This is a genomic window from Glycomyces sp. MUSA5-2 (genome assembly GCF_037034145.1).
GTDB classification, from domain to species: Bacteria; Actinomycetota; Actinomycetes; order Mycobacteriales; family Micromonosporaceae; genus Glycomyces; species Glycomyces artemisiae.
This window is the reverse complement of the sequence record NZ_JBAGKG010000001.1, coordinates 510,874-567,795: the sequence shown is the minus strand read 5'-3', so window position 1 is coordinate 567,795 and position 56,922 is coordinate 510,874. Positions and strand designations below refer to the sequence as shown.

The following is a 56,922-nucleotide window of genomic DNA, read 5'->3' as shown; positions in this document are numbered from 1 at the left end:
ACTAGCATCATATTGGCTACTGGGGCGTAAACACCAATAAAATCACTCAAAAGAGTTGATCGGGAGCATAGTTCGCATCGATGTAATCGAAGCGCTCCTGGGCCGTCTGGTACGCCACCGGATCAGTGGCCCCGCTGCGGCTGAACGGGTACTCCAGCTGGTAGGTGGCGAACAGCATGAGCGCCACCATCCCCGAGATCAGCCCGACGAGCACGTACTGGTACTTCCGCGTCGGCGTGCCCAGCGTCAGCATCACCGCGAACACCAGGATCGCGCCCGGCACCAGCACCGTCCACATCGCCGCGCTCAGGCCCCGCTCGGCCTGGAGCAGCCGGTCCGTGCGGTACCCGGTGATCGCCAGGACCCCGTCCTCGGCGTCCGTCAGCCGCGCCTGCACCACGTCGTCGTCGGTCTGCGCCCCCGCCACCGGCGCCCGCATCGCGTCGAGCAGCATCAGCCCCTCGGAGGACACCGGCTCCCGGTCCCGCATCGCGGGCCACTCCTGCTCGATCACCTCGTCCGTGTAGGCCCGCACGGCCTCGCGCACCAGGTCCCGCTGCTCCGGTTCGAGCGCGGCCGCCGACCAGTACACGTCGACCAGCTCGTTGGCCTCCATGTACGTCACCTGCCCGGCCTCCTCCTTGTTCTCCCACGCGGTGATGAGGACGAACGCGAGCACGATCGCGTAGAGCACGGTGAGCAGCTCGAAGATCGTCGTCCCGAGCTCGTTGTTGTGGGCCCGGTTCGTGGGCGGCGCGAACCGCTGGAGCAGCGCGATGACGACGCACGCCGCAGCGACGACCGTAAGGGTGAACAGGAGTCCCTGGAGCCAGATGGGCATTGACCTCACCAAACTTCGTAAAGCAAAATAAAAGGCATGAACAGTGATGAACAACGCAAAAGTCAGAGGTGGGATACGTGCGACGCCTAGTGGCCTTGGTCATCGCGGCCGTCGCGCTCATGGGCTTCTCCGGGGTCGCGCTGGCCCTCGACTACGGTTGGACGCCTTCGGAAGCGGAGGAGGCCGGGCACCAGGACCACCCGACGTACCCGGGCTACCCGACGTACCCCGAGTTCCCGTGCTGGACCTACCCCGAGTACCCGCCGTATCCGACCTTCCCCGGACCGCATCCCCCGCACCCGCCGCATCCCCCGCACCCGCCCTGCGAGACGGAGGAGCCGGAACCGTCCAGCCCCGCCGAATCGCCGTCGAGCCCGACGCCTTCGCCTGAGGCCCCCGAGCCTTCGGCGCCCGCGTCACCCGAGCCATCGCCGTCCCCTTCCGCGTCCGAGGCCCCGGCGCCGCCGGTGCCGTCCAGTGAGGAGCCCCCGGAGAGTGATGCGCCCGAGAGCGAGTCCCCTGCGGCGCTTCCTGACCCCGGGCCGCTGCCCGAGGCGCTCGCGGTCGAAGAAGCGGCGGCCCCGGTCCAGGCGGACGAGGACGACGACTCCGCGGTCCTTAAGAAGCGCATGGCGGCCGTGGTGCTCGCGTTCGTCGCCGCGATGGGCGCCGGGGCGGCGTTCTCGGGCCGCGCGGGCAGGTAGTCGCGCCACGACGGCGGCCCCGGGACCCGGTACTGCGCCGGAACCGGGGCCTCGTCGGGCCCGCCCGCCTCCAGGAACCGGCCGACGCCGTGGGCGGCGGTCGAGCCCGGCGCGGCGTCGCCGAGGCGCCGCAGGGCCGCCTCGTCGTACCGGTCGGTCCCGTCGAGGTGCCACTTGTGGATCGCGGCGATCCAGTTCTTCAAGTCGTCCACGTAGGACGCCAGCGCGGCCTGCGCGTCCCCGTCCAGCCCGTGCTCTTCGGCGAGGCCCGGCAGGTCGTTCTCCTCGACCATCCGGAACTGCTCGATGCGGGCGTCGGCGAGGGCCGCGGCGATCCGCACCGCCTCCTCGCGCCCGACCCCCAGGTACTCCTCGATGACGATGACGCCGTTCGCGAGCTGCCCTTCGTACTCGACCTCCTTGTGGTACGAGCACACGTCGTTGAGCAGGCACACCGCGTCCATCGCGCACGCCTCCATCCACTGGATCGGCCGCGAGGTCCACACCGCGTCGGGGACCTGCCGCCCGGCGCGCAGGCGCGCGAGGGACATCGTCAGGTCCGAGCCGAACGAGTCGCGGCGCATCTCCACGTAGTCGACGGGGTCGGGCACGCGGTTCTGCCCCTCGGAGTGCAGCTCCCACAGCCAGCCTTCGAGCATCTTCTCCACGGCGGTGCGGAACTCGGCCCGGCCGCGCTCGTCGAACGCGGGCGCGGTGCGCCGCCACAGGTCGTCGAGGCCCTTCTCCAGGGGGTTCGCGGGGGCGGGGGCCGCGCCGAGGTCGACGGGCATGAGCGCCAGGAGCCTGCGGTGCTGGGCGACGGCGGCGCTCAGGTCGCGGCCGCGCCCGAACGCGGCCGGGTAGTAGTCGTCGCCGTAGGTGCCCCACGCGAGCCAGTCGGCGGAGGCGTCGAGCTCCTCGGCGGTGCCGTCGGGGTCGATCCCGGCCGAGCACAGCGCGAAGTCGAAGCCGAGGAACTGCCGCCGGTTCCACAGGCCCGAGCCCGGCAGGGCCGGGTCCGGCGCGAGGAACCCCATGGCGGCGGCCCATTCGACGGCGTGCACGCGGGCGGCGTCGAGGTTCGGGTTGAGCCGCAGCGGGAACGGCTGGTAGAACTCCGGCAGCGCGGTCGGGCCGACCCGCTTGAAGGGCGACCGCGCGTGCTGCTTCAGTCCCGAGGCGGCCAGGCGCGCCTGGGACGTGCCGATCCCGTTGGGGCCGCTCAGCACCCGGTCCGCCGCGTCGTTCATGTAGCGGCTGGAGCGCATGTGCCACTCGTGGCCGCCCGCCTGCCAGTCCTGGAGCCCCTTGGCGTACAAGGCGATCGCGAGCTGCTCGGGCGGCGTGACCCCTTCGGAGGCGCACAGCACCGGGATCTCGGTGAGCGCGGTGTTCTCGAACTGGTGGAGCCGCGAGGTGAGCACGTCGTTGACGAGCTCGGCGGCGGGCTGCGTGTCCAGGCCCAGGAACCGCTCGAAGACGAGGACCGCGTTCGCGTTCTCGCCCTCGCTCGTCACCTCCCGCTCGTACGAGAACAGGTCGTTGCGCAGGTGCACGGCGTCGGAGAACGTGTCGCGCAGGACCTTCAGCGGCCGCGAGGCCGCGACCTTGTCGGGGACTTCGGCGCCGACGGCGTACTCGACGATGCCCGCCGACCACGGCGCCCCGCCGACCTTGCGGCGCATCTCGATGTACTCGATCGGGTTCGCGACGCGGTCGGAGGTGATGTTGTCGAGCTCCCACAGCGACTCGAACAGGAGGTTCACCGTGGACACGAGGAACCGCTCGCGCCATCCGGCCGACATCGATGGCGCGGTCCGGTCCCACAGGTCCTTGAGTCCCAGCTCGACCGGGTTCTCCGGCTCCGGCGTCGGGCCGAGGTCGAGGGGCATGAACAGGGGGATGCGGTCGAGGTACGCCTTCGCGCCGGCCTTGTCGCGGGTGCGCTTGAACGCGTCGAGGAAGTGGTCGTCGAAGAAGAACACCCACACGTACCAGTCGGTGACCAGGTCGAGCGCGGGCGCGTCGCAGTCGGGGTGCGTGTACGCGCAGAGGAGGCCGTAGTCGTGGCGGTCGAGCTCGGCCTCGTCCCAGATCACCCCGCCCCCTTCGGCGGGGGCGTCGAGCATGCCCATCTCCTTGGCCCAGGTCCGCGCGTGGGCGCGCGCGCCCTCGACGTGCGGATTCAGCCGGGCCGGGTACGGGAGGTAGAACGTCGGCAACACGAACGGGTGATTGTCTGACATACGTGTCCCTTTGGGTGAAACCTGCGTGCAAGGCAGATTTCACTCTAGGTGTCCGAGCAAGATCATCGCTACACCCGGTCGGGTGACGTGCACGAACCGTCCAGGCCGAGACGTCGAACCGTGCGCACTACTTAGCACGCGCGAAACATTGACCGCCCGATCGCGAAACAGCCCCGGGCGAACCTGGACGCCAGTCGGGGGCTGACAGCGCCGTCGCTCCGACGGCGCGGCCGCAGGGGATGCCCGCATCCCCGAGGCCGCGTCCGCAGTCAGCCCAGCACCTGGAGGTCCAGCGCGTGAAGGTCGCCATCGTCGGCTACGGCATGGCCGGGGCCCGCATCGCCCGCGAGCTCGGCCGCCGCGGCGTCGACGTCACCGTCTTCGGCGCCGAGCCGGCGGCCGCGTACAACCGCATCCTGCTCTCCAGCATGATCGCGGGCAAGCAGACCGAGGCCGAGATCGCCCTGCCCGTGCCGCCCGACCACGTCGAGCTGCGCCTCGGGGAGGCCGTCGAGCACGTCGACCTCGACGCCAAGACCGTCAACGGGACTGCGTTCGACAAGCTCGTGCTCGCCACGGGCGCCGAGGCGTTCGTCCCGCCCGTCCCCGGCCTCGACCCGCTCCCCACCGGCGCCTATGTACTCCGCACGATCGAGGACGCGCGGTCGATCCTCGACGAGGCCGCGAACCGCGCGAGCGCGGTCGTCCTCGGCGGCGGGCTCCTCGGCCTCGAATCCGCGCGCGGACTCGCCAAGCGCGGCATGGACGTCACAGTGGTCCACGCGGCGGGCCACCTCATGGACCGCCAGCTCGACCCCTTGGGCGCCAAGGTCCTCGCCGACTCCTACGCCGAAGTCGGCGTCGCGTCGATCACCGATGCGCGGACCACCCGCGTGGTCCACGGCGACGACGGCCTCACCCTCGTGCTCGCCGACGGCCGCACGGTCACCGGGCAGCTCCTGGTCGTCTCCTGCGGCATCCGCCCCAACATCGAACTGGCGCAGGCGATGGGCCTGGAGACCGGGCGCGGCGTCGTCATCGACGACCAGTGCCGGACCTCCCACCCCGACGTGTTCGCGGTCGGCGACTGCGCCGAGCACCGCGGCATCGCCTACGGGCTCGTCGGCCCGGCCTGGGAGCAGGCCGACGTCGTGGTCGACCTCCTCTCCGACCTGAACCCCGACGCCGCCTACGAGGGCTCGCGCCTGGTGACCCGCCTGAAGGCCTCCGGGATCGAGCTCGCCGCGATGGGCGAGGTCGAAGGCGACGAGGTCGTCTCGTTCGCCGACCCCGCGCGGGGCACTTACGCCCGCTTGGTCATCGACGAAGAGGGCCGCCTCGCGGGCGCGGTCATGCTCGGCGACAACCCGATGGTGGGCCAGGTGGTCCAGTTGTTCGACACCGGCGACCCGGTGCCGCACGACCGCCGCACCCTCCTCATGGGCCGCCCCGGCGAATCCGTGTCGGTGGCCCCCGAAACCCCGGCGTCCATGCCCGACGAGGTCGTGGTCTGTCGCTGCAACAACGTCACGAAACGGGAGCTGCGCACGGCGTTCTTCGACGGCGCGCGCACCCCCGAGGCCCTCTCCGACGCCACGCAGGCGTCCACCGGCTGCGGTACCTGCACCGAGGACGTCGCAGGACTCTGCAAGTGGCTGAACAGCACCGTCGCTGGAATCGGAAGCGCCGCAGAACAACTCGATGAGGTGTCAGCATGAGCAAACTCGTTGTCATCGGCGACGGCATGGTCGGCCGCCGGTTCCTTGAAGCGGTCGCCCAGCGCGACCCGTCATGGGACGTCACGGTCCTGTGCGAGGAGCCCCGCCCCGCCTACGACCGGGTCCGCCTGTCGGCGTTCTTCGACGGCGTCAGCGCCGAGGAGCTCTCGCTGGCATCGGACCTCGACGGCGTGGAGGTGCGCCTCGGCGAGGCCGCGACCGAAGTGGACCGGGACGCCAAGGTGGTGCGTTCGGCGACGGGCGAGTACCCGTACGACAAGCTCGTGTTCGCGACCGGCTCGTACGCGTTCGTGCCGCCCGTCGAGGGCGCGGACCTGCCCGGCGTGTTCGTGTACCGCACCATCGAGGACCTCGAAGGGATCAAGGCCCACGCCGACGGGCGCCGCCACGGCACCGTCATCGGCGGCGGCCTCCTCGGCCTCGAAGCGGCGAACGCCCTGAAGCTCCTGGGCCTCGAAGTGCAGATCGTCGAGTTCGCGCCGTGGCTCATGGCCCGCCAGCTCGACGAGGCCGGCGGCGGGGTCCTCAAGCAGCACATCGAATCCCTCGGGATCGGCGTCGACTGCGGCACCGGCGGCACGAAGATCGAGGCCGTCGACGGGCGCCTGCGCATGGACACCAACCGCGAGGGCGTCGCCTACGACACCGACCTCATCATCTTCGCGGCGGGCGTGCGCCCCCGCGACCAGCTCGCCCGTGAATGCGGCATCGAGGTCGGCGAGCGCGGCGGCATCATCACCGACCTGGGCCTCCGGACCTCGGACCCGGACGTGTACGCGATCGGCGAGGTCGCCGCGGTCGAAGGCGTCTGCTACGGGCTGGTGGCCCCCGGCTACGCGATGGCCGAAGTGGTCGCCGACCGGCTCGCGGGCGGCGAGGCCACGTTCCCCGGCGCCGACATGTCGACGAAGCTCAAGCTCCTCGGCGTCGACGTCGCCCAGTTCGGCGCGTTCGACGGCCCCCTCGCCACCACCTACCTCGACCCCGCGAACGGCACCTACGCGAAGCTCGTCCTCTCCGACGACGCCCAGACCCTGCTGGGCGGCATGCTCGTCGGCGACGCCGAGCCCTACCCGCTGCTGCGCGCCAGCGTCGGCGGGAAGGTCCCCGGCACCCTCGCCGACCTCCTCGGCGGCGGCGAGGTCGAAGGCGCCCTCCCCGACGGCGCGCAGGTCTGCTCCTGCAACGCCGTCACCAAGGGCGAGATCATGGGCGCCATCCACGAAGGCTGCCACGACGTCGCCGAGATCAAGTCCTGCACCAAGGCCGGGACCTCCTGCGGCTCCTGCATCCCCATGCTCAAGCAGCTCCTCGCCGAAGGCGGCGTCGAGGTCTCCAAGGCCGTGTGCGAGCACTTCACGCAGTCCCGCGCCGAACTGTTCGACATCGTCAAGGTCACCGGCATCACCAGGTTCTCGGAGCTCATCGCCCGCCACGGCACCGGCTCCGGCTGCGACCTGTGCAAGCCCGCCGTCGCCTCCATCCTCGCGTCGCTCTCCAACGGCCACATCCTCGACGGCGAGCAGGCCGCCCTCCAGGACACCAACGACCACTTCCTCGCCAACATGCAGCGCAACGGCACCTACTCGGTCGTCCCGCGCATCCCCGGCGGCGAGATCACCCCCGACAAGCTCATCGTCATCGGCCAGGTCGCCAAGGAGTTCGACCTCTACACCAAGATCACCGGCGGCCAGCGCATCGACATGTTCGGCGCCCGCGTCGAGGACCTCCCCAAGATCTGGCGCAAGCTCGTCGACGCCGGCTTCGAGTCCGGCCACGCCTACGGCAAGGCCCTGCGCACCGTCAAGTCCTGCGTCGGCACCGACTGGTGCCGCTACGGCGTCCAGGACTCCGTCAAGATGGCCATCGACCTCGAACTGCGCTACCGGGGCCTGCGGTCCCCGCACAAGCTCAAGTCCGCCGTCTCCGGGTGCGCCCGCGAATGCGCCGAGGCCCGCGGCAAGGACTTCGGCGTCATCGCCACCGAGCACGGCTGGAACCTCTACGTCGGCGGCAACGGCGGCTTCACGCCCCGCCACGCCGACCTCCTCCTGTCCGACGTGGACTCCGAGACCCTGGTCCGCACCATCGACCGGTTCCTCATGTTCTACATCTCCACCGCCGACCGCCTCCAGCGCACCTCCAAATGGGTCGAAGGGCTCGAAGGCGGCCTCGACTACCTCCGCTCCGTCATCGTCGACGACAAGCTCGGGATCTGCGACGACCTCGACGCCATGATGGCCAAGCACGTCGCCAACTACGCCGACGAGTGGAAGGGCGTCATCGACGACCCCGAGAAGCTCCAGCGGTTCGTGTCCTTCGTCAACGCCCCCGAGACCCCGGACCCCTCCATCGAGTTCGAAGAGGTCCGCGGCCAGAAGTTCCCGGCGGGGAGCACCGAGCGCTCCCGGCCCGTCCTGCTCGGCACGCCCGTCATCCGCTCGTCCCAAGGGAAGTGATCCACGTGGAACCCATCTGCGCATTCGACCGGCTCGTCCCCGGGCGCGGCGTCGCCGCACTCCTCGCCGACGGCGCCCAGGTCGCCCTGTTCCGCCTCTACGACGACAGCCTCCACGCCGTCGCCAACCGCGACCCGTTCACCGGCGCGAACGTCCTCTCCCGCGGGCTCGTCGGCGACCGCGGCGGCGAACCCGTCGTCGTCAGCCCCCTCCTCAAGCAGGCGTTCTCCCTCAAGACCGGCGAGTGCCTCGACGACCCCGACACCGCCCTGGAGGTCTACGCCGTCGAAGTCCAGGACGGCGTGATCCGCGTGGGCGCCCGCTCCGAAGCGGAAGTCGCCGCCTGATGGCCGCCGCCGGAGCCCCCGTCCGCGAGGCCGAGACGACGCTCGCGCCCCTGACCGGCTACACCGTGGCCGTCACCGCGCAGCGCCGCGCCGACGAGCTCGCGACCCTGCTGGAGCGCCGCGGCGCCCGCACGATCGTCGCCCCGACGCTGCGGATCGTCCCGCTCCCCGACGACGAGGCCCTCCGCGCGGCCACCGTCGAACTCATCCGCGAGGCCCCCGACCTCGTCGTCGCCACCACCGGGATCGGCTTCCGCGGCTGGCTCGAAGCCGCCGAAGGCTGGGGCATGGGCGAGGACCTGCTCGACGTCCTCGCCCGCGCCCGCATCCTCTGCCGCGGCCCCAAGGCCCTCGGCGCCGTCCGCGCCGCCGGGCTCACCGAGGAGTGGACCGCGCCCTCCGAGACCGGCGACGAAGTCGTCGAGTACCTCCGCGAACGCGGCGTCAACGGCCAGCGGGTCGCCATCCAGCTCCACGGCGACCCCGCCGAGGACTTCATCCGCACCGTCCGGGCCGGAGGCGGCGCCGCCGTCCCCGTCCCCGTCTACCGCTGGACCCTCCCCACCGACATCACGCCCGTGCAGCGCCTCGTGGACGCCATCTGCGCCCGCCGCATCGACGCCGTCACGTTCACCTCCGCGCCCGCCGCGAACGCGCTCCTGCGCATCGCCGGCGACCAGGCCGCCGACATGCTGGAGGCGTTCCGCGCCCCCGCCGAGGACAACGGCGTCCTCCCCGTCGCCGTCGGCCCCGTCACCGCGTCCCCCCTGTCCCGCTTGGGAGTCGACACCGTCCAGCCGCAGCGGGCCCGCCTCGGGTCCCTCGTGCGCACCGTCGCCTCCGCGCTCCCCAAGCGCTCCAGGCGCCTCCAGCTCGCCACCGGGCACCGCATCGAACTGCGCGGCCACATGGTCCTCCTCGACGACCAGCCGTACCAGCTCCCGCCCGCGCCCATGGCCGTCATCCGCGCCCTCGCCTCCGCCAACGGGAAGGTCCTCTCCAGAGCCGAGCTCCTCGGGCACCTCCCGCGCGGCGCCGACGGCCACGCCGTCGAGATGGCCGTGACGCGCCTGCGCGACGCCGTCCACCTCCGGTCCTGTGTGGAGACCGTCATCAAACGCGGGTACCGCCTGAACCTCGAAGTCTGAGGGGTGTGCGAGCAAGGGCTTCCCTTTGTACGATGAGGGAGCCCGAGTAACCGCCTGCAATCTGAATCGGAGGACGCCATGGCGTACCCGCCAGCGCCCCAGTACCCGCAGCAGCCGCTGCCGCAGGGACCGAAGACCAGGCCGGGGTCGGTCGCGGCCGTGGTGTGGACCCAGTTCATCACCGCGGCACTGCTCGTCGCCACCGGCATCGCCATGTTCGCGGTCCAGTCGGCCGTCAAGGACGTCGTCAGCGACGAGATCCAGAACGACCCCTCGCTCGCCGACTCAGGCATCACCGCCGACGACATCTCCACCATCATCACGCTCACCTTCGCGGTCGTCGCGGGCGTGTACCTCCTCTTCGCCGTGTTCTACGTGATCCTCGGCATCCTGAACAACAAGGGCAACCGGGCCGGGCGCATCCTCTCGTGGGTGCTGTCGGGCATCGCGCTGGCGTGCTGCGGCCTCGGCGGCCTCATCGGGCAGGTCGGCGAGACCACCTACAACATGAACGGCACCGAGTACCAGGACGAGATGACGCAGGCCGTCGAGGACGCGACGCCGGGCTGGGTGAGCGCCCTCGACTGGGCCACGCTCCTCGTGTTCATCGTGGGCTCGCTCATCATCATCATCCTGCTCGCCGTGCCGGCCTCGAACGAGTTCTTCCGCAAGGAGGACCTGAGCGCGGGCCCGTACCAGGGCCAGCCGCCTTACGGCCAGCAGCCGGGGCAGCCCCCGTACGGGCAGCAGCCTCCGCAGGACCCGGGCCAGCCGCCGTACGGGCAGCAGCCGCCCGCGCCGCCGGTCCAGTAAGCGACGCAACGGGAACGGCCCCGCCTCGATCGAGGCGGGGCCGTTCCGTGTCTCCTGTGGCTTTGCCGGGTCTAGCCCGGGGGCGCGGTGGGCGGCGGCACCGCGAAGGTCCGCTCCCGGTCGTAGCGCTCCAGGGCCTCGGTGTCGGCCTCCGTGCCGTGCCAGGCCGCGAGCAGCTCGCCTTCGCGCCTGCGGCTCAGGCCCGCGCGGAGGGTGGGGGCGGCCGCGTTGGTCTTCCACCACCGCTCGATGGTGGTCGCCAGCGGCGACAGGTGCAGCCCGGCCGCGACCGCGGGCGCGGAGGGGCGGCTGCCGTGCCCGTCGTATTCGGGGGAGGGCGCCCAGAACCCGAGCGATTCGTAACCGGCCCAAGGGGTCACCTCCTGTTCGAGGATGAACTCCTGCGACACCCAGGTGAGGTTCGGGCGCTCGGTGAGGACGCCCTGCTCGATGAGCGCGTCGGCGATCCCGTGGAAGAACGCCTCCATGCCGATGTGGTCGCCGATCGCGTCGTAGGTGCCGCTGAGGCCCGTCTCGGCGGCGTCGAGGAGCCAGTTCGCGTAGTCCTCGACGTCGATCCACTGCACGGGGCGCTCCTGCGGCCCCGGCGCGAGGATCTCGCCGCCCTCGCTGAACCGCAGCGGCCAGTAGCCGAGCCGGTCGACCGGGTCCCCGGCGCCGACGATGAGGCCGGGCCGGGTGATCAGGGCGCGGTCGCCGAGGCGCTCGCGCACCATGTTCTCGATGGCGACCTTGCTGGCGCCGTAGACCTCCACGGACGGGTCGGTCGAGTCGGGCGCGGTCGGCTCGTGCAGGTCGTCGGTGACGACGTCGTGCGTCGCGTAGGCGGAGATCGAGGAGATGAACGACCAGTGGCCCGCGCCGTCGGCGAGCGCGTCGAGGACGGGCCCGACGTGGGCGGGGATGCGGGCGACGTCGAAGACCGCGTCGAACTCCTTGCCCCGCAAGGCGTCCACACCGCCTTCGACGCTGCGGTCGACGGCGACGAACTCGGCGCCTTCGGGCGGCTTGCCGCTGGCGCCGCGGGCGGCGACGGTGACCTGGTGGCCGCGTTCGAGCGCTAGGGTCGCGATCTTGCGTGACAGGTAGACGGTCCCGCCGAGGACGAGGATCCGCTTCGGTTGCGTGCTCATGCCCTTGAGCATGGCGGCCTGCCGGTCGGCGGGCAAGTGCGTTCGCCCACGGCGGATCCGCTCACAGCAGCGCGCGGCATGCGCGACGGGCGCCGGGGGCTCGTCGACGGATCGGCGCCGGGTTCGAGGATGGCATCGCGGCGGTCTTGCGGCGGGGCGCGCGCGGGCTCAATATGCTGGGAAGAGACCCGGGGAGGGCGCCATGACCGACGATTGGGACGCCGCGGCCGACGACGTGGAAGACGGCGCGGAAGGCGGCTCGGAGGACGCCGCGGCAGGCGGCGCCGACGACGCCGAGGACGGCTTCGGCGACGACTTCTTCGCAGACCTCGAATCCGCCCCCGGCACCAGTACGGCCGCCGACGACCTCTTCGCCGCCGACGGCCCCGACGAGTACTCCTACGAAGCCGAGTCCGACGGCACCTTCGAGACCGCCGCGTCCGACCCCGCGGATACGGTCGACACCGCGACCGGCGATGTCGACAGTCCCGCTTCCGACAGTGCCGACTTCGACGATGCCGACTTCCCGTTCGACCTCGACTTCGACGTGGGCGGCGAAGGCTGACCCGGTGCCGACCCGCCGCCGCGCCCCGACTGTCGCCCCCCTCGGGCACGCTTGAAAGCGGGGGCGACCGCGAACACGCGAACCACTCGCATTCCTCCCGCTCCGCGGGCGGACCGCGGGGCCCGGGCCGACCCGGCCGAGGCGGTCCCGCTTTCGGGTGACAAGATCGCCGGGAGCGCCGGATCTTGTCGTACCCCCGGGGAACCATCGCCCCTACGGTCCCCCGGGTGGGTGGGGGTTAGGGATGGAAATAGCAGCACACGTGCGCATGCCTCGCAACGAGGCCGAGGCGGTCGCGATGCAGGTCGAGCTGGCCGGGTGCGTGGTCGCCGCAGACGACGACCGTCCCGTCGACACCGTTGCGGGCCTTGACATCGCCTACGACAAGGACTCGGACACCGCCGTCGCCACCGCGGTCGTCCTGCGCCGGAGCGACCTCGCCGTGCTCGACGAGGCGGTCGTCCACGGCGCCTCCGACTTCCCGTACGTGCCTGGGCTCCTCGCGTTCCGCGAACTCCCGCTGCTGCTCAAGGCGATCGAGGCGCTCACCGTCGAGCCCGACCTGTACGTGTGCGACGGCTACGGCCTCACCCACCCGCGCCGCTTCGGCCTCGCCTGCCACCTCGGCGTCGTCCTCGACGCGCCCGCGATCGGGGTCGCGAAGAACCCGCCGCACCTGCCCGTCGCCGACCCCGGGCCCGCCCGCGGCGACTGGTCGCCGATCACCGCGGGGGAGGAGACCGTCGGCTGCGCGCTGCGCACCCGCGACGGCGTCAAGCCCGTGTATGTCTCCGTGGGCCACCGCCGCACCCTCGCCTCGGCCAGAGAGCTCGTCCTCGAACTCGCCCCCCGCTACCGGCTCCCCGAGCCGATCCGCGCCGCGGACCAGTTGGGGCGCAAGCGGCTCGCCGAGACGCGGTAGGGCCTGCCCCACCCCCGACCGGCCCGCCCACCGGATCGCGGCGGGTAGGCTTTCGCCCTTACCGTTGAATGCATGCAGAAACCCCAGTCCGTCACCAACGCCGCACTACTGTGGACGCTCGCGGTCGTCGCGGGCGTCATCGAGGCCGTCTTCGCGGTCAGCGAGATCCGGCAGGACACCGGGCTCGACGCGGGCGTGTGGACCGCCGTCGGCGTCCGCGGCCTCGTCTACCTCGCCGTGATGGCCCTCATCGTGGTCTTCGCGACCGGCCGCCGCTGGGCCCGCTGGGCGCTCGCCGGGCTCCTGTCCGTCATCGGCCTCGCGTCGCTGGTCGTCGAACCGGCCCGCCTCCTCATGGACGGCACGCCGTTCCTGGAGGCCTTCGGCGGCGACGGCGACCTCATGATGGGGATCTTCGTCGCCCGCATGCTGCACATCGGCGCCGTCCTGGTCGCGACCATCGTCATGTTCAGCCCCAGCGCGAACGCCTACTTCCGCAAGCCCGCCGAAGCCGTCGCGGCCTAAGCGCCCCGCAGCCACGCCGCCTCGGCGGGCGGGAGGTCCGGGACCGACGCGACCTCCTCGATCAGGTCGCGCTCGCCCATCGCGGCGCGGAAGAACATCGCGGCCGTCACCCCGTGGCCGGGCCGGTGCACCACTTCGAGCTCGGCGCCGGCCTCGACGTGCCCCGGCTCGACCACGCGCAGGTACGGGCCCGGCCGGGCCTCGCGCGTGAACGTCTTCAGCCAGCCGCGCTCGTCGATCCAGCCGCGGAACGTGCCGCACGGGATGCGCGCCCCCGTCACCTGGAGCACCAGCCCGCCGGGCCCGGCCCAGCGCTCGCCGATGAGCGCCTCGTTCACGTCGTAGCCGCTGGTCGTCAGGTTCTCCCCGAACGCGCCGGGCGCGAACTCGCGCCCCGTGAGCGCCCCGAAATGCGCGTAGTCCTCGCTGCCGTAGACGTACACGGCCTGGTCGGTGCCGCCGTGGTTCCGGACGTCGCCGACGCGGTCGCCCGCGAGCCCTACCGTGCCCTCGCCCTTCGGCCCCGGCGAGGTCACCTCGACCGGGCCGGCGACGGGCCGCTTGTCGATGTAGGTGGCCGCGAGGCCCTTCCACGGGTTCTCCCGCGGGCGGCCGATGTTCACCGAGAGGATCTTCACGCGCCGGAGCCTAGCCGCGCCCGCCGTGCGCCTCAACCGCATTTGCGGTGTCGGTGCCCCCGGCTAGGCTTGCGGCGTGGGGGTGAGCACTCGGAAGCTGTTCCGCGACGACGCGGTGGTCCTGCGCACCTTCAAACTCGGCGAGGCCGACGCGATCGTGTCGCTGCTGGGCCGCGGCCGCGGGCGCTACCGCGCCATGGCGAAGGGCCTGCGCCGCACCTCCTCGAAGTTCGGGGCCCGCCTCGCCCCGTTCAGCCACGTCGACCTCCAGCTCATCGAGGGCCGCGCCGAGCTCCACACCGTCACGCAGGCGGTCGGCCTGCACCTGTCCGGCGGCGCGATCAGCGCCGACTGGGCCGCGTACACCGCCGCGTGCGTCATCGCCGAGGCCGCCGAGCGGCTCGTCCCCGAGGACCACCAGCCCGACCTCGACGTCTTCCAGCTGACCCTCGGCGCCTTCCGCGCGCTCGCCGAGACCGAGCTGCCGCCGGTACTCGTCATGGACTCGTACCTGCTGCGCGGCATGAAGTCCGCGGGCTGGGCGCCCTCGCTCGACCAGTGCGCCGTGTGCGGCGCCGACGGCCGCCACCGCGCCTTCGCCGTCGCCGCGGGCGGCGCCGTCTGCGGCGACTGCCGCCCCGGCGGCGCCTCCGTCCCCGCCCCTTCCTCGCTGGAACTCATGCGCGCCTTGGAATCCGGCGACTGGGGCAGCGCCGTCGCCGCCGACCCCCGCCAGCGCAGCGAAGCCGCGGGCCTCATCGCCGCCCACTTCCAATGGCACTCCGAACGGCCCCTGCGGACGCTCAAATACGTGCCCCACGGCCGCGGCGGCGCCTGACCGCGAATTACTATCGAGGCCCCGTCGAACTGGAGGTCCCGTGAGCCGCACCTATGAGCCGCCGAAGCCGCACCCGTCGGGCGCGGTGCCGCCCGAGCTGCCGCGCGACCTCGTGCCGAAGCACGTGGCGCTGGTGATGGACGGGAACGGGCGGTGGGCCAAGGAGCGCGGCCTGAAGCGGACCGAGGGCCACACGATGGGGGAGGCGTCGCTGTTCGACACGATCGAGGGCGCGATCGAGATGGGCATCGGGACCCTCTCGGCGTACGCGTTCTCGACCGAGAACTGGCGGCGCAGCCCCGACGAGGTGCGGTGGCTCATGGGCTTCAACCGCGACGTCATCCACCGCCGCCGCGACGAGCTGCACGCCATGGGGGTGCGCATCCGCTGGGCCGGGCGCCGCCCGAAGCTGTGGAAGAGCGTCATCAAGGAGCTCGAAGTGGCCGAGGAGCTGTCGAAGCACAACGACAAGATCACGCTCCAGTTCTGCGTGAACTACGGCGGCCGCGCCGAGATCGCCGACGCTGCCGCGGCGCTCGCCCGGGACGTCAAGGCCGGGCGGCTCAACCCCGAGCGCGTCACCGAGAAGACCTTCGCCCGCTACCTGTACAACCCGGACCTGCCCGACGTTGACCTGTTCCTGCGCCCCTCCGGCGAGCAGCGCACCTCGAACTTCCTGCCCTGGCAGTCCGCGTACGCCGAGATGGTCTACCTCGACGTGCTGTGGCCCGACTTCGACCGCCGCGACCTGTGGCGCGCCTGCGAGATCTACGCCCGCCGCGACCGCCGCTTCGGAGGCGCCGAGCCCAACCCGGTCGCGGGCTGAGCCGAGCCGGGTTGCCGCAGGCTAGGGGCGCTAGCCGAAGGGCGTGAAGCCCCGGCCGCGCTCCTGGTCGGCCTGGAGCTTGTCGACCGTGGTCTGGAGCTTGTCGATCCGCTCCAGGATGAGCGCGGTGTCGGCCGACACCTGCTCGTCGAGGTCGTCGAGGCGCTGCGCCTCCTCCATGGAGGCCAGTACCACGCCGAGCAGCAGGTTCACCAGCACGAACGCGCCGAACAGGATGAACACCAGGTAGTACGGCAGCGTCCACATGTTGTGCTCCATGCTGTTGCGCATGACGTTGCCCATGTCGTCGAACGCCACCAGCTGGAACAGGTTCAGGAGCGCCTTCCCGACGGTCCCGAAGTGCTCGGGGTCGGAGGCGCTGAACGCGATCCAGCCGACCATCGCCCACAGGTACATGACCACGCCCGTCAACGCGAACACGCCCGCCGACTTCGGCAGCGCCTTCCCGGCCGCGACCAGGATGATCCGCAGGGACGGCAGCGACCGGAAGATCCGCACGATCCGCGCCAGCCGCAGCATCCGCAGAATCGTCACGTTCTCGCGCAGGCCCGGCATGAACGAGGCGACGACGATCACGAAGTCGAACACGTTCCAGGCGTCCTTGAAGAACCGCAGCGGCCGCCGCCCGAACGACGCCAGCCCCGCCAGCACCTCGAACGTGAAGAACCCCAGGCACACGTGGTCCACCCAGTGCAGGAACTCCGCGACCGCCGCCGAATGCGGGAACGTCATCGCGCCCAGTGCCGCCGCGTTCACCAGGATCACCGACATCGACACCATCTGGAACCGCGGGCTCGCCAGCAGCGCCCTGCAAGCGGCGGGGATGCGGCTGGGGTCGGTACCTAGGGTGGGAACGCGCACCGCACAAGAGTAGTAAGTCGGCACACTCGGCGACTGCGGAGGTGAGCGGCCCGGTGACGCATTCGTCGGTCCCCATGCCGCACAATGAGGCGGTGAGCGCCGACCTCGCCGACACCGACGCCCCCGCCGCCGAGCGCCCCCCGCGGGCCCGCCGCCGCGGGCTCACCTCCATCGAGGCCCTCGGGCTGCTCCTCGTCTTCGGCCTCACCGCCCGGCCCGGCCTCACCGACCTGTTCGCCGCCCCCGCCGCCCAGGCCTGGGCGGCGCGGTTCGTCGCCGTGTGCGTGCAGGCGTTCCCGTTCCTCGTCCTCGGCGTCGCCCTCTCGGCCGCCATCAGCGCGTTCGTGCCCGCCGGGTTCTTCCACAAGGCGGTCCCCAAGCGCACCGCGCTCGCCGTCCCCGTCGCGGGCGTCGCCGGGGCCGTGCTCCCCGCGTGCGAATGCGCCTCCGTGCCCGTCGCCGGGGCCCTCGTGCGCCGCGGCGTCGCCCCCGCCGCCGCGTTCACGTTCATGCTCGCCTCCCCGGCGATCAACCCGATCGTCGTCGTCTCCACGTTCGTGGCCTTCCCCGGGAACCCCGAGATGGTCGCCGCACGCGTGTGCGCCTCCCTCGTCGCCGCGGTCGGCATCGGCTGGCTGTGGGCGAAACTCGGGAAGACCGAGTGGCTGCGCCTGCCCGAGCACCGCCACCACGACGACGGCAAATGGGCCGCGTACTGGGCCGCGATCCGCCACGACTTCCTCCACGCGGGCGGCTACCTCGTCATCGGCGCCGCCATCGCCGCGAGCCTGAACACCCTCGTCCCCGAGACGTGGCTCGCGCCCATCGCCGACAGCCCCGTCCTCGGGGTCCTCGCGCTGGCGGTCCTCGCCGTACTCGTGTCGATCTGCTCGGAGTCGGACGCGTTCGTGGCCGCGTCCCTGACCCAGTTCTCGCCCACGGCGAAGCTCGCGTTCATGGTCGTGGGCCCGTTCATCGACGTGAAGCTCGCGGCCATGCAGGCCGGGACGTTCGGCCGCCGCTTCGCGGCCCGCTTCGCCCCCGCGGCGTTCCTCGCGGCGCTCGCCGCCGCCGCACTGATGGGAGTGGTCTGGCTGTGAGACGCGACGCGCAGGCGGTGATCCTGCTCCTGGTCGGCGGCGGCATGCTGCGGCTGGCCTGGACCGGCGACTACCTCGACTACGTGAAGCCGTACGCGTTCTGGCTCATCGTGCCAGCGGGGATCCTCCTGGTCGCGGTCGCCGCGATCACCGGCGTGCAGGCGTGGAAGGACCGCGCGGACTCCGGCGACGGGCACGGCCACGGGGAGCCGAAGGTCGCGTGGCTGCTGCTCGCGCCCGTGGTCGGGATGCTCCTGGTCGCCCCCGACGCGCTCGGGTCGTACGAGGCCGAGCGGACCGGCACCGTGGTGGGCGCCGAGGAGTCCCGGTCGAGCTACCCGGAGCTGCCCGACGACGTCGACCCGGTGCCGCTCACGCTCCTCGACTACGCCGCCCGCGCGATCTTCGACGAGGGCCAGACCTTGGAGGGCCACCGCATCCAGCTGCGCGGGTTCATCCTCTACGAAGGCGACGAGCCGCAGCTCGCGCGCATGGTCGTCTCCTGCTGCGCCGCCGACGCCCGGCCCGTCAAGATCGGCTTCGACGGCGATATCCCGGCGGATCTGGAGCCGGACCAGTGGGTCGAGGTCGTGGGGGAGTACAGCCCGCGGCAGGGGCGCGACGAGATCAACGGCGAGCTCGTCCCGTACATCGAGGTCGAATCGATCACCGGCATCCCCGCCCCCGACAACGAGTACCAGTAGCCGGCTCACTCTTTCGCGTGATCCCGATCATGGAGTAGCGGCGGCGCGACCGCGGACGCGAGGCGTCGCCGCTGGTGGCGGCCGCCGTGGACGTGCGCAGCTGTCATATTAGATGTTGACAATGATTGTCATGACGGAGCAAGGTTCAAGCATGCGCCGATCCAGCTTGCTCATCCTCCCCATCGCCGGCCTCGCCGCCGCCGGCACCCTCGCCGCGTGCGGGGGCCAAGGCGGCTCCGACGACGGCGCCACCGGCGTCGTCGCCGCGTTCTACCCCCTCGCCTACGCCGCCGAGCAGGTCGGCGGCGACAACGTGAACGTCACCAACCTCACCCCCGCCGGCCAGGAGCCCCACGACCTCGAACTCTCCCCCTCCGACATCGCCGAGATCGAAGAGGCCGACTACATCGTCTACCTCAAGGGCTTCATCCCCGAGCTCGACGCCGCCATCGAGGAGTACGCCCCCGACAAGGCCCTCGACGTGTCCACCGCCGTCGACACCATCGGCTACGACTCCACCCAGGTCTTCGAAGACGACCATGCGGACGAGCACGCCGACGAGACCGCGGACGAGCACGCCGAGGAGGAGGGCGAGGAGCACGAGCACGAAGCGCTCGAAGGCACCGACCCCCACGTCTGGCTCGACCCGGTCCGCTACGCCCAGATCGGCCAGGCCATCGCCGACGGCCTCGCCGGGATCGACGACGCCAACGCCGACGACTACGCGACCGCCGCCGACGCGTTCACCGCCGACCTCACCGAACTCGACGCCGAGTTCACCGACGGCCTCGCGAACCGCACCAGCGACGCCATCGTCACCTCCCACGCCGCCTTCGGCTACCTCGCCGACCGCTACGGCCTCACCCAGGTCGCCATCTCCGGCCTCAGCCCCGACCAGGAGCCCGACTCGCAGCGCATGGCGGACGTCGCCCACTACGTCGAGGAGAACGGGATCACCACGATCTTCTTCGAGACCCTCGTGTCCCCCGACATCGCCGACACCCTCGCCGCCGAGTCCGGCGCCACCACCGCCGTCCTCAACCCGCTCGAAGGGCTCACCGACGAGCAGATCGACGCCGGAGAGGACTACTTCACTGTGATGCGCGAGAACCTGGCCGAGTTGCAGACCGCCCTGGGCGCGGCGTAAGGCAGCATTAGGCCAATGCCCGTACTCACCGTCCGCGGCGCGACCGTCTCCTACGGCGGTCGCGCCGTCGTCCGCGGCGCCGACCTCGCCGTCGCCCCCGGAGAGGCCGTCGCCCTCATGGGCGCCAACGGCTCCGGGAAGTCCACGCTCATCAAGGCCGTCGCCGGACTCGTCCCGCTCGCGGGCGGCACGATCGAGCTGTTCGGCACCCCGCAGAAGCGCTTCCGCGACTGGAAGCGCATCGGCTACGTGCCCCAGCGCACAGGCGCCGCCTCCGGCGTCCCCTCCACCGCCGCCGAGGTCGTCTCCCAGGGCCGCCTCGCCCACCGGCTCCTCGGCATGCCCGCCCGCCGCGCCGACCGCGACGCCGTCGCCCGCAGCCTCGCCGAAGTCGGCCTCGCCGACCACGCCCACTGCTCCGTCGACACCCTCTCGGGCGGCCAGCAGCAGCGCGTCCTCATCGCCCGCGCCCTCGCCACCGACCCCGACCTGCTCATCATGGACGAGCCCACGGTAGGAGTCGACGCCGAGACGCAGACCGCGCTCGCCGCCGTCATCGCCGACCGGATCGACGCCGGGTGCGCGGTCCTCCTCGTCACCCACGAGCTCGGCCCGCTCACCGACCGCCTCGACCGCGCCGTCGTCCTCGCCGACGGGAAGGTCGTCCACGACGGCGCACCCCCGCGCCCGGTCGGCGAGCACGCCGACCCCGCGCACGAACACGCGCACCCGCACGCCAACGGCCACAACGGCACCGACGACCTCTGGGGCGGCAAGTGATCCTCGACTACTTCCAGTACGAGTTCATGCAGCGCGCCCTGCTCAGCGCGCTCGTCGTCGGCCTGTGCGCGCCCACCGTGGGCGTGTTCCTCGTGCAGAAGCGCCTCGCGCTCATCGGCGACGGCCTCGGCCACGTCGCGCTCACCGGCGTCGCCGTCGGCTTCCTCACCGGCGCCGCGCCCGTGTGGACCACCCTCGCGGTCACCGTCGCCGCCGCCGTCGTCATGGAGCTGCTGCGCGCCAAGTCCAAGACCTCCGGCGACGTCGCGCTCGCGATGCTCTTCTACGGCGGCCTCGCCGGCGGCGTCTACCTCACCGGCATCGCCTCCGACAAGGGCGTCTCCAACCTCCAGCAGTACCTCTTCGGGTCGCTCCTGACCGCCGGATGGTCCGAGGTGTGGACCATCGTCATCGGCGGCGCCGCCGTCGCCGCGCTCATGCTCGTCCTGCGGCCCTGGCTCACCGCGATCTGCGCCGACGAGCAGTACGCGCGCGTCTCCGGCCTGCCCGTCGCCGCCCTCAACCTGCTCCTGCTCGTCACCACCGCCGTCACGGTCTCGGTGTCGATGCGCGCGGTCGGCATCCTCCTGGTCAGCGCCCTCCTCGTGATCCCCGTGGTCACAGTCCAGCAGTTCACACGCTCGTTCAAGGCCACCATGTTCGCGTCGATGGCCGCCGGGTTCCTCATCTCCGGCGCCGGGGTCCTCACCTCCGCGGCCCAGGACGTGCCGCCCGGCGCGACCATCGTGCTCATCGGCGTCGCCGTGTTCCTCGTTACCGCCGTCGCCGCGGCCCTGACCCGCCGCGTGCGCCAGACCCGCCGCGCCCACCTGCCCCCCGAAGGCGAGCCGCTCGAAGTCGAACTCCCCGCGAACGCATGACCGCGGCGGCACCTGGGACCTCACCGGGCCCGGCGACGCGATATTTTTGCGGAGTGCGGACCGAGACCGAGCTAGCCGAAGAATCCACGCCCGCCGACTACGAGTCGGCGGGGGAGCTGCTGCGCGCGCTGGCGGCGCCGCTGCGGATCGCGATCGTCATGGAGCTGGCCGCAGGCCCCAAGTACGTGCACCAGATCGTGGAGGCCCTCGGCGTCACGCAGCCGCTCGTCTCGCAGCACCTGCGGGTCCTGCGCGGCGCGGGGATCGTCCGCGGCACCAGGTCGGGCCGGGAGATCTCCTACTCGCTCATCGACGACCACATCGCGCACATCGTCACCGACGCCGTCAACCACGCGAGGGAGGAGCACTAGTGGCGACCAAGCCCCCGGCCGAGAACATGGCCAGGTCCACCAAGCAGCGGACCGCGATCCTCGACCTGCTCGAACACGACGACGCGTTCCGCAGCGCCCAGGACCTCCACGCGATCCTCCGCGACGCCGGGTCGAAGATCGGCCTGACCACGGTCTACCGCACCCTCCAGGCGTTCGCCGAGGCCGACATCGTCGACGTCATGCGCCTGCCCGGCGGCGACCACCTGTACCGGCTGTGCTCCGCCGAGGAGCACCACCACCACCTCGTGTGCCGCTCCTGCGGGAAGACCGCGGAGGTCGCCGGGCCCACGGTCGAGCGCTGGGCGAACAAGGTCGCGGCCGAGCACGGCTTCACCGACGTGGGGCACACGCTCGAACTCCACGGCCTCTGCGCCGACTGCTCGCGTGCCGCGACCGGACAGTAGGGTAGGCACCGTGCTGGTTGTATATCGTTTCGCCGTAACCGAAGGCGAGACGGAGACCTTCTCGCGCGACGCCGGGGACGCCCTCGCGGCGCTCGCTTCCTGCGGCGGCTACGTGCGCGGAGGGCTGGGCCGTGCGCTGGACGACTTCGACACCGACGACGCGGTGTGGATGCTGTGGACCGAGTGGGACGACGTCGGCTCCTACCGCCGGTCCCTCTCGAACTTCCAGGTGAAGATGGCGACCCCGCTGCTGTCCCGGGCCCTGCCCGAGGCGTCCGGGTTCGAGGTCCTCGCCGAGTGCGCGCCCGGCGAGCAGCCGCGCCGCACCGGCTCCGACCGCGAGGCCGACCCCGAGACCGCCCGCCGGGAGGCCGCCCGATGAGCGACCGCGACGCCGCGCGCCCCGACGGGGACGCGCAACCGGAGCCTGAACCGCGGCCCGAGGCAGCCGCGCCCGAACCGGCCCCCGAGCAGGTCCGCGACGACTCCCCGGCGCCCGAGCTCGTCGAGCACATCGAGCCCCCGCAGCCGGTCCCCGACCGCGAGCCCGCGCCCGAGCCCGAGGCGCCCGCGCAGCACGACACCGGGCCGATCGAGGTCGAGCCGCACACGTCCGTCGAGGCCGTCGCCGAACCGGCCGCGCCCGCGCAGATCGCCCCCGAGCCCGGGGCCGCCCCGATCCCGTTCGAGCCCGAGCCGTCCGTCCCCGAACCGCCCGCGCCCGGCTCTGATGCGGACCTGGGCACCGCTGACACGCTCGCGCTCCCGCCGACGACCGCGGCCGTCGAGCCCACCCCGGTGACCTCTTCCGCGCCGCCGCCCCCCACGGGCGTGCCGGTGCCGTTCGCGGCCCCGCCCACCGAGCGCAATGGCGGGCGCCTCGCGCTCAAGCTGAGCCTCGGCATCGGCGGCGGCTTCCTGCTCGTGACGGCTGTGGTCGTCGCCGTCGTCGTCGCGACGGCGACGTTCACGAAGTCCCTCACCGACGAGATCGTCGACACCGCCGACTCGTTCATCGCCGAGCTCGCCGACGAGGACTGGGACGCCGCGTACGCGATGCTCTGCGCCGACCTGCGCGACCGCCCCGCCGACGACTACATCGCCGAATGGGAGTCGTGGGACGCGTCCACCGCCGAGGTCCAGCCCTTGGGCTACAACGACGTCGACGTGCGCGTCCGCCTCTCGGACGGCTCCCAGATCGCGCTCGTCGTCCCCGTCGAGCAGGCCGACCAGACGATCGGCACCAGCATCTGCGGCTGGTACGACGTCACCACCGATTAGCTAGCCGCTGTAGGGCGGCTGCGGCGAGTACGGCTGCGGCTGCTGCTGCGGTCCCGGCGCTCCCGGGTACTGCTGCTGCGGGTACGCCCCCTGCTGCGGCGGCGGCCCGTACGGCGCCTGCACGACCACGACGAGCGCCGTCGCACCCTTCCCGGGCGTCCATGACCGCACGCCGGGCGTGAGCACCGCGATGAACAGGGCGATGACGAGCACCGAAGCGAGGTCCTGGCGGATCACGGTGACGAGCCAGTTCGTGCGGTCCGTCGGGACCGTGTAGGCGCTGTACCTGACGAAGTCCATGGTCTGCGCGACGCCGATGAGCCCCCAGGGCAGCACCAGGACCGAGGTCCACACGATCGTGAACACGCGTGCGCCGAACGAGCCGCGGAGCACCCCGAGCGCGGAGATGAGCGCGAAGACGACCGTGAGGACCGCCGCCGCGGCGGTGACCAGCGTGAGCCCGGTCCCGTACCCGAACGCCATGTACTCCAGGCCGTAGCCGCCGTTGTTGAGCGCGACCAGCGTCCAGATCGAGACGAACGCGGTCCAGGCGCCGATGGCGAGGACCAGGCCCGCGAGGACCGCCGCGAACGTCGCCGCCCCCGGTCGCGTCGCGGGCCGTTCGGGAGCCGCGCCCGGCGCGGTCCCGCCCGGGGCGCCGGGGAGTTGCACTTCGCCTCTTTGGATGCGGTGCATGAGGATCCACTGCCGCGCGGACTTGGAGCACAGGAGGCCCAGGAGCGTCCCGTACAGGCCGGCGAGGACGATGCCGACGAGCAGCGAGACCCATCCGGTCTCGATGTAGATGATCCCGAAGACGATCGCGACGGAGCTGAGCGCCAGGCCGAGGATCGCGGAGACGAGCGACCAGATCCACGCCCACCGCTTGCCGCGGGTGATGTGGATGCCGGATGTGAGCGCCTGGACCGTCGAGTACACGGCGAACGCGAGCCCGATGAGGCTGAACGGGTTGAAGTAGTTCACCAGGCCGATCGCCGAGCCGATGTCGCCGATCCCGGCGAGGGCCGTGAAGATCCACAGGATGACCTGGATGCCGGTGATCGTGCCGGGCTTCGCCATCGACATCGCGGGCGGCGGGGCCTGCCCGGGGAGCGGCTGGTCGGGGCGCTGCTGCACCGGGCCGTACGCGCCGCCGGGGCCCGCCTGCTGCGGCGGCGGGGGCGCGGGCTGGTACTGCAGGTGCATCCGGTCGGGCGGCGGGGGCGGGAAGGTCATCGGGGCGGGTTCCTCGCGATCGAGCGGTGCGTACGCGGTTGCGTAGCGGCCACCTTACCGGAAGCGGGCCGCCGCGGCCGCCCGCTCGGAGCGGGGTTTTCACGCGCCCTGGGGGAGCGGCGGTTTGCTAGTCTGACTGACGCTGAACGACCTCCGATCAGAGCAGGACGCGCCGTGTCTGAGACAACGCCCACTTCCCATACGTTCCAAGTGGACCTGCGCGGACTGGTGGACCTGCTCTCGCACCACCTGTACTCCTCGCCGAAGGTGTACGTGCGCGAGCTCCTCCAGAACGCGGTCGACGCGGTCACCGCGCGCCGCCAGATCGACCCGGGCTTCACCGCCGAGGGCGCCCCGGTGCGCATCGACGCCGACGGCGCGTGGCTGCGGATCACCGATCCCGGTGTGGGACTTACCGTCGCGGAGGTCCACAAGCTGCTCGCCACGATCGGCGGTTCGTCCAAGCGCGACGAGGAGATCGAGGGCGCTCGCCGGGACTTCCTGGGGCAGTTCGGCATCGGGCTCCTCGCGTGCTTCACCGTCGCGTCGGTCATCACCGTGACCTCCAAGTCCGCGAAGGACCCCGCCGCGCCCGTGGTCCGCTGGTCCGCGCGCGACGACGGCTCCTATACCGTCACCGAGGTCCCCGACGGCGAGCACCCGGAGCCGGGCACCACCGTCGAGCTGACGGCCCGCCCCGGCGAGGACTGGCTCAAACCGCACCGGGTCGTCCAGCTCGCCCGCGAGTACGGCTCGCTGCTGCCGGTGGAGGTCACCGTGTTCGGCGGCGGCGCCCCCGAGCGCATCACCGACACGCCGCCGCTGTGGGACCGCAAGCACCCCAACGCGACCGCGCGGCGCCTCGCCCTGAACCGCTACTGCGAGGACGTCATGGGCTTCCCGCCGCTCGACGTCATCGACCTCGACGTGCCGCTCTCGGGCCTCAAAGGGGTCGCGTTCGTGCTCCCGCACGCGGCGTCCCCGTCGGCGCGGCCCGCGCACCGCGTCCACCTGAAGCGGATGCTGCTCACCGAGACCGCCGACAACCTGGTCCCCGAATGGGCGTTCTTCGTCCGCTGCGTGGTCGACACGGACTCCCTGCGGCCCACCGCGTCCCGCGAGTCGCTCTACGACGACGAGGCCCTGGCCGTCGCCCGCGACGCGATCGGCGCGCAGATCCGCGAGTGGATCTCCCGCCTCGCCGCCGAGGACCCGACCCGCCTGGAGGCGTTCCTCGCCGTCCACGAACTCGGCGTCAAAGCCCTTGCGCGCCATGACGAGGAGCTCCTCGCCGCGATGCTCCCGTGGCTGCGGTTCGAGACCACGGCCGGGCGCACCAGCCTCCCCGAGTTCGCGCGCGCCTACGAACCCGTCTACCTCGCCGCCACCGTCGACGAGTTCCGGCAGGTCGCCCAGATCGCCGCCGCCCAAGGGATCGGCGTCGTCAACGGCGGCTACACCTACGACGCCGAACTCGTGCAGGCCCTGCCGCGCATCGACCCCGACGTCAAGATCGAGCAGCTCCAGCCCGGCGTCATCTCCGCGAGCCTCGACCCGGTCGCCACCCGCGACGAGCTGGCCCTCCAGTCGTTCCTCGCCGCCGCGCGCACCCGCCTCGACGCCGTGGACGTCGACGTCGTCGTCCGCGAGTTCAACCCCGTCTCCGTGCCCGCGCTGCTCCTCGACGACCGCGAAGCGCGCCGCGAGCGCCAGCGCGCCGAAGCCGAAGCGCAGGCCGACGACCTGTGGGGCGGCATCCTCGCGTCGATCAAGCAGCACGCGCCGCGCGCGCAACTGGTCCTCAACCACCGCAACCCCACCGTGCGCCGCATCAGCGGCATCGCCGACGCCGACCTCGCCGGGACCGCCGTCGAGTCGCTGTACGGGCAGGCGCTGCTCATGAGCCACCGGCCGCTGCGCAGCGCCGACACCGCGCTCCTGAACCGGTCCTTCATGAACCTGCTGGAACACGTTACAAAGGACTAGAACCCCCCGCCGAGAAGGACCGAGGACCCGCGATGGCCACTCCCGACCCCGACGCGATCTGGCGTCTGCTCAACGAGGCCCGCTTCGAGGAGCCCGGCGAGGCGAAGGTCGCGGCACTGGAGCGGGCCGTGGAGGCCGCCGACGCGGTGGGCGACCCCGAGCTGGTCAACTACGCGCTCAACGGCCTGGTCGACGCCTACGAGTTCTCCCGCGACTCCACGCGCCTGCTCGTGCCGTTCGCGCGGCTCCTGCGCGCCTTCGACACCCGGCCCGAGCACTTCGACGCGTACCTGACGCGGTCGCTGTACTGGACGTTCAAGTGGATCGTCGACTCGATGATCGAGCAGCCCGACGTGCCGCTCGAATCGATCGAGCACTGGCTCCAGGAGATGCGCCGCCGCTACGCCGAGGCCGGGTACTCGATGCACGCGCCCGCCGCCTACGAGATGCAGCTGGCGTTCCACACCGGCGACTACGACCGGGTCGCGCGCGCGATCGAGGCCCTCGGCGAGGCCGAGGAGGACGACATGTCCGACTGCACCGCATGCCAGTACACGACCCTCGCGACCATCGTGTTCTACGCCGAGGAGGACTCCGCCGACGCCGCCATGGAGATGCTGGAGCCCGTCCTCGCGGGCGAGCACTCCTGCGCGCACGAGCCGCACTACGGGCTCGCGCTCTCGCTCCTGCCGCTCGTGGAGCTCGGCCGCCCCGCCGAGGCCCGCGCGAACCACCTGCGCGGCTACCAGATGTGCCGCGGCAAGGAGGACATGGTCCCCATGATCGCGCTGCACATCGAGTTCTGCGCGCTCACCGGGAACGAGCACCGGGCCGTCGAGATCCTCGCCGACCACGCCCGCTTCTTCGACCTGGACCTGGGGGTGCGCGAACGCCAGCGGCTCCTGGAGGTCGCCGTCCTCACCTGCCGCCGCCTCGCCGCCCTCGGATACGCCGACGCGGCCGTGCCCGGCCCCGGCGGGCGCGAGTGGACCGCCGCCGAACTCCACGACTGGGCCGAGGCCGAGCGGACCGCGATCTGCGCGCGCTTCGACGCCCGCAACGGCAACGACCACCACTCGCGCATGTCCGGCTGCGTCGTCGAGTCCACCCCCTACGACGAGCCGGTCCACTTGGGCCTCAAGGAGCCCCGCGCCGTCGAGCCGCCCGTGGCCCTGGCCGCGGACGAACCCGTCGAAGGCCCCGCGCTCGACGCGGCCATCGACGCCGCCTACGCCGCGTACGACGCGTGCTCCCCGGACACGTGGAAGGCCTGGCTCAAGGTCGGCGCCATCGCCGACGCCCTCGGCATCGAGCTCATCGCCGAGCACCGCGCCGAGATCGCCCACGCCGAATCCGCCCGCGCCGACGACCCCGAGGCCGTCGAGGCGGGCCTGCGCCGCGCCGTCGCCCTCTTCGGCACCGCCGGCCAGCCCGGCCGCGCCCTCGTCGCCGAGGCGTTCCTGCTCATCCACCGCGCCGAGACCGCCCCCGAGGAAGTGCGGGCCGCGGCCGCGCAGATCGCCGCCACCGCCCTGCGGCTGCGCGACGAGCACCGCATCGACGACCGCAGCCTGCACACCAGCCAGGTCCTCGCCATGCGCGCCGAGTACCTCACCGGCGACCCCGCCCCCGACCTCGACGCCCGCGCCGAGGCCCTCGACGCCGAACTCGCCGACCTCCCCGACCGCCGGTACGCGCTCATCCGCCGCTGCGACCTGCTCGACCTGCGCGCCCGCCTCACCGACGACACCGACGCGAAGACCTGGCTCCTCACCGCCGAACGCGACGTCGCCCGCGCCGCCGACGCCGGATGGGCCGTGGCCCGCGCCAGCGCCGACCTCGCCGACCAGGTGGGCCTCACCGGCGACTTCGCCCAGGCGTACGCGATCACCCGCGAGGGCCTCACCGCCCTCGGCGACGAGCCGAGCCGCACCATCGCCGCGAAGCTCCACCTCCAGGCCGCCGAGTTCCGGATGCGCGAGGGCGACCACCCCGGCACCTACGAGCACGCCCTCGCGGCCTCCGTCCACTGCGACGCCGTCGGCATGACCGTCCCCGGTGCCGTCGCCCGCCACCTCATGGGGACCGCGCTCGTCGAGATGGACCGCCGCGCCGAGGCCGTCCCGATCCTCGAAGCGGCCCTCGACGACCTGCCCGACTCGGAGGCGTGGCGGGCGTGCAACATCCGCTTCAACCTCGCCGAGGCCTACGACAAGCAGGACGACACCAGGCGCGGCGTCGAGCACGGCCTGGCCGCGCTGGCGCTCATGGAGACCCGGCCCGAGCTGGGCCGGGCGCCGCTGTACGCGGACACGCTGTTCCTCACCGGGGAGCTGCTGGAGAAGCTCGGGGAGCACGAGCACGCCTTGGAGGTGTACACGCGCGCGGCCGAGGCCGCCGAGGAGGTCGGCGACCTCACCTCGTGGGCGCGGGTGAGCCGCGCCCGGGTGTGGCTGCTGCGCACCATCTCCGGCGACGCCGCGTTCGGCGAGGGCCTCCAGTCGATGGCGCACATCGCGGCGGGCCTGATCGCCGAGCGCGCGAACCCGGAGGCCCCGGAGGCGGTGCGCGAGTCCGCGCGGTTCGAGCTGGGGGAGACGTACCGGCAGCACGCGCAGCTGACGTTCCAGTTCCTGGAGTCGCAGGCCGGGGAGCCGGGGCTGCGCCGCGACGAGGCCGAGCCGGTGCTGGACCTCCAGCGGCGGGCGCTGGCGGTGTTCCGGGACGGGCCGCTGCTGCTGGAGCGGGCGTCGCTGACGGCGCACCAGACGATGTGGCTCCTCGCGGAGTTGGGCGACACCGCGGGCGCGGTGGAGGCGGGGGAGGACGCCCTGGGCTGGCTCGTGTCGCCCGAGCACGCCGAGGCCAGGGAGGGGTTCGTGCAGCACCTCGCGGATCTGCGCGGCGGCGGCGCCGCGGGTCAGGGCGGCGGGGCCTGACGGCGGCCGGGCCGCCCGTGCGAGGTACGCTTGCGCACTGGCGGCACGGGCTCGCACTCTGTGCGCCCCGCGTTCCTCACCGGATCGAAACCGGGTTGAACATCCGCCGAAAAGCGAACAGTCTGTTCGCGGAATCTTATTCGCAGTCTCACCGACCGCCAGCCGGATCGAGAGGAATCATCGTGTCCCAGGACCGCACCGAAGCGCTCATCAGCCTGTCCAAACGCCGCGGCTTCGTCTTCCCCAGTTCGGAGATCTACGGAGGCACCCGCTCTGCTTGGGACTACGGCCCGCTCGGTGTGGAGCTGAAGGAGAACATCCGCCGCGAGTGGTGGAACGCGATGGTCCGCGAGCGCGACGACGTCGTCGGCCTCGACTCCGCCGTGGTCCTCAACCCGCAGGTGTGGGTCGCCTCGGGCCACCTGGAGGAGTTCACCGACCCGCTCACCGAGTGCCAGTCCTGCCACAAGCGCTTCCGCGCCGACCACCTCATCGAGGCGTACCAGGAGAAGCACGACGGCGCCGAGCCCGAGGGCGGCCTGGCCGACCTCGCGTGCCCGCACTGCGGGGCCCGCGGCTCCTTCACCGAGCCGCGCATGTTCAACGGCATGATGAAGACGTTCCTGGGCGCCGTCGAGGACTCGGAGAACACGCACTACCTGCGCCCGGAGACCGCGCAGGGCATCTTCGTGAACTTCACGAACGTGATGACGGCCTCGCGCCGCAAGCCGCCGTTCGGCATCGCGCAGACCGGCAAGAGCTTCCGCAACGAGATCACGCCGGGCAACTTCATCTTCCGCACCCGCGAGTTCGAGCAGATGGAGATGGAGTTCTTCGTCGAGCCGGGCACGGACGAGGAGTGGCACGAGTACTGGCTCACCGAGCGGTGGAACTGGTACGTGAACCTGGGCCTCTCGGAGTCGAACCTGCGCCGCTACGAGCACCCGAAGGACAAGCTGTCCCACTACTCGAAGCGCACCGTCGACATCGAGTACCGGTTCAATTTCGCGGGCAGCGAGTTCGGCGAGCTCGAAGGCATCGCGAACCGCACCGACTTCGACCTGTCGACGCACTCGAAGCACTCGGGCGCCGACCTGTCCTACTTCGATCAGGCCAAGGGCGAGCGGTGGACGCCGTACGTCATCGAGCCCGCGGCGGGCCTGACCCGCTCGGTGCTGGCGTTCCTGCTGGAGGCGTACGACGTCGACGAGGCCCCGAACACCAAGGGCGGCGTCGACAAGCGCACGGTGCTCCGCTTCGACCCGCGCCTGGCGCCGGTGAAGGCCGCGGTGCTGCCGCTGAGCCGCAACGAGGACCTGTCGCCGAAGGCGAAGGACCTGGCCGCGCGCCTGCGCCGCCACTGGAACGTCGACTTCGACGACGCCGGGGCGATCGGCCGCCGCTACCGCCGCGCCGACGAGATCGGCACGCCGTACTGCATCACCGTGGACTTCGACACCCTGGAGGACCAGGCCGTGACGATCCGCGACCGCGACTCGATGAAGCAGGAGCGCGTGGCCCTCGACCAGGTCGAGCGCTACCTCCTCGAACGGCTCTAGCCGCCGCCCATCGTCCGGGGGCCGATCTCGATCCTGTCGAGGTCGGCCCCTTCGGGTATCCAGGACGCGTGCAGGTCCAGCTCCTGCACCGACTCGCCCGCGCCGACGGAGCGCCAGCCCGCCGAGCCGAGGTCGAACGAGAACGGGTCCTGCCCGGCGGGCAGGCCGCCGATGAGCGCGCCGTCCTCGTCCCGGAACATGATGGACACCCGGATCTCCTGCTCGATGGCGCTCACCACCCGGTAGTGCACGCGGTAGCCGTCGGGGCTCAGCAGCGGCTCCACCGACACGACGGCCACTTCCGGGAGCGGCTCGACGAACGCCCAGTCCTGCTCCTCGGCGGTGAGGCCCTCGGGGTCCGGGGCGAGGAACGACGGCTCGCGGGAGGTCACCCGCAGGTTCTCGATCGGCGTGTCGAACAGCGCGGCCGACAGCACGAACCCGAGCTGCACGGTCGTGTCGGCGGGGATCGGGTTGGGGTAGAAGCTCTCCAGGTCGTCCTCGGTGCCGTCGGCGGCGACGGCCCACACGTCGAGCGACCCGGGCGTGAGCATCGCCGTGTCGAACGGGTTGCGCAGGACCGCGCCGAGGATCACGCGCGGCGTCCCCAGCTCGTCCACGACGGGGCTGAACCCGTACTCCAGGATCTCGAACTCGACCTGCCGCCCCGCCGTGAAGTCGGGGCCGAGCGCGGGCGCGGTCCCCAGCTCGGTCACGTCGGCGATGCCGTCGTCGGGGAGCGGCTGCCACTCGACCGCCACCGCCAGGGCCGCCGCGCAGGCCGCGAGCGCCACCGCGAACGGCAGGCGCGGCATCGGCGCGGTGCGGCGGACGATGCGCGAGGCGAACCCCCGCAGTCGCCTTGCGGGGGCGCTGATCCAGCTGGTCGAGGGCATCGGGGGTCCCGTGTGAGAACGCTACACTTTGTGCACCACGGTAGCAGTCGAGGAGCCAGAGTGTCCGGAGCGGCGTCACCCGACCGCTGGGGCGACGAGCACGCGATCGACCTCGGCGCGGTCGACGCGCCCGCCGACGAGGCCCCTCCGGTTCCGACCACTGTGGACGTCCCGCGGCGCCGCTTCCGCTTCCCGAACGCCGCCATGGCCCTGGCCGCGGTCCTCTTCCTGGTCGCCGCGGGCGCGGTCGCCGTCGCCAAGTGGTCCCCGTTCGGCAAGCGCGACGCCGAGGGCGTCGTCACCGCCTTCCTGGAGGCCGCGCAGGCCGGCGACATCCGAGGGGCCCTGGCCTTCACCGACCAGCCGCACGCCACGGGGGACTTCCTCGTGGAGGAGGCGCTCGACACCCGCTGGAGCATCGTCGAGGTCGGGCAGGTCGCGAGCGCCCCGAGCGCCCGCGAGGGCCGGTACGTGTCGCAGGTGTACGCCGAGATCGAGGCGTTCGACGGCACCCGCATCGGGTTCCGCTACTTCGTGGGCATCGAGGACGGCCAGGTCCGCATCGAGAACGCGCTCAGCGGGAGCGAGGCGTACCCGGCGTTCGACCACCTCGACGTCAACGGCGTCACCGTCCCGGTCGACGAGGCCATGGGGATCACGAACATCGTGCTGCTGCCGGGGATCTACGAGTTCTACCCCGAGCTGCCGTCCACGATGGAACTGGAGACCGAGGGGGTCCTGCTGACCCTGGGGAACCGGTTCATCCCGCTCGGCGGCGACTACGCCGACGAGTGGCTGCCGATCCCGTGGCCCACCGTCTCGGCCGAGGGCGCGGCGCTCATCGACCGGGCGCTCCACGCGCACCTCGACGCCTGCGCGCTCGACACCGAACGGGCCGACTGCCCGTTCGCGTTCCCCGAGGACGACGCGCGCACGATCGCGCCCGCGCCCGGCGCGGTCTGGGAGATCACCGCCTACCCGACGGTGCGGGCGCAGTGGTGGGGGTACGAGCTGCTCCAGGGGTTCACCCTGGTGACGACCGTGCCCGGCGAGGCGCGCATGGCGGTCGTCGTCACCGAGGACGGCGAGTCGCGGGAGACCGTGGTGAGCTGCCCGGTCTGGGCCGACGGCCTCTACGCGGACCTGGACTTCGACGGCGGCGCGGTCATCCGCCGCCCCGACGGCACGACGCTCGAACGGTGCAGCTCGCTCGTGGAAGTGGGCTGACGGCGTGAGCCGACGAACCGTGTGAGCTTACGAACGGTGTGAGCCGGCGAGGCGGACCGGGGCGCGGCCTCCCGGCCGCCCCCGTCGGTACCGGAACCTCAGTCGCTGTGGATGACGCAGTCGCAGTCGACCCACGCGGGGGCCGCGGCGCGGTCGGTGTGCGTGATGGAGTAGTGGCCGCGGCTCTCCGACGCCCACAGGGACGCGGGGCTGGCGGGCACGTCGGCCCCGACCTCGTCGGACAGTTCGACGGGTTCGGGCGCCTCGGCCGGGGCGGTCTCCAATTGCTGGACCATTGCGTTCATCGCTCCTTAGTCTCTATCCGAGTCAAACGCAGAAACGGCTCGCATGGTTCCGGGCTTGAGAGCAGTCTCACAGCGCACTCGCACCGCCCAGATTAGCGCCCCCCGGCGACAGGCACATAACGGTTTCATGCCAATGGATCGCCGGGGGCGCAGGTCAGGGCCGCCTTATCAACCGTTCAGGTGAGGCTCCTACCAGGACGATTTCCGTATTCCGGGCAATTCTCCGCGGTGCGCCATCGCCCTGAGTCGGACACGCGACAGTTGGAACTTGCGATACACGCCACGCGGACGGCCGTCCACCGCGTCCCGGCTCCGCAGCCGCACCGGCGAGGAGTCCCGCGGCAGCCGCTGGAGCGCCCGCACCGCCGCCGCCCGCTCCTGCGGGTCCGTCCCCGGCGCCGCGATCAGGCGCTTGAGTGCCGACCGCCGCTCCCGGTACCGGTCCACCAGGACCTCGCGCCGCCGCTGCTTCGCGATCGCGCTCTTCTTCGCCATTACCGCTCCTCCCTGAACTCCACGTGCCTGCGCACGACCGGGTCGTACTTCCTCAGGACCAGCCGGTCCGGGTCGTTGCGGCGGTTCTTGCGGGTCACGTACGTGTAGCCGGTGCCAGCGGTCGACCGCAGCTTGATCTTCGGCCGCACGTCGGTGCTCTTGGACGCCATCTCAGACCTTCCTTCCCTGTGCTCGCAGCCGCTGCACGACGGCCTCGACGCCGTCGCGGTCCACGACCTTGATCCCCTTGGCCGACAAGCGCAACCGCACATACCGCCCTTCGCTGGGCAGGTAGTACCGCTTCGTCTGCAGGTTCACGTTCCAGCGCCGGCGGGTCTTCTTCTTCGACCACGGCACGTTGTTGCCGAACCCGGGTCCGGCCCCGGTCACATCGCATGTTCTGGACACGGTCGTCCTCCTCTCGTCGAGCCCTACTATAATGACAATCGTTTTCAATTGGATCGGAGGTCCCATGTCCCAGCTCGCCCAGCCCGGTGCGGCACCGCCGCAGGCCGACCTGCGCCCCGCGCTGACGCTCCTGACCGGCTTCGCCCCCGAGGCGACCCGCGCGACCGCCGACCTGCTCACCCGCGCCGACCCGGCCCTCCTCGTCGTCTCCTACGACCTCTCCTCGCTCGTCGCCGACGGCACCGTCCGCCGCACCGTCCGCGACGGCAGAGGCGTCATCGAGGACGAGCGCACCGCCCTCGAACACGGCTGCCTCTCCTGCACCGTCCGCGAAGACCTCCTCCCGGCCCTCGTCCGCCTCGCCCGCGAGCGGCCCGGCGGCGACCTCGCCCTGGTCCTCCCGCCGTCCATGGAGCCCGAGACCGTCGCCGCCGCCTGCTCCTGGTGCGAGATCGACGGCAGGCCCGTGACCGACGCGATCCGCATCGACTCCGTCGTCGCCGTCTGCGACCCCGCGACCCTCCTCGACACGCTCGACTCGGACCAGGACCTCGCCGACCGCGGACTCCAGGCCGCCGACGACGACACCCGCTCGGTCGCCGACACGGCCGCCCGCCAGATCGAGTACGCCGACACCGTCGTCATGTGGGCCCCGGGCGCGGACGCCGACTTCGAGCACACCCGCGTCTCCGTGCTCCTCCAGCGGCTCAACCCGTGGGCCCGCCACCTCGTCGTCGACCTCGACGAGCCCGCCTGGCTCTCCGCGCGGCTGCGCCGCAGCGGCGGCTTCGACCCCGACGGGCCCGAGCCGTACGGCCGCGGCCTGGAGGGCTACAGCGTCGGATGCCATGAGCCCGAACCGGACTGCGGCGTCGTCGCCACCGTCTACCGGGCCCGCCGCCCGTTCCACCCCGGCCGCTTCCACGAGGCGCTCCCCAAGATCGCGGGCTCCACGCTCCGCGGCCGCGGCCACCTGTGGCTCGCGTCCCAGCCCGACTTCATCGGGGCCTGGGAGTCCGGCGGCGGCGGGGTCTCCATGGGCGGCCTCGGCCGCTGGCTCGCCGCCACCCCCGACGCGGAGTGGGGCGAGTCCAGCCCCGAGCGCCGCGTCAACGCCGACCTGCACTGGGACGACGACTACGGCGACCGCGAGATCCAGCTCGCGTTCGTGGGGCTGCACTTCGCGGCCGACGAGCTGGCCGCCGTCCTGGACGCGTGCCTCCTCACCGACGAGGAGGCCGCCGCGGGCCCGGACGCGTGGCGGGAATACGCCGACCCGTTCGAGGGTTGTCTCGAAGGCAAGGAAGGGATTGAGGAATGAAGCAAGGCATCCACCCGAACTACGACTACGTGGTCTTCCGCGACCGCGGCGCCGACTTCGCCTTCCTCACGCGGTCCACGGCCACCTCGGCCGAGACCGTCGAGTGGGAGGACGGCCGGACCTACCCGGTGATCGACGTCCAGATCTCCTCGGCCTCGCACCCGTTCTGGACCGGCAAGAGCCGCGTCCTGGACGACGAGGGCCGCGTCGCCAAGTTCTACAAGCGCTACGGCCAGAAGGGCAAGTAGCCCGACGACCGCAGCAGGGGCCTCCCCGGCACCGGGAGGCCCCTGCTGTCGTATCCGGAGGAGCTCAGCCGCCGGAGGAGTCGATCTCGGCCCCCACCGGGACCGTCCGGTCGTCGCGGTCGTCGAGCCACCCGTCGGGCAGCGAGACCTTGCCGGGGGAGTTGGTGCGCCCGCGGGGCCTGCCGATCGTCGAGACGGGGAACGGCGCGTCGGCGTCGAGCTTCCCGAGCAGGTCCTCCAGCTCGTTCAGGGTCGAGACCATCGCCAGCTCGCGGCGCAGCTCGCCGCCGACCGGGAACCCCTTGAGATACCAGGCGACGTGCTTGCGGAACTCGCGGCAGCCGTGCTCCTCCGCGTCGATGTTCCGCCGCGCCTCGTACGACTCGGCGCCCGCGATCCACTCCACGAGCAGCTGCGCGTGCCGCAGCATCACCTTCGCGACCTCCCCGAGCGACGGCATGAGGCGCGTTTCCCGCCCGCTGAACGCCGCCTCAAGGTCCCCGAAGAGCCAGGGCCGCCCCAGGCAGCCCCGGCCCACGACGACGCCGTCGCAGCCCGTCTGGGCGGCCATGCGCACCGCGTCGTCGGCCTCCCAGACGTCGCCGTTGCCGAGCACCGGCACGTCGAGGAGGTCCTTCAGGTCGGCGATGGCGTCCCAGTCGGCGGTCCCCGAATACCGCTCGGCCGCGGTGCGGCCGTGGAGGGCGACCCACGCGACGCCCGCGTCCTGCGCGATGAGGCCCGCCTCGCGGTAGGTGAGGTGGTCGTCGTCGATGCCCTTGCGCATCTTCACCGTCACGGGGATGCCACGCTCGGCCGCGGTGTCCACGGCCGCGGTCACGATCTCGCGGAACAGCCGCCGCTTCCACGGCAGCGCCGACCCGCCGCCGCGCCGGGTCACCTTCGGGACCGGGCAGCCGAAGTTCAGGTCGACGTGGTCGGCGAGGTCCTCCTCGACGACCATCCGCACGGCCTTGCGCACCCCTTCGGGGTCCACGCCGTAGAGCTGGAGGCTGCGAGTCTCCTCCTCGGGGTCGAACTCGATGAGCCGCATGGTCTTCGGGTTGCGCTCGGTGAGCGCCACGGTCGTGATCATCTCGCACACGTAGATCCCCGCACCCTGCTCGCGGCAGAGCTTGCGGAACGGCAGGTTCGTGATCCCGGCCATCGGCGCCAGGACCACGGGAGGCGACACGGGCTTCCCCGCGAGCGAGAGCTGATTCGTCACCGGTCGATTATCCCAGCGTCAGCGCCGAGCGCCAAAACCCGGCGGCGTGACCTCTTTCGGGGGACAAACGCGCTCGCGGGCCCGATTCTTGTCGGACCCGCGAGCAAAGCTGGCCGCTACGGTCCCCTCTGGGAGGGTGGGGGCTAGGGACGGCCTACTACCTTCAGCTCTTGATCGGTGCTACTCCAGGTCGACCGTGACCGAAGCGGCCCAGGGCTTTCCGGCGACGTCGTACGCCCCGGCGTAGCTGAAGCCGTCGCCGCCGACGGTCGCGCCGCCGGGGATCGCGGCCTGGCCGTCGAGGTAGGCGTGGAGCTTCTGGCCCTCGAAGTCGGAGACCAGGACCACCGCGGCGCTCCCGGCGTAGTCCTTCACGCCGAGCGCGGGCGTCTCCGAAGCGCACAGCGGGTCGGTCAGCCGCGAGTCCGCGAGCTGCTTGGCGACCTCGCCGCCCGCGACCCAGCTGATCGTCCCGGTGCCGCGGCTCGTCGCGATGAACTGGCCGCTCTGCGCGCCCACGACCAGGCACGTCGGGTTCGCCCCGACCTCCGTGGCCGCGGTCTCGGCGAGTTCCCGGTCCAGCTCGTGGACCGTGCCGTCGCTCGTCGCGACGGCCGGACCGGCCTCCGCGGCGGCCACGTCGGCCACGCCGCCGTCGAACCCGATCGCCTCACCGGCGGCGGCGTCGAACTCCAGCGCCGTCCCGTCGTAGTACTGCGCCGCGATGCCCTGCAGCGTCGAGGTGAGGTCCACGACCGCGACCTGGCTCGCGCTCAGGTCGCCCACGACCGCGTACCCGGAGCCCGCGACCGTGTCGCGGTGCGCCCCGTCCTCCACGGTCCCGCGCTCCAGCGAGAGCGAGCCCGCCGAGTCCGACCAGGCGTCGACCGAGGTCGGCGCCGTGAACGGCAGCGCCACGGTCCCGAGGACCTGCGCCGACGCGAAATGCCCGGGGTTCGGCAGGCCGGGGTAGGACTCCGACCAGCTCGACGAGTACGAACCGCTCTTGTCGCCCATGGCGATCACCACGAGCGCACCGGTCTGCGACGCCGGGTTCCACGTCGTCACGAGCGCCAGCTCGTTCCCGTCGGTCAGCGCCACGTCCGTGGGCACCTGCCCGTCGGGCAGGAGCAGGCACGTGCCGCCCTGCGCGCCGGAGATCCCCGCCGTGGCGATGACCCCCGACGAGAACGCGATCACCGAGTGCGCGCTGACCTCGGCGCTCTGCTCCGGCCGCGCCAGCGCGACCGGCCGCCCGAGGTCCACGCCGAGCCCGGCGATGCACTCGGCGGTCGAGCCCTCCTGGAGCTCCAGTTCAGGGGTGCCGTCCTCGGAGAACCGGCCGCCCGCGCGCGGCGTGAGGCCGATGAGGTCGTCGGTGGACTCGACGGCGGTGACGTGGTCGATGCCGCTGAGGCCAGACTCGTCGGTGAGGTAGCCGAGCTGGCCCTGGACGCTGCGGTCCGCGTCGCCCAGCAGCGGCGCGGTCGCGAGCGCGTCGCCGCCGGTCGCGGCCACTTCCTCTGCGCCCGAGCCGGAACCGGCCTCGCCGTAGCGCCACGAGAACCACTCGGCGCTGCCCGCGGCGGCCGCGAGCTCGGTGTACTGCTCCGCGCTCAGGGCCGCGTCGGCGCCGGGGCTCTCGCTCGCGCCGCCGTCGTCGGACTCGTCGCCCGGGTTCGACGGCTCGCTCGGCGGGGCCGCGCCCAGCATGAGGACGATGCCGATGATGAGGCCGAGAGTGATGAGCCCGCCGATGCCGTAGATGGCGTAGCGGACGCCGCGGTGCGTCGGCGGCGCGGCCCGGACCGGCGGGGCCTGCGAGGGCTCCGGCTCGGCCGCGGTCTCCTCGCTGCGGCGCTGCGCCGGGACCGCCTCTGCGGGGGCGGTCTCGGTGGCGGCGGCCTGCTCGCCGAAGGGCTCCGGGGCGTCGGCGGGGAACCGCTCGCCGCCGTAGGCGCTCTGCGGCGCTTCGGGGAAGCCGGCGGGCTGCTGCTCGCCGTACGGGGACTCGCCGTACCGGGGCTCGCCGAACGGCTGCTCCTGGAAGGCGCCGGGGGCCTGGTCCTGGTAGGCGTCCTGTGGGGCCTGGCCGAAGGCGTCCGTCCCCTGGCCGACAGTGCCCTGCCCGAACGCGGCCTGCTCCTGGAATTGTTGCTGCTGCTCCGGGTACGCGCCCTGCGGGGCGGCCGGGAACGGGTCGGCCTGGTACTGCTGCTGCTCGGCCTGGTACGCGTCGCGGGCGGCCTGGGCCTCGGCCGCGAGGCGGTCGGCCTGGTACGGGTCGGACTGGTAGAGGTCCTGCCCGCCGGCGTCGCCGCGGTACTGGGTCTGGCCGTACACGTCGGCCTCGTACGGGTCGGCGCGCAGCTCGGGGAACTCCAGGCTCCCGCCCTGCTGCGGCTCGGGGGCGTTGAAGCCGGGCCCGGACGCGGGGGCGGCGCCCGGGTCGGGGCGGAACGCCTGCGGGTCGGCGGGGCCGGGCTGTCCGGGGACGCCCGGCGGGGGCCACGCGGCGCCGCCTCCGGCGAGGCCGCGGCCGGTGTGCGACTGCTGGGAGATCCAGTCCTGGTTCGAGCGGGGCGGCCAGTCGGCGGACTCGCCCCACTCGCCCTGCTGCTGCGGGGGCGCGCTCGGAGGCGCGCCCGGGGTCTCGAAGAGCGTCCCGCGGACCTCCCCGGCGCGCGGCGGCTCGGCGCCGCCGAGGTCGCTCGCCCACTCGTTCCGCCGCGCCTCGGGGTCGAGGTCGTCGCGGGGCGCGGGGTCGCCGAACAGGTTCGGGCCCGCGGGCGGACGGGGATCGGACGACGCCTCTTCTTCCGGCGCTGCGGAAGGCAGGTGACCCACCCCGCGCGCGGTGATTCGGGGCGGATTCGTGGGTGTGGCCGCGGGTTCGCTGGTGGGAGGCCAGGAGGGCGGCTGCTCGGGCGATGGGTCCGGCATGATAGGCGACTCTAGCCGATCGGGGCGCGAGGCCGTGAGGCGTGGTCGGGAAAGATGTGACAGAGGAACATGGTACGGCGGGGGTTCGACCTCGAAGTTCTTCGGCGCCAAGCGGTTCCGGGCCGCCCGAAGGGGACGTGACGTTCGCCGCGGGCGTGTCGCCGCGTCGCCTCACAACCGCCGCGTCCGCCGCCGCGGTGTCGGACCCGGCAGGCAGAATGGTGGAGGCAGAAAGAGGTGAACAGTGGCGGGGCGAATCCGGGACGCCGACATCCAGCTCGTGCGCGAGCGGGTGGACATCGCCGAGGTCATCGGCGAGCGCGTCACCCTGCGCAACGCCGGAGGCGGGAACCTCAAGGGCCTGTGCCCCTTCCACGACGAGCGCTCCCCGAGCTTCAACGTCACCCCCGCGCGCGGCGTCTACCACTGCTTCGGCTGCGGCGTGGGCGGCGACGCGATCACGTTCCTCACCGAGCTCGACGGGCTCACGTTCGTCGAGGCCGTCGAGCGGCTCGCCGGGAAGGCCGGGCTCAAGCTCACCTACGAGGACGTCGACGGTCGCGTCCAGCGCGGACCCTCGGGCCAGCCGGGCCTGAAGCAGCGGCTCCTCGACGCGCACACCGCCGCCGCCGAGTTCTACACCGGGAAGCTCCTGTCGCCCGAGGCGATGACCGCCCGGCAGTTCCTGTCCGCGCGCGGCTTCGACCGCGACGCGGCGGCCACCTTCGGCTGCGGGTACGCGCCCGACGCGTGGGACGCGCTCGCGAAGCACCTGCGCGCCAAGGGCTTCACCGCCGAGGAGCTGACCCAGGCGGGCCTGGCGAAGCCGTCCAGGTCGGGCAGCCTCATCGACCGGTTCCGGCGGCGCCTGGTGTGGCCGATCCGCGACTCGTCGGGGTCGGTCATCGGCTTCGGGGCGCGCAAGCTCTTCGACGACGACCAGGGGCCGAAGTACCTGAACACGCCCGAGACGCCCCTGTACAAGAAGTCGCAGGTGCTGTACGGGATCGACTTGGCGCGCAAGGAGATCGCGAAGACCGGCCGGGTCGTGATCGTCGAGGGGTACACCGACGTCATGGCCTGCCACCTCGCGGGCGTGCCGATGGCGGTCGCCACGTGCGGCACCGCGTTCGGCGCTGAGCACATCCGGGTGCTGCGCCGGTTCCTGTTCGACTCCGAGTCCGCCGACGGGCGGATCATCTTCACGTTCGACGGCGACGAGGCGGGCCAGCGGGCCGCCCTCAAGGCCTTCGACGAGGAGCAGCGGTTCGTCTCGCAGACGTACATCGCGGTCACCCCAGGGGGACAGGACCCGTGCGAGCTGCGCCAGTCCGCGGGCGACACCGCGGTGCGCGAGCTCATCGAGCGGCACACGCCGCTGGTGCAGTTCGCGATCGAGCGCGCGATCGCCAAGCACGACCTCGACACCGCCGAGGGCCGCCTGCACGCGACGCGCGCCATCGCGCCGCTGCTCGCGCGCGTCAAGGACCGCGGCCTCGTCGAGGAGTACCTCGGCGTGTACGCCGGGCGGCTCGGCAAGGAGAAGGCCGAGCTGCGCCGCGCCGTCCAGGGCGCCGCCGCCGGGCAGGCCCCCGCCGAGGCGCCACCGCAGCCGCGCCGGGAGATGCGCGCCGACTCGATGCAGCTGCGCGCCCAGCGCGAGGTCCTCAAAGTGGCGCTGCAGCAGCCGCAGGTCGCCGGGCCGTACTTCGACGCCGTCGACGCCGCGCCCTACACCGACCCGAACTACCGGGCCGTGCGCGAGGCCATCGCCGCCGCGGGCGGCGCCGCGCACGCCGCGGCCGGGCCCAACTGGGTCGCCGCCGTCCAGGCCGCGTGCGCCGAGATCGCCGCCGGGGCGCTCGTCTCGGAACTGGCCGTGGAGGAGCTGCGGCTCGCGGGCGAGCCCGACGCCCTCTACGTGCGCACGATCCTCGCGCGCATCCAGCGGCCCGTCGTCGAAGCCGAGGTCGCCGACCTCAAGCGCCGCCTCCAGCGCATCAACCCCAGCACCGACAAGGACCAGTACATGTCCCTGTTCGGCCAGCTCATGGGCCTGGAGCAGCACGTGCGGTCCCTGCGGGACCAGGCCGCGAACGCCTTCGAGTAGACCGAAAGGCCGCCCCCGTCGCCGGGAGCGGCCTGCGAAGACTCGATTGCTAGAGCGCGGCCTTGATCGGCTGCGGCTTCGGGTTGCGCAGCGGCTCGCCGTGGGCGTGGAGTTCGCCGAGGGCTTCCTTCCACGACTGGATCAGGCCCGTCGCGTGGTAGGGGATGCCCTTCTCGATGCAGAACTCCTCGACGATCGGCTGCGCGTACTTCAGGTGCACCGACGGCATCGCCGGGAACAGGTGGTGCTCGATCTGGTAGTTCAGGCCGCCGAGCGCGAAGTCGGTGAACCAGCCGCCCTTGACGTTCCGGGAGGTCAGCACCTGCTTGCGGAGGAAGTCCAGCTCGGTCTCGCCGACGAACGTCGGCATGCCCTTGTGGTTCGGCGCGAAGACCGAGCCCATGTACACGCCCCACGCGGCCTTGTGCACCAGGATGAACACGACGGCCTTGCCGGGGGACAGGAACATGAAGACCAGCGACAGGTACGCGGCCCAGTGCAGGGCCAGGAACAGCGCCTCCATGCCGCGGTTCTTCAGGCCCGGCTTGAGGACCGACTTGATGCCCGACCAGTTCAGGTTGAGGCCCTCAAGGGTGAGGACCGGGAAGAACAGCTGCGCCTGGTACTTGCCGAACCAGGTGGCGATGCCCTGCGCGATGCCCGCCTGGCGCTTCGACCACACGAACAGGCCCGGCGCGACGTCGGGGTCGAGCTCCTCGTGGTTGGGGTTGGCGTGGTGGCGGTTGTGCTTGTCGTTCCACCAGCCGTAGCCCATGCCGTTGGCGAGGTTCCCGGTGAACCAGCCGATCTTCTGCGACGCGGCGCGGCTGCGCACGACCTGGCGGTGCGCGAGGTCGTGGCCGAGGAACGCGACCTGCGCGCTCACGATCGCGAGGAACACCGCGGTCAGCAGCTGCCACCAGGTGTTCCCGATCATCGCGAACGCGACCCAGCCGCCGATGAACACCGCGCCCGTGAGGGCGAAGCGGATGACGTAGTACGCAGGGCGGCGGCGCATGAGCCCCGCCGCGGTGATGCGGCGCGAGAGCTGCGCGAAATCGCTGCCGGTCCGCTGCGGGGCCTCGGCGGTGAGCGTCATGGAAGCTTCCGATCTGTCGGGGTCGTTCTCGACCCCATAAGCCTCCCGGTTCCGGGCCGCCGAGTCGCTACCGCTGACCCGTCAAAAAAGGTAGTGCTTGCCCTACCTTTCCCAGCGGGCTCCCAGGTTCACGCAGCGCAACGTAAGGGAACACCCCGGATCGCGTAAGGACCGTGACAGGGAGTAAGGAGTGGAACGGTGTCACATGAGGGATCTAGGCTCGAACACATGCCTGATGACAACGAGATCCTGGTCAGCGCCGCCGACCTGCGGAAGAGCTACGGCGAGCACGAGGCCGTGCGCGGCGTGGACTTCGAGATCCGCCGCGGCGAGGCCTTCGGCTTCCTCGGCGCGAACGGGGCCGGCAAGTCCACCACCATGCGGATGATCGGCTGCGTCTCCCAACCCACCGGCGGCACCCTGGAGGTCTTCGGCCGCGACCCGCACACCGAAGGCGCCGCCATCCGCGCCCGCCTCGGCGTCGTCCCCCAGGACAACACCCTCGACGACATGCTCACCGTCTTCGAGAACCTCGTCGTCTACGCCGGGTACTTCGGCATCAGGAAGAAGGCCGCCCGCGCGAAGGCCGACGAGCTCCTCGACTTCGTGCAGCTCAGCGCCCGCGCCAAGGACCAGGTCTCCGACCTCTCCGGCGGCATGCAGCGCCGCCTCGCCATCGCCAGGTCCCTCATCAACGACCCCGAACTGGTCATCCTCGACGAGCCCACCACCGGCCTCGACCCGCAGGCCCGCCACCTCGTCTGGGAGCGCCTCTTCCAGCTCAAGCACCGCGGCGTCTCCATCCTCCTCACCACCCACTACATGGACGAGGCCGAGCAGCTCTGCGACCGCCTCGTCGTCATGGACGAAGGCCGCATCATCGCCTCCGGCTCCCCCCGCGAGCTCATCGACACCCACGTCACCAAGGAGGTCGTGGAGCTGCGCTTCGGCACCGCCCACACCGCCGAGCTCGCCGCCCTCGCCCACACCCTCGACGGCGTCGGCGCCCAGATCGAGCCGCTGCCCGACAAGATCCTCGTCTACACCGACGACGCCGACGACACGAACGCCGCCCTCGAAGCCCGCGACATCCACCCGTCGTCGGTCCTCGCCCGCCGCGCCACCCTCGAAGACGTTTTCCTGCGCCTCACCGGCCGCGCCCTCGTGGAGGACGAGGCGTGACCACCGCAACCGCCGCAGCGGAAACCACCGTCGACCGCGAGGCCCCCACCGCCCTCACCGGCGCCTGGCGCGCGTTCACGCTCCAGCTCGCCCTCTTCAAACACGTCTGGCACGGCACCGTCTTCACCTCCGTGCTCCTGCCGATCCTCTACATGGTCTCGATCGGCATCGGCGTCGGCGCCTACATCGACCCCGCCTCCCTCGGCGGCCTCGACTACGCCGCGTTCATCGCGCCCGGCCTCATCTGCTCCGTCGCCGTCATGATGCTCGGCAACGACATGGTCTTCCCCGTCTTCGGCGGCTACGCCGACTGGGGCGGCGGCTACCTCGCCCAGCGGGCCACCCCGCTGCGCCCCGTCGACATCCTCAACGGCCACCTCGCCTACGCGGTCCTGTTCCGCCCCTTCACGAACTGCACGATCGTCGCGGTCGTCATGGCGTTCTTCGGCGTCTACACCTCCTGGTGGGCCGCGTTCGCCGTCATCGCCGCCGCGCTCGTCTCCGCCGCGATGGCCCCCTGGATGCACGCCTGGGCCTCGACGCTCAAGAACGACTCGAACCTGAACATGATCTTCCGGTTCGCCGTCATGCCGATCTCCCTGTTCTCCGGGGTGTTCTTCCCCGCCGACCAGATGCCGGTGTTCCTACAGCCGCTCGTGTGGATCTCGCCCCTGTGGCACGGCACCGAGCTCGCGCGCGCCGCCACCGCCGACGTCGTGCCCGCACTGCCGCCCTACGCCCACATCGCCTACCTCGCGCTGCTCGCCGTGACGGGCTGGTTCGCCGCCCGCCGCGTCATCGAGCGACGCCTGAACTTCTAGGGAGCCCGCGTGTCCGTCATCGCCTACGGCGCCGCCCGCGCCGGCCTCCGCAACTCCGGCGCCCTGCTCAACCGCAACTGGGTCGCCATGCGCCGCGCGTGGATCCTCATCCTCTCCGGCGCCGTCGAATCCCTGCTGTTCCTGTTCGCCTTCGGATTCGGCGTCGGCGCCCTCGTCGGGGACATCACGCTCCCGAACGGCACCACCGTCTCCTACACGGCCTACGTGGCCCCCGCGATCCTCGCGAACGCCGCCATGATGGGCGTCCTCGCCGAGACCTCCATCAACGTGTTCGCCAAGTTCAAGTGGATGAAGGTCTACGACGGCATCCTCAACACCCCGCTGCGCCCCTGGGACGTCGCCCTCGGCGAGGTCTGGTGGGCCCTCATCCGCGGCTTCACCTACATCGGCGCGTTCGTGGTCGTCATGGGGCTCTTCGGACTCCTCGACTCCTGGTGGGCGCTCCTGGCGATCCCCGCGTGCGTGTTCATCGCGCTCGCGTTCGCCGGGATCGGCCTCACCCTCGCCACGCTGTTCCGCGACTGGACCGACTTCGACTGGATGAACGCCGTCGTCTTCGCGATGTTCCTGTTCGGCGGCACCTTCACGCCCGTCGAGGCCTACCCGGCCTTCGCGCAGCCGATCGTCTACGTCATGCCGCTGTACCACGGCATCGAGCTCGTCCGCGGCATCAGCCTCGGCCAGCTCGGCCCGATGATGCTCGTCCACATCGCCTATCTCCTCGCGCTCGCGGTGGGCGGCATGTGGATCGCGCAGCGCCGACTTGCACGGGCTCTGTATAAGTAGCAGTGGTCAAGCAGCAGGCCGCGTCCCCGTCCGCGGGGGCGCGGCTGACCTGTCTGTAAGAAACTTTTCTTCACATGTGATCTTCACAACGAAGTAAATCTTCGGTACGTTCCCCTTATGAGACACCGAAACCGACGAATCGCACTCCTCGTCGCGGCGCTCTTCACCGCGGTCGCCGCCTCCTTCGCGCCGACCCTGGTCTCGAACGCCGACGACTTCACGGCGCAGGCCGTCTCCCACAAGAGCCCGTTCAACTGCAACAAGACGTTCTACGCGAACAACTGGTCGGGCGGGCACAACCCGAGCAACTCCATCGACTGGCAGACCTACGGGTCCGACGCCATCAACGGCGAGACCGTCCGGGCCACCGCCGCGGGCACCGCCTACTTCTACAACGAGGGCTCCACCAGCTACGGCCGGTGGGTCAAGGTCGTCCACTCCGACGGCACCCAGACCCGCTACGCCCACCTCGCCACGCAGGTGAAGGCCCCCGGCTCCTCCATGTCCGTCTCGCAGGGCACCGTCATCGGCACCGTCGGCTCCACCGGCGGCTCCACCGCTCCCCATCTGCACTACGAGCAGCGGAACGCCAGCGGCTCGGTCGTCAGCCCCGTCGTCGAGGGCGTCTCGGTCCCCTTGGGCACCAAGAAGGCCGTCACCTCCTCGAACGGCTGCTCCGGCGGCAACCCGTACACCCCGGGCCAGGTCTGCGGCTCCGGCTACTCCCAGATCAACCAGCACGCCCTCGGCACGGTCGGCGCGGTCTTCCTGATGTACAACAGCTCCAACGGCTACAACTGCGTCGTGACCCTGAAGTACACCAGCGTCGGCACCGCCTCCGCGGTCTCCGCCAGCCTCCAGGTCGAAGGCGGCACCACCACCAAGGACTCCGGCAACTTCGCCTACTACGCAGGCCCGGTGAAGAAGTCCGCCCCCAACACCTGCGTCAAATGGGGCGGCTCCGTCGGCTCGACCACCTGGACGAGCGCCTGGAGCCATTGCGGCTGACCCGCCGCATCATGAAGCCCGCTAAGGTGGGCGCGTGAGAACCCTCCTGCGACTGTGCATCGTCGTCGCGTTGGCCTGCGCGCCCGCCTTCGCCCCTTCGGCCGCTTTCGCCGCCGGGGGGCCGCAGGTGCTCGTCTTGACGACCGGGGCCGAGGCCGAGGACGTGGCGGACTACGCGGTCGAGCGCCTCCAGATGGAGGCCCGCCGCTGGAACTTCACCCTCACCGAGGGCGAGCCCGCCGACCTGGAAGACCTCGGCGACGTCGACGTGGTCGTCTTCGTCAACACCGGGGTCGACATCCTGGACCAGGCGCAGGAGGCGTCCCTCCAGTCGTTCGTCACGCGCGGGGGCGGGTTCGTCGCCACGAACTCGGCCGCGCTCAGCGAACCGGACTGGAACTTCTACGGCGAGATGATCGGCGCCACGGCGCTCGCACCGCCGCAGGACCCGCCCACCGAGCAGGACGTCTCGTTCAACTCCGGCTCCCCGATCACCGACGGCCTCGACGAGGAGCTGACGCTCAACGAGCGCTGGTACTTCTTCGATCCCGAACCGGCGCAGCCGGAGTCGACGATCCTCGCGCAGCTCGGCTCCGGCGACCCGGTCGCCTGGAGCTCCGAGTCGCACCGCGCCTTCTACGCCTCCCCGGGCGGCGAGGGCAAGACCTGGGGCGACCGCGACTTCCTCCAGCTGATCCGCCAGGCCATCTGGTGGGCCGCGGGCGAGGAGGGCGTGCTGCTCCAGAACTCCGACGACGCGGCCCCCGAATGGCCCTACACGTGGACGTTCGCGTTCTTCGTCATCGCGGTCGCCGGCGGCGGCTCGATCGCCGTGTGGCGCCTCGACAAGGACGAGACGCGGCGCGAGGCCGAAGCGGAAGCGGACAGGGCGGTCACCACCGGAACCTAAGCACTGCAAGCAAAAAGGGCGGACCGAAAGGTCCGCCCTTTTTCTCGTCCCCGCGACTGTGCTTTTGCACGACGGTGCCGGACCGCTCGGAGCAAGAAGTTCCCACGACCCGCTCACACCCCCGGAGCGCCCATACGGCCCAGGGGGCCGAGCCGCGTCCGGCACCGCGCGGATCGGAGTCTACAACCGCCCGGTCACAAGGGTCCGCACATTCGCGACGCCGTTCTCGAAGGGCAGGTCCTCGTCCTCGGGCTCCTCCTTCGGCCCGCCCGAGCGCTGCTTGATCGAGACCTCTTCGAGCGGGATCGCGAGCAGGGCCGACATCGCGTTCTCCTTCTCGCTGGCCTCGCGGGACCGCTCGGAGCGGCCCTCCGCGAACCGGTCGATCAGGGCCTTGAACGTGCTCCAGCGCACGTCCTCGTCCTCCACCAGCCGGGCCTCGGCGTGCACCACGACGCTCCGGTAGTTCATCGAGTGGTGGAACCAGCTCTTGGAGAAGACGAGCCCGTCGACCACCGTGGCACTCACCGTGACCGGGAACGGCCCGCGCGCGCCCAGGCCCATGCTCCCGCCCGTGGAGCCGTGGACGTACAGCGTGTCGCCAACGCGCACATGGAACGTGGGCAGGATGCGGGGCGCGCCGTCGGGGCCGACGAACGCGAGGTCGCAGAACAGCGCCTCGTCGAGGACCCGGTAGGACTCGGCCTTCTCGTAGGTGACCCGCTCGCGCGAGCGCTTCGGCGTCGTCCGCTCCGTCTGCTCGAACCGGCCGCTGGAGGGGCATTCGAGGGTGGACATCGAGGGGGGCTCCCATCGTAAAATATGTACTGATACAATACTGAAGTTATGTCGGTACAGTATCAGATCACCGGTGCCGCGGCAACCGAGATCGCCGCCAGCGTCGAGGCCGGCGTGCGCTCCGGCGAGCTCGCGCCCGGCCGCACCCTGCCCCCCGTCCGCAAGCTCGCCGCCGACCTCGGCGTCGCGCCCGGCACCGTCGCGTCCGCGTACCGGCGGCTGCGCGAGCGCGGCGTGGTCGAGACCGGCGGCCGCGCGGGCACCTTCGTGCGCCAGCGGTCCGCGTTCACGCCCGTCGGCACGCTCACGGTGCCCGCCGGGGTCCGCGACCTCGTCTCCGGCGAGCCCGACCCCGCGCTCCTGCCCGACCTGAGCCTCCTGCGGGACAAGGTCGAGATCAGCGGCGGCAACTACCGCGACGGCGGCCCCTGCCCCGACCTGCTCGACCTCGCCCGCGAGCGCTTCGCCGCCGACGGCGTCCGCGGCGAGCTCACCGTCACCTCCGGCGCCCTCGACGCGTTCGAGCGCGGCCTCGCCGCCCGGCTCGAACCCGGCGACACGATCGCGATCGAGGAGCCCACCTGGGCCAGCGGCCGCGACCTGCTCCTGGCGGCCGGATACCAGGTCGCGCCGATCGCCATCGACGGCGAGGGCCCGCTGCCCGGCCAGCTCGACGCGGCGCTCGCCTCCGGCGCCCGCGCGTTCATCCTCACGTCGAGGGGTCAGAACCCCACGGGCGCAACGGTCTCCGCCGAACGCGCGCGGCGGCTCCGCGAGGTGATCGCCCGCCATCCGGGCGTCTTCGTCATCGAGGACGACCACTGGGCCGAGCTGTCGCAGACGCCGCTGCACTTCGTCGCCGACGCCGCCGACCTGTGGATGTTCGTGCGCTCGGTCTCCAAGCCCTACGGGCCCGACCTGCGCACCGCGCTCGTCGCCGCCGACGCCGACACCAAGGCCCGCATCCAGGGCCGCATGGCCCTCGGCCACGGCTGGGTCTCGCGGCTGCTCCAGCACTTCGTCATCGCCGCGTGGACCGACGACGGCGTCGCGGAGACGATCCGCCGCGCCGGCCGCGTCTACGTCGAGCGTCAGACGGCCCTGCGGGAGGCCCTCGCGGCCCGCGGCGTCGCGACGTGGGGGACCTCCGGCCTGAACCTGTGGGTGCCCGTCGCCGACGAGACGGCCGCGGTCGTCGCGCTGCGCGACGCCGGGTACGCGGTCGCCCCCGGCCGCGGCTTCTCCTTCCACGGCGACCAGGGCATCCGGATCAGCACCTCCCGGCTCGACCCCGAAGCGGCCCCCGCGGTCGCCGACGCGGTCGCCTACGCCTCCGGTCCGGCGACGCCGCCGATCTGACCGGGACCCGGGCCGACCTCAGCGGCCCGGCTTACAACTCCAGAAAGGACACCCCGTGACCGCGACTGCACTCCCGGACACGACTCGAATCCAGAAGCGGGTCCTGCGCACCCTGTTCGCCACGCAGGTCCTCGGCGGCCTCGCCGTCGGCATCGGCATCGCCGTCGGCGCCCTCCTCGTGGAGGACATGACGGGCTCGTCGACCTACGCGGGCCTCGCGCAGAGCCTCTTCGTCGGCGGCTCCGCGCTCGTCGTCGTCCCGGCCGTGCGCATCACCGAGCGCTTCGGCCGCCGCGGCGGCCTCGCCTTCGGCTACGCGTGCGCCGTCGCCGGAACGCTGGTCATCATCGCGGCGATCCACCTCGACAACGCCCCCGTCGCCGTCCTCGGCTACTTCCTGCTCGGCTCGGCCTCCTTCGCCGGACTCCAGTCCCGGTACGCCGCAGCGGATCTCGCCCCCGAGGCGCGCCGCGGCTCCCACCTCGCGATCGTCGTGTGGGCGACCACGCTCGGCTCCGTCGTCGGCCCCTCGGTCGCCGGGCTCGCCGAGCGCGCGTGGGCGGCCTGGTTCGGCGGACCCGAGTACGTCGGCTCGATGGCCGCGATCGGATTCCTGTGCGTCCTCACCGCCGCCGTCATCGGCGTGTTCCTGCGCCCCGACCCGCTGCTCACCGCCCGGCAGATCAGCGGCGAGACCGACGCGCCGCGCCGCTCCATCGCCGACGGGTTCCGCACCGCGAAGGCCAACCCGGCCGTGCGCACCGGCGTCGTCGCCGCGGCCCTCGGGCACTTCGTCATGGTCGGCGTCATGGCGATGACGGCCCTGCACATCAAGCACGGCATGGTCGACCCCGACCAGGCCCTCACCGTCGTCGGCGTCATCCTCGGCCTGCACATCGGCGGCATGTACGCGCTCGCGCCGGTCGTCGGGCGCCTCGTGGACCGTCGCGGCTCGCGCCCGGTCCTGGTGGGCGGCACCGCGATCCTCGTCGCCGCGTGCGCGGTCGCGGGCTCGGCGCCCTCGGACGACCACGTGCGCATCACGATCGGGCTGATCCTGCTCGGCCTCGGCTGGTCCGCGATGACCGTCGGCTCGGCCGCGCTCGTCACCGGCGCGGTCACCCCCGCGCAGCGCCCGTCGACGCAGGGCTTCTCGGACCTCGTCATGGGCCTGGCGGCCATGGGCGCAGGCATCGCCTCGGGCCCGATTGTGGAGTACTGGGGCTACGGGATGCTGTGCGTCTTCTGCGCCGTCGTGGCGCTGTGCGTGGTCCCGTTCCTCATGGGCGGCTTCGCTGGCCCGAAGCCCGCCGAGGAATCCGCGTAACCCTATATCCTATTTCCTATAGGATATAGGGTTTCAGTAGCCGTAGGCGCTGGGCGCGTTCTGGCCGCCGTCGACCGGCACGACGGCGCCGTTCACCGCTCTCGCCTTGTCCGACAAGAGGAACGCGATGACCTCCGCCACGTCCTTGGGGTCCACCAGCTCCTTCGCGGGGAACTCCTCCAGGAACGCTTCGTAGCGGCCGGGGTCGGCCACGCGCATCCGGTCCCAGTTGCGGTCGGGGATGAGCATCGATCCGGGCGCGACCGCGTTGACGCGCACGCCCGTGGGGCCCAGCTCGCGGCCGAGGATCGTCGCGGCGTGGTTGAGCGCGGCCTTCGTGGCGCCGTACGCGAGCCCGGGGGAGGGCTTCGACCCGGAGATGGAGGAGACCAGCACGGCCGCGCCGCTGCGGCGCCGCAGCTGCGGCAGGGCCGCCTTGAGGGCCGTCATCGCGTTCACCACGTTGACGTTGAGCGTGTAGGCCCAGTCGTCCGGCTCGGTGTCGGTGAGGCTGCGGCCGCGGGCGCCGCCGACGTTCGCCACGACCCCGCCGAGGTCGCCGAGGCGCCGGCCCGCCTCGTGCACGAAGTCGACGAGCAGCTCCCCGTCGTTCACGTCGAGCGCGCGCGAGGCGACCTGCACGTCGTACTCAGCGCGCAGCTTCGCCGCGAACTCGTGCAGCGGCGCGGGGTTCCGCGCGCACAGGGCCAGCGGGACGCTCTGGGAGGCCAGGAGTTCGGCCGTGGCCTGGCCGAGGCCGTGGCTCGCTCCGGTGATGAGGACTGGGCTGTTGAGTTGCATGCCGTTCATTTTGACCTGACGTGTCTCGTCCGGTCCACGTCCGACCGGCGGGGGTGGGCCCCGCCGGTCGGACGGTTCGCCATCAGCGCCAGGCGGAGAGAGGGTTATCGAGCCTGCCCGCGTAGATCAGGCTCTCCTCCTGGTTCTCGATGTCCACCATCTGCTGGTTGTTCTTGAGCTGCAAGCGGTTCAGGCACGAGAGCGGGAACGCGTCCTCGAACAGCGGGAACCGCGCGAACGCCTCGGCCAGCTCGGGGTGGTCCTTCTCATAGTCCTTGAGCGCCTCGGCGGCGACCCGCCAGAACTCGTCCTCGCTGAGGACGCCGTCGACGTGCAGGATGCCGGCGAGGAACCGCAGGAAGCAGTCGGCGACGTCGGTGAGGATCGACAGGGCCCGCACCCCGTCGGGCACGTCGGCCCTGATCCGCCCGATCGCCTCGGGCACCTCGGTGGTCGGCTCCAGGACCGCGCACTCCTCGCCGATGTCCTTGAGGAACACCCGCTCCACGGCGCCGTCCTTGAGCACCAGGATGATGTTCTCCCCGTGCGGCATGAACACCAGCCCGTACCTGTACAGGCAGTGCACGAGCGGCACCAGGTACGCGTCGAGGTACCCGCGCAGCCAGTCGGCCGGGCGCAGGCCCGAGCGGCGGATGAGCGCCGACGCGAACGGCTTCCCGTCCCGGTCGACGTGCAGCAGCGACGCCATGGTCGCGGCGCGCTCCCCCTTGCCCAGCTTGGGGACCGGGCTCTCGCGCCACAGGGCCGCGAGCATCTTCCGGTACGGGGACCCCTTCGGCGCCCCGGCCGTGTAGGCCGGGTGCCGGTAGCCCACGGCGGCCCGCTCGCGGAGCACGGTCGTGCCGTGCCGCTTCAGGGTCGGGTCGCCGTGCACGAGGTCCGCCACCCAGTCGCAGATCGCGGGCGTGACCTCCATGTACTCGGTCGACAGGCCCCGCATGAACCCCATGTTCAGCACCGACAGCGCGGTCTTGACGTAGTCGCGGCCGGGGTCGGTGCGGTCGAAGAACGTGCGGATCGACTGCTGCGCCTGGAACTCGTCGTGGCCCTCGCCGAGCGGGATGAGCCGCCCGGCGGCGATCTCGGGCGCGAACGTCACGGAGATCTTGTTGCGCCACTGCCACGGGTGCACCGGGATCAGGTAGACGTCCTCATAGGTCAGTCCCCGGTCGGTGAGGACCGACGCGAAGTACTCGCGCGAGTCGGCGTCGACCTGGGTGTCCAGGAGCCACTGGAAGTCCAGTTCCGGCGAGGAGGCGAACATCGCGTGCTCGCGCGGCGCGGCGAGCCACATGAGCCGCACGCCCGCACCGGCTTCGGGCGCGTAGGCCCGGTAGTCCTCGGCGGTGAACCCGAGGCGCCCCGACCCGGCCACGAAGCACGGGTGCCCGCCGGTCATGGCCGCCTCGATCGCCTGGAAGCCCGCGCCGACGAGCGCCGCCGAGGTCGGCTGGTCCTCCGCGAGCTGGAACGCCCCGCGGTTGACGGTGGCCGCGACCTCTTCGAGGTAGACCGGCAGCACCGCGTCGCTCAGGCCCAGTTCGCCCTTGAACGCCAGGAAGAACGCGGCCGCGTCGGCCTCCAGCGCCGCCCCGTCGGGGCCGGTGCGCTCGACCGAGTCCGGGTCGACCACCCAGTGGTCGAGCTTGAACCGCCGCGCGCTGAACCGATAGCGTTCGCCGCCCGCTTGCAGCACATACGATTCGCCGTCCTTGACGGGCACGAGCAGCCGCTCGTGGGCGAACTCGCCGATGGCCTTGGCCAGCAGGTTCCTGGTGGCCCGCTGCCACAGGGACGGGGTCAGGTGGTCGATCGCGCTCACGCGTTCACTCCTCTCGCTTCGGACCGCTCGAAGTCCATGCGGGTGCAGAAGCTCAGCAGCGCCTCCTTGTCCTTGAGCGCCACCGTCCTCTCCGGATGGAAGCCGGCGAACTCGTTGAGCCGGTGGATGGCCTCGTTGCCGGAGTCGGGCTCGACGACGACCCGCTCGGCGCGGAAGCCCTCGAACAGCAGGTGCATCACCGCGGTCATGACGCCGCGCGTGAACCCGGGGATCGGCTTGTCGGTCGGGGCCGTGAGCACGTGCATGCCCACGTCCCCCTCCTGCGGGTCGTACACCGACGCCAGCTCCGAATGCGCCGGGTCGTAGACCTCCACGAGGAACCGGGCCCGGTAGTGGTACAGCCCCATGTACGCGAAGTGGTACGGATTGTCTTGAATGGACTCGTGCTCGGCGAGCACTTCGGCCACGGCGGCGTCCTGCATCATCCAGTAGCGGGCCTTCGGGTGCGTGACCCACTCGTGGATCAGCGGCGAGTCGGTCGGCGGGTCGACCGGGCGCAGCCCGAAGTCGCCGAGGCTCGGATGCAGGTGGTAGAAGGTCGCGGGGGCGGTCGCAAGGGTCATGGTGTCGGTGCTCCGAACTCCTGGAAGCCGATTCGCTGCTCGATGGGGTAGACCTCCCGGCCGGTCATCGACCGGATGATCCAGGAGTTGCGGTGGGCGGCCATGCCCAGGTCGGGGGCGGTGAAGCCGTGGGTCGCGAGTTCGGCGTTCTGGACGAAGACCTCGCCCCCGCCCGCCTTGTCGACGCTGTAGTCGCGGCGGGGCTCCAGGCGGCCGGTCGCGTCGAAGCGCAGCCGGTCCCGGACCTGGTCGAGGAAGGCGGGGACGCGGTAACTGTAGCCGGTGGCGAGCACGAGGCCCTCGGTGACCAGCTCGAAGCTCCGGTCCTGCTCGTGCTGGCGCACACCGAGTCGCACGCTGCCGCATCCGGCGGCCTTCTCCACGGTGCAGTTCGTGAACAGGCGCGTCGGCACCGACCCCATCGTGAACTTCTTCTCGTACAGCACGTCGAAGATGTCGTTGATCAGCTCCGCGTTGATGCCCTTGTACAGTCCCTTGTGGGCCTGGTTGAGCTCGTCGCGCTTCGCCGCCGGGAGCGCATGGAAGTAGTCCACGTACTCCGGGCTGGTCATCTCCAGGGTCAGCTTCGTGTATTCGAGCGGGAAGAACCGCGGCGAACGCGTCACCCAGTTCAGCTCGTACCCGCCTTCCTCGATGCCCCCCAGCAGGTCCCGGTAGATCTCGGCGGCGCTCTGGCCCGATCCGACCACGGTGATCGACTTGCAGCCCTTGAGCTTGTCCCGGTTCTCAAGGTAGGACGAGGCGTGGCAGACGGTCTCGGACTCCAGCTCCCGGCACGCGGGCGGCACCCACGGCGGCGTGCCGGTGCCGAGTACCAGGCGCTTCGCGCGGTCGGTGCGCGTGCCGCCGGGCCCTTCGGAGGTGACGGCGTAGGCGCCGTCCTCCCAGGCGACGGCGGTGACCTCCCGCTCGAACTCCAGGTTCGCCATCCTCCTCGCGGCCCAGCGCAGGTAGTCCTGGAACTCGGCGCGCAGCTGGAAGAACGACTCGCGGATGTAGAACGGGTAGATCCGCCCGGTGTCCTTGAGGTAGTTGAGGAACGAGTACGGCGAGGTCGGGTCGGCGAGCGTCACGAGGTCGGCCATGAACGGCACCTGCATGGTGGTGCCCTCGATGAGCATCCCGGGGTGCCAGTCGACGTCGGGCTTGCGCTCCAGGAACAGCCCGTCGAGGTCGAGCGGGGCGGTGAGCGCGGCGAGGCCGAGGTTGAACGGCCCCAGGCCGATGCCGATGAAGTCGCGGACGGTCACTTGGCCTCCTTGCCGTGGCGCGCGAGCGCCTCCAGCACCGGGACGACGTCCTCAAGGGACGTCTCGGGGTTGAGCAGGGTGAGCTTGAGGGCGATGCGGCCCTCGACGCGGGTCGCGGCGACCATGCCCTCGCCGGAGGCCGCGAGGGCCTCGCGAGCGGTGCGGTGCACCTCGTCGTCGGCGCCCGCCAGGCGGAACAGCACGGTCGAGAGCTGCGAGGGCGGCGCGGCGATCTCGAAGCGCGGGTCGGAGGCGAGCCAGTCCCAGGTCTGGTCGGCGAGGGCGCAGACGCGGTCGAACATGGCGCCGACGGCGTCGGGTCCCAAGGTGCGCAGCGTCATCCACAGCTTCAGCGCGTCGAAGCGGCGCGTGGTCTGGAGGCTCTTGTCGACCTGGTTCGGCAGCGCGCCCTCGGCGGGGTTGAGGTAGTCGGCGTGGTGCGTGACGTGGCGCAGCGCGGCCCGGTCCTTGACGAGCAGCGCGGAGGAGCTGACGGGCTGGAAGAACGACTTGTGGTAGTCGACGGTGACCGAGTCGGCCTGCCCGATGCCGTCGAGGAGCCCGCGGTGCTCCAGGGACACGAGCAGCCCGCACCCGTACGCGGCGTCGACGTGGAGCCAGACCCCGTGCGCCGCGGCGATTTCGGCGATCGGCCCGAGCGGGTCGACGGACCCGAAGTCGGTGGTCCCGGCGGTGGCGACGACCGCGGCGGGCACGTTCCCCTGCTCGCGGCAGGTCTCGATGGCGGCGTCGAGGGCCGCGGGGTTCAGGCGGAACCAGTCGTCGGCGGGCACCGTCACCACGGCGTCCTCGCCGAGGCCGAGGATCCTGGCGGCCTTGACGACCGAGAAGTGCGAGTGCGGGGAGGCGAAGAA

General features: G+C 71.7%; 53 protein-coding genes (1 of these 53 only partly in view). 33 read left to right on the top strand and 20 right to left on the bottom strand.

Annotation, left to right across the window (positions count from 1 at the left end; all coding sequences use genetic code 11):
• Positions 1–46: 46 nt before the first annotated feature.
• Positions 47–841 carry a bestrophin-like domain gene (locus WA640_RS02700; RefSeq protein WP_106361965.1) on the bottom strand — a complete coding sequence of 265 codons (795 nt, stop codon included), beginning with the start codon at positions 839–841 and terminating at the stop codon, positions 47–49.
• 247 nt (positions 842–1,088) lie between these two features.
• On the bottom strand, positions 1,089–3,791 hold the full coding sequence (locus WA640_RS02695) for a terpene synthase family protein (protein WP_335985957.1): 2,703 nt from the start codon (positions 3,789–3,791) through the stop codon (positions 1,089–1,091).
• A 239-nt stretch (positions 3,792–4,030) separates the two neighbouring features.
• On the opposite strand from WA640_RS02695, the gene WA640_RS02690 reads away from it, so the two are divergent.
• From WA640_RS02690 to WA640_RS02670, 5 genes are all read left to right on the top strand, one after another.
• Positions 4,031–5,509: an FAD-dependent oxidoreductase gene (locus WA640_RS02690; protein WP_442904653.1), complete on the top strand. Its 1,479-nt coding sequence runs from the start codon at positions 4,031–4,033 to the stop codon at positions 5,507–5,509.
• On the top strand, positions 5,506–7,989 hold the full coding sequence (gene nirB, locus WA640_RS02685) for a nitrite reductase large subunit NirB (RefSeq protein ID WP_335985955.1): 2,484 nt from the start codon (positions 5,506–5,508) through the stop codon (positions 7,987–7,989). Before WA640_RS02690 ends, nirB begins: the two co-directional genes overlap by 4 nt.
• Positions 7,990–7,994: 5 nt before the next feature.
• On the top strand, positions 7,995–8,336 hold the full coding sequence (nirD, locus tag WA640_RS02680) for a nitrite reductase small subunit NirD (protein ID WP_335985954.1): 342 nt from the start codon (positions 7,995–7,997) through the stop codon (positions 8,334–8,336).
• Positions 8,336–9,484 carry a uroporphyrinogen-III synthase gene (locus WA640_RS02675; RefSeq protein WP_106361970.1) on the top strand — a complete coding sequence of 383 codons (1,149 nt, stop codon included), beginning with the start codon at positions 8,336–8,338 and terminating at the stop codon, positions 9,482–9,484. Before nirD ends, WA640_RS02675 begins: the two co-directional genes overlap by 1 nt.
• 78 nt (positions 9,485–9,562) lie before the next feature.
• Positions 9,563–10,297 carry a hypothetical protein gene (locus WA640_RS02670; RefSeq protein WP_335985952.1) on the top strand — a complete coding sequence of 245 codons (735 nt, stop codon included), beginning with the start codon at positions 9,563–9,565 and terminating at the stop codon, positions 10,295–10,297.
• 71 nt (positions 10,298–10,368) lie between these two features.
• Here the strand turns inward: WA640_RS02670 and WA640_RS02665 are convergent, their stop codons facing one another.
• A complete protein-coding gene (locus WA640_RS02665; RefSeq protein ID WP_335985950.1) occupies positions 10,369–11,451 on the bottom strand; it encodes an NAD-dependent epimerase/dehydratase family protein in 1,083 nt (360 codons plus the stop codon).
• Between the two features lie 202 nt (positions 11,452–11,653).
• On the opposite strand from WA640_RS02665, the gene WA640_RS02660 reads away from it, so the two are divergent.
• The 3 genes from WA640_RS02660 to WA640_RS02650 all read left to right on the top strand — a co-directional run bounded on the left by WA640_RS02660 (position 11,654) and on the right by WA640_RS02650 (position 13,463).
• Positions 11,654–12,016, top strand: coding sequence for a hypothetical protein (locus WA640_RS02660; protein ID WP_335985949.1), 363 nt, complete (start codon positions 11,654–11,656; stop codon positions 12,014–12,016).
• Positions 12,017–12,284: 268 nt separating this feature from the next.
• A complete protein-coding gene (locus WA640_RS02655; RefSeq protein ID WP_335985947.1) occupies positions 12,285–12,938 on the top strand; it encodes an endonuclease V in 654 nt (217 codons plus the stop codon).
• A gap of 72 nt (positions 12,939–13,010) precedes the next feature.
• The gene (locus WA640_RS02650) at positions 13,011–13,463 is read left to right on the top strand and encodes a hypothetical protein (protein ID WP_106361974.1); all 453 of its coding nucleotides are present in this window, start codon (positions 13,011–13,013) and stop codon (positions 13,461–13,463) included.
• Here the strand turns inward: WA640_RS02650 and WA640_RS02645 are convergent.
• Complete coding sequence (locus tag WA640_RS02645; RefSeq protein ID WP_335985946.1) at positions 13,460–14,101, bottom strand: MOSC domain-containing protein; 642 nt, start codon at positions 14,099–14,101, stop codon at positions 13,460–13,462. The two genes, WA640_RS02650 and WA640_RS02645, sit on opposite strands and share 4 nt — an antisense overlap.
• Before the next feature lie 82 nt (positions 14,102–14,183).
• On the opposite strand from WA640_RS02645, the gene recO reads away from it, so the two are divergent.
• Complete coding sequence (gene recO / locus WA640_RS02640; protein WP_219926484.1) at positions 14,184–14,939, top strand: DNA repair protein RecO; 756 nt, start codon at positions 14,184–14,186, stop codon at positions 14,937–14,939.
• 40 nt (positions 14,940–14,979) lie between these two features.
• Positions 14,980–15,765, top strand: a complete 786-nt coding sequence (locus WA640_RS02635) for an isoprenyl transferase (RefSeq protein ID WP_106361977.1) — start codon at positions 14,980–14,982, stop codon at positions 15,763–15,765.
• 30 nt (positions 15,766–15,795) lie between these two features.
• Here WA640_RS02635 and WA640_RS02630 read toward each other — a convergent pair whose 3' ends face one another.
• On the bottom strand, positions 15,796–16,647 hold the full coding sequence (locus WA640_RS02630) for an ion transporter (RefSeq protein ID WP_146147932.1): 852 nt from the start codon (positions 16,645–16,647) through the stop codon (positions 15,796–15,798).
• 74 nt (positions 16,648–16,721) lie between these two features.
• On the opposite strand from WA640_RS02630, the gene WA640_RS02625 reads away from it, so the two are divergent.
• The 9 genes from WA640_RS02625 to WA640_RS02585 all read left to right on the top strand — a co-directional run bounded on the left by WA640_RS02625 (position 16,722) and on the right by WA640_RS02585 (position 23,336).
• Positions 16,722–17,747, top strand: a complete 1,026-nt coding sequence (locus WA640_RS02625; RefSeq protein ID WP_106361979.1) for a permease — start codon at positions 16,722–16,724, stop codon at positions 17,745–17,747.
• The gene (locus WA640_RS02620) at positions 17,744–18,451 is read left to right on the top strand and encodes a TIGR03943 family putative permease subunit (protein WP_335985944.1); all 708 of its coding nucleotides are present in this window, start codon (positions 17,744–17,746) and stop codon (positions 18,449–18,451) included. Before WA640_RS02625 ends, WA640_RS02620 begins: the two co-directional genes overlap by 4 nt.
• 151 nt (positions 18,452–18,602) lie before the next feature.
• The gene (locus tag WA640_RS02615; protein ID WP_335985943.1) at positions 18,603–19,598 is read left to right on the top strand and encodes a metal ABC transporter solute-binding protein, Zn/Mn family; all 996 of its coding nucleotides are present in this window, start codon (positions 18,603–18,605) and stop codon (positions 19,596–19,598) included.
• A gap of 15 nt (positions 19,599–19,613) precedes the next feature.
• Entirely contained in the window at positions 19,614–20,378 is a 765-nt protein-coding gene (locus tag WA640_RS02610) for a metal ABC transporter ATP-binding protein (protein WP_335985942.1), read from the top strand.
• Positions 20,379–20,404: 26 nt separating this feature from the next.
• A complete protein-coding gene (locus tag WA640_RS02605; protein ID WP_442904679.1) occupies positions 20,405–21,259 on the top strand; it encodes a metal ABC transporter permease in 855 nt (284 codons plus the stop codon).
• Between the two features lie 53 nt (positions 21,260–21,312).
• Complete coding sequence (locus WA640_RS02600; RefSeq protein WP_335985940.1) at positions 21,313–21,630, top strand: ArsR/SmtB family transcription factor; 318 nt, start codon at positions 21,313–21,315, stop codon at positions 21,628–21,630.
• Positions 21,631–21,656: 26 nt separating this feature from the next.
• Positions 21,657–22,055, top strand: a complete 399-nt coding sequence (locus WA640_RS02595) for a Fur family transcriptional regulator (protein WP_106362587.1) — start codon at positions 21,657–21,659, stop codon at positions 22,053–22,055.
• A gap of 10 nt (positions 22,056–22,065) precedes the next feature.
• Positions 22,066–22,437 carry an antibiotic biosynthesis monooxygenase gene (locus WA640_RS02590; RefSeq protein ID WP_181245588.1) on the top strand — a complete coding sequence of 124 codons (372 nt, stop codon included), beginning with the start codon at positions 22,066–22,068 and terminating at the stop codon, positions 22,435–22,437.
• Entirely contained in the window at positions 22,434–23,336 is a 903-nt protein-coding gene (locus tag WA640_RS02585; protein WP_335985938.1) for a hypothetical protein, read from the top strand. The genes WA640_RS02590 and WA640_RS02585 overlap by 4 nt, the downstream gene beginning before the upstream one ends.
• Here WA640_RS02585 and WA640_RS02580 read toward each other — a convergent pair whose 3' ends face one another.
• Positions 23,337–24,572, bottom strand: coding sequence for a hypothetical protein (locus WA640_RS02580; protein ID WP_335985937.1), 1,236 nt, complete (start codon positions 24,570–24,572; stop codon positions 23,337–23,339).
• A gap of 174 nt (positions 24,573–24,746) precedes the next feature.
• On the opposite strand from WA640_RS02580, the gene WA640_RS02575 reads away from it, so the two are divergent.
• The 3 genes from WA640_RS02575 (at position 24,747) to WA640_RS02565 (ending at position 31,056) form a co-directional block, all read left to right on the top strand.
• Positions 24,747–26,558, top strand: a complete 1,812-nt coding sequence (locus WA640_RS02575; protein ID WP_335985936.1) for an HSP90 family protein — start codon at positions 24,747–24,749, stop codon at positions 26,556–26,558.
• 32 nt (positions 26,559–26,590) lie between these two features.
• Positions 26,591–29,497: a tetratricopeptide repeat protein gene (locus WA640_RS02570; RefSeq protein ID WP_335985935.1), complete on the top strand. Its 2,907-nt coding sequence runs from the start codon at positions 26,591–26,593 to the stop codon at positions 29,495–29,497.
• Positions 29,498–29,679: 182 nt separating this feature from the next.
• Complete coding sequence (locus tag WA640_RS02565) at positions 29,680–31,056, top strand: glycine--tRNA ligase (protein ID WP_106361987.1); 1,377 nt, start codon at positions 29,680–29,682, stop codon at positions 31,054–31,056.
• Here the strand turns inward: WA640_RS02565 and WA640_RS02560 are convergent.
• A complete protein-coding gene (locus WA640_RS02560) occupies positions 31,053–31,952 on the bottom strand; it encodes a hypothetical protein (protein ID WP_335985933.1) in 900 nt (299 codons plus the stop codon). The genes WA640_RS02565 and WA640_RS02560 overlap by 4 nt on opposite strands.
• 60 nt (positions 31,953–32,012) lie before the next feature.
• Between WA640_RS02560 and WA640_RS02555 the strand changes: the two genes are divergently transcribed.
• The gene (locus WA640_RS02555; protein ID WP_335985932.1) at positions 32,013–33,179 is read left to right on the top strand and encodes a hypothetical protein; all 1,167 of its coding nucleotides are present in this window, start codon (positions 32,013–32,015) and stop codon (positions 33,177–33,179) included.
• A 98-nt stretch (positions 33,180–33,277) separates the two neighbouring features.
• On the opposite strand, the gene WA640_RS02550 is transcribed toward WA640_RS02555, so the two are convergent.
• The 4 genes from WA640_RS02550 to rpmB form a co-directional block, all read right to left on the bottom strand.
• The gene (locus WA640_RS02550) at positions 33,278–33,484 is read right to left on the bottom strand and encodes a hypothetical protein (RefSeq protein WP_146147934.1); all 207 of its coding nucleotides are present in this window, start codon (positions 33,482–33,484) and stop codon (positions 33,278–33,280) included.
• A 189-nt stretch (positions 33,485–33,673) separates the two neighbouring features.
• Entirely contained in the window at positions 33,674–33,979 is a 306-nt protein-coding gene (gene rpsN / locus WA640_RS02545) for a 30S ribosomal protein S14 (RefSeq protein ID WP_335985931.1), read from the bottom strand.
• A complete protein-coding gene (gene rpmG / locus WA640_RS02540) occupies positions 33,979–34,149 on the bottom strand; it encodes a 50S ribosomal protein L33 (RefSeq protein WP_106361992.1) in 171 nt (56 codons plus the stop codon). Before rpmG ends, rpsN begins: the two co-directional genes overlap by 1 nt.
• 1 nt (position 34,150) lies before the next feature.
• Positions 34,151–34,387, bottom strand: coding sequence for a 50S ribosomal protein L28 (gene rpmB / locus WA640_RS02535; protein WP_335985930.1), 237 nt, complete (start codon positions 34,385–34,387; stop codon positions 34,151–34,153).
• 64 nt (positions 34,388–34,451) lie between these two features.
• Here rpmB and WA640_RS02530 point away from each other — a divergent pair, with 64 nt between their 5' ends.
• Both WA640_RS02530 and WA640_RS02525 read left to right on the top strand, forming a co-directional pair.
• Complete coding sequence (locus WA640_RS02530; RefSeq protein ID WP_335985929.1) at positions 34,452–35,708, top strand: CobW family GTP-binding protein; 1,257 nt, start codon at positions 34,452–34,454, stop codon at positions 35,706–35,708.
• Complete coding sequence (locus WA640_RS02525; RefSeq protein ID WP_106361994.1) at positions 35,705–35,956, top strand: type B 50S ribosomal protein L31; 252 nt, start codon at positions 35,705–35,707, stop codon at positions 35,954–35,956. Before WA640_RS02530 ends, WA640_RS02525 begins: the two co-directional genes overlap by 4 nt.
• A gap of 64 nt (positions 35,957–36,020) precedes the next feature.
• Here WA640_RS02525 and dusB read toward each other — a convergent pair whose 3' ends face one another.
• Complete coding sequence (dusB, locus tag WA640_RS02520) at positions 36,021–37,184, bottom strand: tRNA dihydrouridine synthase DusB (RefSeq protein ID WP_335985928.1); 1,164 nt, start codon at positions 37,182–37,184, stop codon at positions 36,021–36,023.
• A gap of 180 nt (positions 37,185–37,364) precedes the next feature.
• Positions 37,365–40,127, bottom strand: a complete 2,763-nt coding sequence (locus WA640_RS02515; protein WP_335985927.1) for a hypothetical protein — start codon at positions 40,125–40,127, stop codon at positions 37,365–37,367.
• Positions 40,128–40,371: 244 nt separating this feature from the next.
• Between WA640_RS02515 and dnaG the strand changes: the two genes are divergently transcribed.
• A complete protein-coding gene (dnaG, locus tag WA640_RS02510) occupies positions 40,372–42,237 on the top strand; it encodes a DNA primase (RefSeq protein WP_106361997.1) in 1,866 nt (621 codons plus the stop codon).
• Between the two features lie 49 nt (positions 42,238–42,286).
• Here the strand turns inward: dnaG and WA640_RS02505 are convergent, their stop codons facing one another.
• Positions 42,287–43,336, bottom strand: coding sequence for a fatty acid desaturase family protein (locus tag WA640_RS02505; RefSeq protein ID WP_335985926.1), 1,050 nt, complete (start codon positions 43,334–43,336; stop codon positions 42,287–42,289).
• A 228-nt stretch (positions 43,337–43,564) separates the two neighbouring features.
• Between WA640_RS02505 and WA640_RS02500 the strand changes: the two genes are divergently transcribed.
• From WA640_RS02500 to WA640_RS02480, 5 genes are all read left to right on the top strand, one after another.
• Positions 43,565–44,518 (top strand): ABC transporter ATP-binding protein, encoded by a 954-nt coding sequence (locus WA640_RS02500; protein ID WP_335985925.1) that lies wholly within the window; start codon positions 43,565–43,567, stop codon positions 44,516–44,518.
• Positions 44,515–45,339 (top strand): ABC transporter permease, encoded by an 825-nt coding sequence (locus WA640_RS02495; protein WP_335985924.1) that lies wholly within the window; start codon positions 44,515–44,517, stop codon positions 45,337–45,339. Before WA640_RS02500 ends, WA640_RS02495 begins: the two co-directional genes overlap by 4 nt.
• A 9-nt stretch (positions 45,340–45,348) precedes the next feature.
• On the top strand, positions 45,349–46,146 hold the full coding sequence (locus tag WA640_RS02490; protein WP_245888842.1) for an ABC transporter permease: 798 nt from the start codon (positions 45,349–45,351) through the stop codon (positions 46,144–46,146).
• A 117-nt stretch (positions 46,147–46,263) separates the two neighbouring features.
• Complete coding sequence (locus tag WA640_RS02485; protein WP_106362002.1) at positions 46,264–47,154, top strand: M23 family metallopeptidase; 891 nt, start codon at positions 46,264–46,266, stop codon at positions 47,152–47,154.
• Between the two features lie 34 nt (positions 47,155–47,188).
• A complete protein-coding gene (locus WA640_RS02480; RefSeq protein WP_335985922.1) occupies positions 47,189–48,064 on the top strand; it encodes a ThuA domain-containing protein in 876 nt (291 codons plus the stop codon).
• 180 nt (positions 48,065–48,244) lie between these two features.
• Here the strand turns inward: WA640_RS02480 and WA640_RS02475 are convergent, their stop codons facing one another.
• Positions 48,245–48,862 carry a pyridoxamine 5'-phosphate oxidase family protein gene (locus tag WA640_RS02475; protein ID WP_335985920.1) on the bottom strand — a complete coding sequence of 206 codons (618 nt, stop codon included), beginning with the start codon at positions 48,860–48,862 and terminating at the stop codon, positions 48,245–48,247.
• Positions 48,863–48,910: 48 nt separating this feature from the next.
• Here WA640_RS02475 and WA640_RS02465 point away from each other — a divergent pair, with 48 nt between their 5' ends.
• Both WA640_RS02465 and WA640_RS02460 read left to right on the top strand, forming a co-directional pair.
• Complete coding sequence (locus WA640_RS02465) at positions 48,911–50,221, top strand: aminotransferase class I/II-fold pyridoxal phosphate-dependent enzyme (RefSeq protein ID WP_442904652.1); 1,311 nt, start codon at positions 48,911–48,913, stop codon at positions 50,219–50,221.
• Between the two features lie 55 nt (positions 50,222–50,276).
• Positions 50,277–51,548 carry an MFS transporter gene (locus WA640_RS02460; protein WP_335985919.1) on the top strand — a complete coding sequence of 424 codons (1,272 nt, stop codon included), beginning with the start codon at positions 50,277–50,279 and terminating at the stop codon, positions 51,546–51,548.
• 33 nt (positions 51,549–51,581) lie between these two features.
• Here WA640_RS02460 and WA640_RS02455 read toward each other — a convergent pair whose 3' ends face one another.
• From WA640_RS02455 to WA640_RS02435, 5 genes are all read right to left on the bottom strand, one after another.
• On the bottom strand, positions 51,582–52,349 hold the full coding sequence (locus WA640_RS02455; protein ID WP_335985918.1) for an SDR family NAD(P)-dependent oxidoreductase: 768 nt from the start codon (positions 52,347–52,349) through the stop codon (positions 51,582–51,584).
• Between the two features lie 82 nt (positions 52,350–52,431).
• Positions 52,432–54,192 carry an IucA/IucC family protein gene (locus WA640_RS02450; RefSeq protein WP_335985917.1) on the bottom strand — a complete coding sequence of 587 codons (1,761 nt, stop codon included), beginning with the start codon at positions 54,190–54,192 and terminating at the stop codon, positions 52,432–52,434.
• A complete protein-coding gene (locus WA640_RS02445) occupies positions 54,189–54,776 on the bottom strand; it encodes a GNAT family N-acetyltransferase (RefSeq protein ID WP_335985916.1) in 588 nt (195 codons plus the stop codon). The genes WA640_RS02450 and WA640_RS02445 overlap by 4 nt, the downstream gene beginning before the upstream one ends.
• Entirely contained in the window at positions 54,773–56,047 is a 1,275-nt protein-coding gene (locus WA640_RS02440; RefSeq protein ID WP_335985915.1) for a lysine N(6)-hydroxylase/L-ornithine N(5)-oxygenase family protein, read from the bottom strand. The genes WA640_RS02445 and WA640_RS02440 overlap by 4 nt, the downstream gene beginning before the upstream one ends.
• Positions 56,044–56,922, bottom strand: the 3' portion of a protein-coding gene (locus tag WA640_RS02435) for a pyridoxal phosphate-dependent decarboxylase family protein (RefSeq protein WP_442904678.1). 612 nt of this gene lie beyond the right edge of the window; 879 of the gene's 1,491 nt are visible here — the last part of the coding sequence; the start codon falls outside the window, past its right edge; it ends in the stop codon at positions 56,044–56,046. Before WA640_RS02435 ends, WA640_RS02440 begins: the two co-directional genes overlap by 4 nt.

Excerpts from the sequence above, each read along its gene's own strand:
- WA640_RS02700 (WP_106361965.1), bottom strand. The coding sequence starts at position 841 with ATGCCCATCTGGCTCCAGGGACTCCTGTTCACCCTTACGGTCGTCGCT.
- WA640_RS02695 (WP_335985957.1), bottom strand. The coding sequence starts at position 3,791 with ATGTCAGACAATCACCCGTTCGTGTTGCCGACGTTCTACCTCCCGTAC.
- WA640_RS02690 (WP_442904653.1), top strand. The coding sequence starts at position 4,031 with ATGCCCGCATCCCCGAGGCCGCGTCCGCAGTCAGCCCAGCACCTGGAG.
- nirB (WP_335985955.1), top strand. The coding sequence starts at position 5,506 with ATGAGCAAACTCGTTGTCATCGGCGACGGCATGGTCGGCCGCCGGTTC.
- WA640_RS02675 (WP_106361970.1), top strand. The coding sequence starts at position 8,336 with ATGGCCGCCGCCGGAGCCCCCGTCCGCGAGGCCGAGACGACGCTCGCG.
- WA640_RS02670 (WP_335985952.1), top strand. The coding sequence starts at position 9,563 with ATGGCGTACCCGCCAGCGCCCCAGTACCCGCAGCAGCCGCTGCCGCAG.
- WA640_RS02665 (WP_335985950.1), bottom strand. The coding sequence starts at position 11,451 with ATGAGCACGCAACCGAAGCGGATCCTCGTCCTCGGCGGGACCGTCTAC.
- WA640_RS02660 (WP_335985949.1), top strand. The coding sequence starts at position 11,654 with ATGACCGACGATTGGGACGCCGCGGCCGACGACGTGGAAGACGGCGCG.
- WA640_RS02655 (WP_335985947.1), top strand. The coding sequence starts at position 12,285 with ATGCCTCGCAACGAGGCCGAGGCGGTCGCGATGCAGGTCGAGCTGGCC.
- WA640_RS02650 (WP_106361974.1), top strand. The coding sequence starts at position 13,011 with ATGCAGAAACCCCAGTCCGTCACCAACGCCGCACTACTGTGGACGCTC.
- WA640_RS02625 (WP_106361979.1), top strand. The coding sequence starts at position 16,722 with ATGCCGCACAATGAGGCGGTGAGCGCCGACCTCGCCGACACCGACGCC.
- WA640_RS02615 (WP_335985943.1), top strand. The coding sequence starts at position 18,603 with ATGCGCCGATCCAGCTTGCTCATCCTCCCCATCGCCGGCCTCGCCGCC.
- WA640_RS02610 (WP_335985942.1), top strand. The coding sequence starts at position 19,614 with ATGCCCGTACTCACCGTCCGCGGCGCGACCGTCTCCTACGGCGGTCGC.
- WA640_RS02605 (WP_442904679.1), top strand. The coding sequence starts at position 20,405 with ATGCAGCGCGCCCTGCTCAGCGCGCTCGTCGTCGGCCTGTGCGCGCCC.
- WA640_RS02595 (WP_106362587.1), top strand. The coding sequence starts at position 21,657 with ATGGCCAGGTCCACCAAGCAGCGGACCGCGATCCTCGACCTGCTCGAA.
- WA640_RS02585 (WP_335985938.1), top strand. The coding sequence starts at position 22,434 with ATGAGCGACCGCGACGCCGCGCGCCCCGACGGGGACGCGCAACCGGAG.
- WA640_RS02580 (WP_335985937.1), bottom strand. The coding sequence starts at position 24,572 with ATGACCTTCCCGCCCCCGCCGCCCGACCGGATGCACCTGCAGTACCAG.
- WA640_RS02570 (WP_335985935.1), top strand. The coding sequence starts at position 26,591 with ATGGCCACTCCCGACCCCGACGCGATCTGGCGTCTGCTCAACGAGGCC.
- WA640_RS02560 (WP_335985933.1), bottom strand. The coding sequence starts at position 31,952 with ATGCCCTCGACCAGCTGGATCAGCGCCCCCGCAAGGCGACTGCGGGGG.
- WA640_RS02550 (WP_146147934.1), bottom strand. The coding sequence starts at position 33,484 with ATGAACGCAATGGTCCAGCAATTGGAGACCGCCCCGGCCGAGGCGCCC.
- rpsN (WP_335985931.1), bottom strand. The coding sequence starts at position 33,979 with ATGGCGAAGAAGAGCGCGATCGCGAAGCAGCGGCGGCGCGAGGTCCTG.
- rpmG (WP_106361992.1), bottom strand. The coding sequence starts at position 34,149 with ATGGCGTCCAAGAGCACCGACGTGCGGCCGAAGATCAAGCTGCGGTCG.
- WA640_RS02530 (WP_335985929.1), top strand. The coding sequence starts at position 34,452 with ATGTCCCAGCTCGCCCAGCCCGGTGCGGCACCGCCGCAGGCCGACCTG.
- WA640_RS02525 (WP_106361994.1), top strand. The coding sequence starts at position 35,705 with ATGAAGCAAGGCATCCACCCGAACTACGACTACGTGGTCTTCCGCGAC.
- WA640_RS02515 (WP_335985927.1), bottom strand. The coding sequence starts at position 40,127 with ATGCCGGACCCATCGCCCGAGCAGCCGCCCTCCTGGCCTCCCACCAGC.
- WA640_RS02505 (WP_335985926.1), bottom strand. The coding sequence starts at position 43,336 with ATGACGCTCACCGCCGAGGCCCCGCAGCGGACCGGCAGCGATTTCGCG.
- WA640_RS02500 (WP_335985925.1), top strand. The coding sequence starts at position 43,565 with ATGCCTGATGACAACGAGATCCTGGTCAGCGCCGCCGACCTGCGGAAG.
- WA640_RS02485 (WP_106362002.1), top strand. The coding sequence starts at position 46,264 with ATGAGACACCGAAACCGACGAATCGCACTCCTCGTCGCGGCGCTCTTC.
- WA640_RS02475 (WP_335985920.1), bottom strand. The coding sequence starts at position 48,862 with ATGTCCACCCTCGAATGCCCCTCCAGCGGCCGGTTCGAGCAGACGGAG.
- WA640_RS02465 (WP_442904652.1), top strand. The coding sequence starts at position 48,911 with ATGTCGGTACAGTATCAGATCACCGGTGCCGCGGCAACCGAGATCGCC.
- WA640_RS02455 (WP_335985918.1), bottom strand. The coding sequence starts at position 52,349 with ATGCAACTCAACAGCCCAGTCCTCATCACCGGAGCGAGCCACGGCCTC.
- WA640_RS02445 (WP_335985916.1), bottom strand. The coding sequence starts at position 54,776 with ATGACCCTTGCGACCGCCCCCGCGACCTTCTACCACCTGCATCCGAGC.